The organism is Hyunsoonleella flava (assembly GCF_004310325.1).
Taxonomy (GTDB): domain Bacteria; phylum Bacteroidota; class Bacteroidia; order Flavobacteriales; family Flavobacteriaceae; genus Jejuia; species Jejuia flava.
The window spans coordinates 115344-173014 of record NZ_SIRT01000006.1; the positions used below are offsets into that span (position 1 = coordinate 115344).

Genomic DNA, 57671 nt, shown 5'->3' on the forward strand with positions numbered 1-57671 from the left:
TCTTGCCGAATACGGGATTAGGGTTAATGCAGTATCTCCTGGTACAATTGATACAAAATTCCATGCTCAAATTAAATCTACCAAACCAGAAGTATTTGCTTCATGGAAAAATAATATTCTCCTAGGAAGGTTAGGGCAACCAGAAGAAGTAGCATCTGTTATTTCATTCTTGGTTAGCGATGATGCTGCATTCTTAACTGCCGAAACTATACAAGTTGGTGGCGGACAAGGTTTAGGGATTTAAAATGATGTAATGGTATATTCTTTTTCAAACCATCTTTTGCTGAACAGTTTCTCTTAGATGAAGTTTTAATAGAAAGCTACTTAAACCATATTTTAAGAAATAGCATTGTTGGATTTTAAAAAATTCATCACACTCAATATGGAAACAAAGAAAATTGTAACGTTTGGAGAAGTTATGATGAGGTTATCACCTCCAGGTTATGCCAAGTTTTCTCAGGCGACATCTTTGGATATTGACTATGGTGGAGGTGAAGCAAACGTTGCCATAGCATTGGCTTACATGGGGATGAAGGCGTGCCATGTCACACGGCTGCCAGATAATCTTGTTGGTAAATCAGCAACACAATACTTAAGGCAACATTGGATAGACACGGACCATATATTGTATGGCGATACCAGAATGGGTCTATATTTCTTAGAAAAGGGAGCTGTTCATCGTTCTAGTGAAGTTGTTTACGAAAGAGAAGACTCTGCATTTTCAAAAATAGAACCAGAGATGATTCATTGGGAAGATATTTTGGAGGGTGCAGATTGGTTTCATTGGACGGGAATTACGCCAGCAATTTCTAGAGGTGCCGCTAGGGCCTGTTTAAGGGCTATTCAAGTAGCAAATTTTATGGGAATTATGGTTTCTGGCAATATCCATTCACGAAAAAGTTTATGGAAATACGGTTTGTCAAAACAAGATATAATTCCTGATTTAGTTTCAGGTTCCAACGTAGTAATTGCCAGTACTTATGACATGTATAATATTTTTGGAATTGGAAAACCAGAAGCGGATTTTGAAACAAGTGCAAAAACCCTACAAGAAACATTCCCTTTAATACAAAAAGTTGTGGATAAGGACAGGGAAGTATTAAGTGCTTCTCATAACCGAATTAAGGGAAAAATGTGGAATGGCAGTGAATTGCTTACAACCCCGTTCTATGACGTTACACATGTTATAGATCGTGTAGGTACGGGAGATGCCTACGCAGCAGGATTGATTTATGGGTTGGTTAACCATAAAGAAGATGAAGTAGCATTAAAATTTGGAGCTGCTGCATGTGCATTGAAGCATACAGTTGAAGGGGATGCAAATATGGTCTCCAATCAAGAAGTAACAAGATTAGTAGAAGGTAACGGTTTAGGCGAAATTAAAAGGTAGAGAGCCACTTCAGCTCATGTTATAAAGATTAAATCTAATATGGTTCTACCTTTCTAAACTACTTTTTGAACTATTGTACAACCAACTTTGTACATTTTATCACCTTCATAAAGCTATCTTTAAGCATTAAATGAAATTGACAATTACTTACAAGGATGAAATATATTAGGCGTTATAATATTTTACAGTTTGTTTTAATCTTTTTTTGTAGTTGTTTAGTGGGGTGGTCTCAAGAACTTCCAAACATACTTCAAAGTAAATCAATAAGTGATAACAACTATTTACCAGATTTCAGTTATGCGGGTTATCATAATGGGGAAAAAGAAATCCCAGAATTCATAGGTACTATTATAGATGCATCAAATTATGGAGTGGTAGCTAATGACGGTTTAGATGATACAAAGGCTTTAAAAAAAGCCATTGAAGAATCTAATAATATCAAAGGCAAAGTAACTTTGCAATTGCCAAAAGGCAGATTGATTTTAAGTGATATTTTATATTTACAGCGGAGTAACTTTGTTTTGCGAGGAACTGGAACTGGCGCAGGAGGAACTGAAATATATTGTCCAAGGCCTTTGATGTATGCAAAAGACCCTGAAGTTTTACAGGAATTAAGAGAGTATCTGATAAAATTTGATAAGCGTCAAGTTGAAGAAGAGCATAATATAGACTTACCGTTTTCCCAATATGCATGGTCTGGAGGTTTTATATGGACTAAAGTGCCAAAAGTTAGGGTAAAATCTTATTTGCCAAAATATGAACTACCTTATGATGTTCTCGCCAAAGTGTCTATGGGAAAACGTGGAGCGTTAAATTTTCAAGTTTCTGATGCTAAGAACTTAAAAATTGGAGATATAGTTGAACTACAGCTTTTTAATAAATTAGGAGAGCATGCCGAAATAATTAATGCTCTTTATAAAAAACAAGATGTAAAAGTAGGCTCTCATCATTGGAATTTTCCGGATTTACCATTGGTAAAACAACAGGTTGTTATTACCAATATAATTGGCAATAAGGTATTTATTAATAGTCCATTAACTATTGATGTACTGCCAAGTTATAAAGCGCAATTAGTGGTATGGAAGCATCTTGAGGAAGTAGGTATAGAACATTTAAGAATTTCTTTTCCTAAATCCCCAAGAATTGCACATCATGTGGAGCAAGGTTATAACGGTATTTATTTAACACGTGTTTTTAATAGTTGGGTGAAAAATGTAGTAATCGATAATGCCGATAGTGGAATTTTAAGCGAAGAAATAGCCAATGTGTCTATTGTAGATATCACAACTACAGGAGAGAATATCGCTCATTATACTGTTGCTATGTCTGGCACTTATAACGTATTAGGAGAGGGTATAAAAGTATATAACAAAGCTGTACACCCTTTAAGCTTTAATACGTTATCTACCAAGAGTGTTTATTTGGATTGTGAGGTGTTTGCAGATCCTATTTTGGATCAGCACTCGGGAGCAAATCACCAAAATTTATTTGACAATATTACAGTCCATTTAACACCTCTCCAAGATGGAAGTTATCCACTTTTTGAAGGAGGAGGAGCAGGCTATTGGAAACCTTCTCATGGCGCTTACAGCGTATTTTGGAATATACAGGCTAAACTAATTGAGGGACTTGATTCTAAAGAACCTGTACTTTTAAATGGTATGAAAGATGGCCCTTTTGCTAGAGTGATAGGTGTTAACGGCAATCATAGCTTTAGGGTTGAATATGAACCTATGGCACATATAGAGTTTATAAATACATCTATGGACTACATACCTTCACTCTATGAATATCAGCTGAAAAAAAGGTTAAATAGTAATTGATTTATCAATTTTCTCTTCAATCTTAATTATATTTACGAGATACACAAACAGAATGTATTTAATGTTTAGGCATCTTGTTTTTTTATTGTTTTTTAGCATTTATTCTACGAGTTTTCCCCAAACTTCGCCATCATTTAGTTTTTCACATTTAACCACACTTGATGGGTTATCGCAAAGCACTGTTATAGCAATACATCAAGATAGAATCGGACAAATATGGATTGGTACCCGTGATGGTTTAAATAAATATGATGGTACTAAATTCACTATCTATAGAAATGTAGAAGGTAACCCCAAATCTATAAGTAATAATGATATCCTATCTATCGAAGAAGATAGGGAAGGGTTTTTGTGGATAGGCACATATAATGGGTTAAATAAGTACAACCCAAAAACCGATGAGTTTGAAAGATTATTTCATAATGAAAAAAAAACGTCGTTGGTTGACAATACTATTTGGACGATACGAACACTTTCAACTGGTGAAATTTGGGCTGGTACTTCAGGAGGTCTATCAATTTACAATAACAAAACAAATACATTTACCACCTTCTTAGATACAGCCTCCCGACCTATTGAAAAGCAAGTGATTTCAATTTTAGAAAGTTCAGACGGAAATATATTTGTAGGAACAGGAGCTGGTGTTTACAAAGTTTCTGGCTCTCAGGAATCTAGAAATTTCAAACTTATAGAAGGTACCGAGAAGCTGTATGTCCAAGATTTACAAGAAGATAGCAACGGCGATATTCTAATAGCCACAAGAAGCAAAAGTGTATTGAAATATGATAGGAATCAGCAGACTATAGTGCCGTATTTAAAAGTGGATACAAAAGATTTAAATAGTAATAACGTAAGACAATTGCTTTTTGATGATAAAATGAATCTTTGGGTGGGTACCTATAACGGTTTAAAAATTGTAGATAAAAATATGTCTGTAACAACCATAAAGGCAGATGTTGATAAAACAAACGCATTGAGTAAAAATTCAGTAAAATGTTTATTCAAAGATGGAAAAGGGTCTATTTGGGTTGGAACGTATTATGGAGGGGTTAATATTTGGGATGAAACAAATGTGAATTTTAAAAAGATTACTCAAAATCGAAAAGGTAAGGGATTAAACTATTCCGTAGTAAGTTCAATAGAAAAATTCGAAGATCGTTTCTTTTTCGGCACTGAGGGTGGTGGTGTAAACATATGGGATAAAAACCAGAATACATATCAATATCTCACTAGAAGTAATTCCAAATTATCAGATGATAATATAAAAGCATTGCATGTTGAAGGAGATAAGCTTTGGATTGGAACTTTTAAGAGTGGTTTGAATATCTATAGTCTAAAATTAAAACGATTCATTAATGAATCATTACCATCCACATTAATGCAGCTTACGGAGAATACTGGCGTTTATGCTATTGTAACGGATGTGTCAAGTAATATTTGGATAGGTACTTTTGGTAAGGGTTTGTTTAAATTTAATTTGAAGTCAAAGGACTTTCAGAAATATGCCAATTTAGGAGAAGGTGCTTCATTATCTAGTAATTTAGTCAGAACAATCTGTGCAGATTTGAACAACAATATTTGGGTGGGTACCGAAAAGGGCCTAAATAAAATTGATGATCAAGGGCACATATCTACTTATTTTTATGATAAGAACTTACAATACGGTGACGATATTCCATGTGTTTACGAAGATCGTTCCAAAAACTTATGGGTAGGCACAAAATCTAAAGGGCTCTTTAAATATGATGGTACTGCTTTTAGCCCAATAAGCCTAAGACCGGGAGAAATTAAAATTTCAACCGTACATAGTATCCTCGAAGGAGAAGACAATCATTTATGGATAAGCACTAACCAAGGCTTAATTGAATATGATTATAAACAAAAAACTACGCAAATATATAACCAAACAGATGGGTTGATAACCAATGAATTTAATAATAACTCCAGTTTCAGAACAGATGATTCACAACTTTATTTTGGCGGACCTCTTGGTGTGTCTTATTTCAATCCGAAAACACTAACTAAAAACACATACGCCCCCCAAGTAATATTAACCGATTTTACGGTCAGGGAAAATGATGTAAGCCCTAACAGTTCTGGTACGGTTTTGGAAAATGCAATGCCTTATACAAAATCGGTAAACTTATCTCACAGCCAAGGTAACTTTAGTATTTCATTTTCTATACCAAATTTTATCAACTCGAGTAATAACAAATATAGATATAGACTTAAAGGTTTAGAAAAAGACTGGAATTTAACAACTAGCAATACCGCATCATACACAATTCAAAATCCGGGTAACTATACATTTGAGGTAAAAGGTGCGAACAACGATAATGTATGGAATATCGATACAACTTCGTTGGATATCTACGTTGCGCCAGCACCCTGGAGAACGTGGTGGGCATTTACTTTATATGGTCTATTAATTTTTGGAGCACTTTATTTTCTTTTGAACATTTTAAAATCTCGAACAAAATTAAAAAACGATTTACAATTAGAGCATCTTGAAACCGAAAGAACAAAAGAGATTAATAAAACCAAATTAGACTTTTTCACCAATATTTCACATGAGTTTAGAACACCATTAGCCTTAATTTTAGGACCTCTTAAGCAAATTATAGAAGACTATCAAGGAAGCAGTAAAATGTATAAAAAACTCTTGGTTATAGAAAACAACGCTAGCCATTTATTACAGCTTATTAATAGGTTGATGGATTTTAGAAAATTTGAAAGCCATCTTTACAAATTAGAAGCGGCAGAGGGAAATATCGTCAAGTTTTTAAAGGAAATTTTCTTGTCGTTCACTGAGAATGCAGAAAACGAAGATTATAATTTTGAATTTATATGTGATGAAGAGGAGATTCTGGTGTATTATGACCGGTATAAGTTAGAACGTGTATTTTTTAACTTAATATCAAATGCCTTTAGATATACACCAAGCGGTGGAGATATCACGGTTAGGGTTAAAAAATCTACCGAGAATGTGACCATAAGTGTTGAAGACTCTGGGGTTGGGATAGCAAAAGAATATCAAGACAAAATATTTGAACGCTTTTTTGAGGTCGCAGTAAATAATAAACCAGATAGAGATTATAATAAAGGTACAGGTATAGGTTTGTCCATAGCGAAAAGTATTGTTGAATTGCATAAAGGCAGAATAGTAGTATGTGAAAATGTTAAGAATGGAGGGTCTATATTTTCTGTAATCTTGAGAATAGGTAATGCGCATCTTGAAGCTTCTGAAATTTTGAAGAACTTTAAGTTTAGTGATGATGTTTCACAGTATGTAAATCAAATAAAAGATGTGACGCCAGCAATTCATGATGAGCTTGAATTGACTGCTGATTCCCAGAAATCCACTATTTTATTAGTAGAGGACAATAAACAATTAAGAAAGTTTATTCGAGACTTGTTGATATCAAACTATAATATCATCGAGGCAGAAAACGGAAAAGTAGCCCTAAAGAAGGCCAAGAATAAATTACCAGACTTGATAGTTAGTGATGTTATCATGCCTGAGATGACTGGGACTGAATTGTGTTCTGCGCTAAAAGGCGGGTTAAAAACAAGTCATATTCCTGTGATACTATTAACTTCTAGGTCGTCCTTAATTTATAAGGTAGATGGGTTAGAGCATGGAGCTGACGATTATATTAGCAAACCTTTTGATATAAATGAGTTTAAGCTTAGGATAAAAAACTTACTTAAAGCAAGGGAAACATTACAACAAAAGTTTGCGTCTAATGATAGACTAGAACCAAATGATATTTTGCTGTCTTCCTATGACGAAACACTGTATAAAAAAGCGTTACAGATTGTTAACGAAAATATAGGTAATGAAGATTTTGATATTACTTTTTTCTGTTCAGAATTAGGGGTGAGTAGAACCATGTTATTCACGAAAATAAAGGCATGGTCTAATTTTACACCCAACGAGTTCATTGTACATTTTAGGATGAAACGCGCTGCCCAACTTTTGGAGCAAGGAAAAGTTAATATATCCCAAGTAAGCTATAAGGTTGGGTATAAGGATCCAAAGTATTTTAGTAAATCTTTTCAAAAGAAATTTGGGGAGACACCTTCAAAATATGCTGAAAAATTCTCTGAATAAACAAAAACCCCTGTATTTTAAATATTTAAAAATCAGGTAATTGTATTATTTTACTCCTTCTTTTGTACTTCTACAATATTTTATTTTTCTAATTTTATTATAATGAAAAATGCGAACTTTAAAACTAGATACGTCGAGATTATTCTAATGCTAGTGATAGTCGTATTCAGTTTGGTAATTATTTATTTTACGTGATTAATAACAATACACATTTTTTGAATAAGTAATTTTTAACTTTTTATTATGAAGTTAAAAATATTTGATTATATTTGGTGAACCAAATTGGTTTACCAGTCTGGTTCACCAAAAAATAATATTAACGACATTGAAAATATTAAACTATACGATATCCATTTCCAATTTAATGGATACGCATGGTTTGATAACCATTTAAACTAAGATTAACTTAAAATTAAACTAATGAAGAAAACTAAGCAAGTGAAAAACGCATTTTTGCTGTTATTGAGTTTATGTTTTGTCTTTAGCGCGGCTGCGCAGGAGAAAACGGTACAGGGAACTGTAACATCCCAGTCGGATGGATCAGCATTACCGGGAGTAAATGTGATTGTTAAAGGTACTACAACTGGAACGTCAACTGATTTTGATGGAAATTATACCATTGAGGTTAATGGAGATGTAATTCTGGTTTTTAGCTACGTAGGATATACCACACGTGAAGTTAGAGTTGGTAGTTCTAGTAGATTAGACGTACAACTTGAAGAGGATTTAGCTGCTCTAGATGAAGTAGTAGTTGTAGGTTACGGTTCTCGTAGAAAAAGTGATGTAACCGGAGCTGTATCTTCTGTAAAATCTGAAGAATTAAATGCTTTCCCAGTACTGGATGCAGCACAAGCACTTCAGGGTCGTGCAGCAGGTGTAGTTGTACAATCTAATAACGGTGGCGAACCAGGAGCACCTATTAATATTCAAATTAGGGGTAATACTTCTATTAATGCTAGTAGCTCCCCTCTTATCGTTGTAGACGGTTTTGTAGGAGCTACATTTCCTCAACCAAACGATATTGAATCTATCGAGGTTCTAAAAGATGCATCTGCAACAGCTATTTACGGTTCTCGAGGATCAAATGGGGTTGTATTGGTAACAACTAAAAAAGGTAGAAGTGGTGCATTAACTATTGAACTTAATTCTAATTATTCTGTTCAAAATACGGCTAATGAGTTAGATTTATTGAATGCGGATCAATTTGCGACGTATCAACAAGCAATAAATTCTAGTTACGTTCAAGGGCCGGCTAATACTGATTGGCAAGATTTGTTATACAGAACCGGTAGTACACAAAACCATCAGGCTTCATTTTCTGGAGGAACTGATAAAATCAATTTTTATGCATCTGCCAATTACTTTAAGCAAGATGGTATTCTGATTAATTCTGAATTTGAGCGATTTACTTTTTTATCTAATATAGATGCACAAGTAACCGATAAATTAAAATTGGGTGTAAACGTATTTGGAAGTAGAGGTGCAGAAAATGGTGTTCCTACTCAATCTACAGGTGAAACAGCCAATGGTGGTGGTGATGACGTAGTTAGTGGTGCTTTCAGGTTTGCTCCTGACTTAGGCGTATTGGATGATAATGGTTTAAATACGGTTAACGGCGTTGGTGATGATATCGATAATCCTTTTGCAGTTGCAACTGAAGGTGTAAATGAAACCAAAACGGATGTTTACAGGGCTAACCTATATGCGAATTACGATATTTTAGAAAATTTAGCGTTTAAAACAACATTTGGTTTCAGTACAACTAATGAAACTTTCGGACTTTTCAGACCTTCTACACTTATAACAACTGCTGGTGGAAACGTTGGTGGAAGAGCTATAGTGGAAAACTTTAAAAGAACAAATTTAATTAGTGAGAATTATTTAACCTATACAGCTAATATCGATAAAGGAAAATTAACTGTATTAGCAGGGTATTCTTACCAAAAAAATTCAAGAGAAAACTTTGCGACAGGGGCGCAAGGCTTTACTTCTAATTCGTTTTCTTATTTTAACTTATCAGGAGGTTCGGTACAGTTAATACCAACATCTTCGTTGGTTGAATCTGAAATTCAATCTCAATTCGGTAGAGTAAATTTCGATTATGATGACAAATATTTAGTTACGGCTACCGTAAGACGTGATGGTGCATCAAACTTTGCTGCAAATGAGAAATATGCAATTTTCCCATCTGCGGCTGTAGGTTGGAAAATTTCGAACGAGGATTTTCTGAAAGACCATGATAAAATTTCAAATTTAAAGTTAAGAGCTAGTTACGGTGTAACAGGTAATCAAGCAATTTCTCCATATCAATCTTTGGCACGCTTTAATAATATTTATGCAGTTACAAACGGACAAACCGTTAGTGCAGTAACTCCAGATCAAGCTGCTAATCCAGATTTAAAATGGGAATCATCTTACCAAACAAACATAGGTTTAGACTTAGGCTTATTTAGTAATAAAGTGTCGTTATCTGTAGATTACTATAATATAGATACAAAAGACCTTATTATTAACGACTCTAGCCAACCTGAATATTTTGGATTTTTAACACCTGCTAGTTTGAGAAATGTTGGTGAGGTTAATAATAAAGGTTTCGAAATCAATTTGAATACCAGAAACATTAGTAATGAGAATTTCACATGGACAACAGATTTTAACTGGTCTACCAACAAGAATGAATTAGTTACATTATTAGACGGCGAAGACATATTTCTTGATGCTTCTCCAGGATATTTTAATATAGATCGAACACACGTTTTAAGAGAAGGCGAATCTGTAGGTACATTTTGGGGCTACGAATACCAAGGTGTATACCAAGGCGGTGCTTTACCTGCCGGAACAGCGCTTTTACCAGGAGGTGAAGCGGGTGATCAGTTATTTACAGATGTAGATGGTAGTGGTGATATTTCTCCTGCTGATCAACAAATAATAGGAGATCCAATACCAGATTTCACCTACGGTATTACTAACAATTTCACTTATAAAAACTTTGATTTAAACATCTTTTTTCAAGGTGTAAAAGGTGGTGATATTATGAATCTTACAGCTGTACAGTTGTTTAACGGAGATTCAAATGCAACCACGGATATATTAAATTCTTGGACGCCATCAAATACAGGCTCAAATATTCCTCGAGCAAAACTTAGAGGAAAAGAAATAACGTCTCGTTTTGTAGAGGATGGTAGTTATCTAAGGTTGAAAAATATTGCGCTTGGGTATACATTACCAAGTGATATTACTGAAAAACTGGGAATGCAACGTGTTAGAGTATCAGTGAGTGGACAGAATTTAATTACCATTACTGATTACTCTGGATTAGACCCTGAGGTAAGCTATTTTGGCTCAGGAGGAGGAAACAGTGCAGATAATAATACTACAAATGGTTTTGATTTTGGAAACTACCCAACTTTGAAATCAGTTAATTTTAGTGTAAATTTAAGATTCTAAAAAAAAAATTAATATGAAAACAACGTACAAATTTTTATTCTTATTGATAGGCTTATCAATAGTAGGATGTTCAGATTTAGAAGAAGAGCCAGTAGGTTTATTGGCACCTGAGGGATTTTTTCAATCCCCAAAGGATATTCAAACAGCTGTAAATGGTGTTTACGGACATATGACCCATGAAGACTTCTGGGGAAGAAAAATGTCTTTAACTCTTATGTTGCGCAGTGATATGGTGGACATTGGTGATCCAACTACTTCAACACGAAGAATTGAGCACAATGAGTTTAATGTGCCAACTGATAACGGTATGATCTCTGGATATTGGAACAGGGTGTACCAAATTATTGCTGCTGCAAACCAAGCAATAGCTGGTGCAGAATTGGTGGGAGCTCCAGATGAGCAAAAAAACCCTATTACAGCACAGGCTTATTTTGTTAGGGCGTTTGCTTATTTTCATTTAGTAAGACAGTTTGGTGATATTCCTTATTTAGACGCACCTGTAACTGACGCAGAGGCAGCTGGATCAATTAGTAAGACTTCAGCAGCAGAGGTGTACGCTAATATTATTGCAGATTTAGAATTTGCAAAACAATGGTTGCCAAATACGCAGTCTTCAAGAACTATACCAGCAAAGTCTGCAGCACATTCATATTTGGCTTTAGTGCATTTAACCTTGGGAGATTATCAGAATGCTTATAATGAAGCAAAAGGGGTTATAGATAACGAAGGTGTTTATGATTTAGATTTAGAGGCAGATTATCAAGACTTATTTGATGCAACCAAAATTGATGCATCAAAAGAGCCAATATTTGCGTTGGATTTTAATGGATTTAGAGATGGTGATGCTGGTCAAGATTATCAGGCAGCTTTAACAGGTATCAGAAGCGACGAGCAATATGGTATTGGTGGTGGCTGGTCTGTTGCTGTGCCTTCTTTAGCGGTTTATAATTCATGGAACGATCAAGATTATAGAAAGGCAGTAAGTTTTGATGCTACTGGTGTTTTTAATGGTAATGTTGAACCGTTCACGAATTTTAGAGATTTTAATAGTAGAGCAGTAAATCGCCCACATATCGCGAAATATACGCGTGCAACAGGTGTAACGGCAAATAATAATGGTAGAGCTTCTCAACACAATCATTCCATGATGCGATATGCAGAGGTGTTATTGATTGCTGCTGAAGCTTTAAATGAGGTGTCTCCGGGTTCTTCTGAAGCGGAGGGTTATGTAAATAGAGTAAGAGCTAGAGCGAGAAATGGAGGAAGTTTTCCTGCCGATGTTTCTGGATTATCTCAAGATGATTTTAGAACTTTAGTTTTAGAAGATCGTAAATGGGAACTTGCTTTTGAATTCAAAAGATGGTATGATATAGCAAGAAGAAGACTGGGATCCGAAGTATTTAGCGCTTCTGGATTGGAAGGTGAAAAGCCAAATTTTGATCCGAATCAAGATTACTTATTTCCGTTACCAGCAGATGAGTTAGCCAGAAATTCTAACTTATTACCTCAGAATCCTGGTTACTAAAAAGGACTTTAGTTTAATGTTTAGAGTTAGTTTATTATTTCTTATCCTTGGGTTTACATGTTTATCATGTAAGTCCGAGGATAAAAATAATGTAGGTACTACAGAGGAAAATATTGATGCTTTATTACAGGCGAGATACACTAAACTTCTAAATTATGATGTAGATTCTACAGCGTTTCCAAGGAGTTATTCACCAGAAAAAAAACAGATTAAACAAGTACCTTCTAAAGATTGGACTAGTGGTTTTTTTGCTGGTAATCTGTGGCAAATCTACAAGCTAACAGGTGATAGCCGTTTTAAACAAAGAGCAAAACAGTGGACTGCCTTTTTAGAAAAGGAAAAGTTTAATGGACGAACCCATGATATGGGGTTTAAGGTGTTTTGTAGTTTTGGCAATGGTTTATCTGTAGAAGACAACCAGAATTTCAAAGATGTTATTGTTAAAAGTGCTAAAACCCTTAGTACACGATTTAATGAAAATATAGGAAGTATACGTTCTTGGGACTTTGGTAAAGATAGATGGCAGTTTCCGGTTATCATTGATAATATGATGAATTTAGAGTTGCTTTTTGAAGCAACAAAAATTTCTGGGGATAGTTCATTTCATAAAATTGCAGTAAAACATGCTAATACCACTTTAAAAAATCATTTCAGACCAGATGGCAGTACTTGGCATGTTTTGGATTATGATACAATCTCGGGTCAGGTTAGAGGTCGCGTGACACATCAGGGTATAAATGATGATTCGTCTTGGGCTAGAGGACAAGGTTGGGCCATAAACGGTTATACCATGGCATACCGTTATACAAAAGACAAAAAGTATTTAGATCGTGCAACGGCAACCGCAGATTATTTTATACACCATAAAAATTTACCTGAAGATGGAATTCCGTACTGGGATTTTAGTCATCCAGATATTCCAAATGTTTCAAGAGATGTTTCAGCTGGAGCTATTGTAGCCTCAGGTTTAGTGGAACTTTACAAGTACACAAAAAACGATACCTATTTAAATTACAGCAAAAAAGTAGTAAACAGCTTAAAAACGGAACATTATATTTTACCGAAAGATTTGGAGGTGCCTTTTATATTGGACCATAGTTTTGGGGATTGGTCCAAACGTCATGAAATGGACGAACCAATTGTTTACGGAGATTACTATTTTTTACAAACCTTATTGCGCCTTAAGGAAATAGATTAAATTCAGGATAGAGCAGCAGCGCATTCATCCTTACCTTGCATAAATTTGTATTTTGCAGCATGCTGTTTTAAATCAATTATCCTGATATATGTGATGCATAGCTATACTAGTATTATCAAATAAACCCGACTTAATGAAATTTGAAACTCCTGTTACTAAATTAGTTCTGTTTTTCATTTGTATTATCATGTTTTCATGTAATTCAAATACAGAAACAGATTTTGAAAGAACACAAAAAAACATTAACGAGAATTGGTTGTACCTTGAGAATAGTGCGACTTCTTTAAATGATGCATTATCCCAAAGTAATTGGGAGCAGATTAATTTACCGCACAGTTGGAATGCATTGGATGCCACAGATATTACACCAGGCTACAGAAGAAGCGCAAGCTGGTATAAGAAAGATTTAACCATTGACGCTACAGCTAAAAACAAGAAATATGTATTGTATTTTGAAGGTGTAAATATTGAAAGCGAAGTTTATGTTAATGGAAAAAAACTTGGCGGTCATACAGGAGGATATATAGGTTTTAGGGTAGATATTACAGATGCTGTTTCTGATGGAGAGAATGAAATTTTGGTTCGCGTAGATAACAGCTACAATCCAGAGGTTATCCCTTCTCAAAAAAGCGACTTTTTTATTTTTGGAGGTATTACAAGAGACGTTTGGTTAGAAACTTTGCCAAAGCAGCATGTATCGCATGTAAAGATTACTACACCGCAAGTATCTAAAAATAATGCCGAATTACAGGCTGAAGTGATTATTAGTGGTATAGAAGAAGCTTCTGAATTAAAAATTAAAGCTTCACTTTTAAATCCTAAAGGAGAAATAGTAAGGACTTCAAGTTTTGATATAAGAAACGAAATCGCAAATGTTACATTCAAAGATATTAACAAGCCAGAACTCTGGCATACATCTGCACCAAACTTATATACCCTCAATATTGAGTTAGTTGATGGGGATATCGTCAAAGATAAATTATCTGAAAAAGTAGGTTTTAGATGGTTCGAGTTTAAAGACCATGGTGCATTTTATTTAAATGGTGAACGTCTTTTGCTTAGGGGAACGCACAGACATGAAGAGCATGCCCGAGTAGGGGCGGCAATGTCCAATGAGCAACATAGAGCTGATATGGAGCTGATAAAGGATATGGGTGCTAATTTTGTTCGTTTGGCACATTACCCTCAAGATCCGGAAGTTTACAAGGCTTGCGATGAGTTGGGGCTGTTGGTATGGGACGAATTACCATGGTGTCGTGGAGGATTAGGTAATGCAATCTGGAAAGAAAACACGAAAACTATGTTAAAAGAAATCATCAACCAAAACTTTAATCACCCAAGTATCATTTTATGGTCATTGGGTAATGAAATCTATTGGTTGCCAGATTTTGAAAATGGGGACGACAGAGAGAAAATAAACGAGTTTTTAAAAGAATTAAACGATTATGCGCATGAACTTGACCCTTCAAGGAAGACAGCAATAAGAAAATATTATGAAGGTGCAGATATTGTTGATGTATTTTCGCCATCAATATGGTCTGGCTGGTATTCTGGGAGTTATAAAAGCTACCAAAAGGCTATAGATCAATACAAAGCAGAATATCCGCATTTTTTACATGCCGAATACGGTGGATCAAGCCATGTAGGACGACATACAGAAAACCCGATCACTGGTGAGGGTAAAATTCAGTCAGATGGATGGGAAGAAGCCATTGTACAAACCGATGTGGCAAATATTGCCCAAATAGGAGATTGGAGTGAAAATTATATTGTGGACTTATTTGATTGGCATTTACGTATTTCAGAAAACGATTCAACCTTTGTTGGAAATGTGCAATGGGCATTTAAAGACTTTGGCACGCCATTACGTCCAGAAAATGCTATTCCTTACATGAATCAAAAAGGGCTGGTAGATAGAACGGGAAAACCAAAAGATGCGTTTTATGTGTTTAAGAGTTATTGGAGCGATGAACCATTCACATATATAGAATCGCATACGTGGACAGAGCGCCAAGGGCCAAAAGGAAAACCAAGAGATATAAGTGTGTATAGTAACTGCCCCGAAGTAGAACTTATTTTAAACGGAAAAAGTTTAGGAGCAAAAAAGCGAAACACAAGAGATTTTCCTGCTGCTGGTTTAAATTGGACTGTTAGTTTTAAAGAAGGCGAAAATATTTTAACCTCTGTTGGTAGCACTGAAGATGGTAAAAAAGTGAAAGATGAGTTAAAAATCAATTACAGGTTTACCAAAAACGGTAAAGCTAGAAGCTTAAAACTAGAACATAAAAAGCTAGACAATGGCAATTATTTAATTACCGCTAAAGCAATAGATAATAAGGGCTTGCGATGTTTGGATTATGAAGAGCGCGTATATTTTCAATGCTTAAATGGGGGAGAGGCCATAATTAGTCAAGGTACCCCAACAGGGAGTGAAGTTATAGAGATGGCAAATGGAAAAGCATCAATTGAGGTCAAGCGGTTTTCAGAAGATGAATTGCTACAGGTGATGGTGCTCAATCAAAGCTTTAAAGGTACTTATCTAAATATTGATTAATTCTTCAGTATTTAAAAATTCGAAAAACACAAGCGTTTTACATTTGGCAACTTTCGCTACGAATACTTTATAGAGCACAGCCATATCGTAGCGGACAGTACAGGATAGTTTCTTTAAGCAATTTTACTTAATTTAATTTTTGGAGGGAAACTGAGCTTTTGGAATTTCTTAATAGGTATTTAGTTTTCCTCTTTATCTTTATTAATTGCTTAATCTGCATTAAGGTTTTTTTGTATTTATGTTAAACGCTACGATAAATTTGAAGAATATAGACGAAAACGATGTTCCAAAATACAAAAGAGTATTTAATGCATTTAAGGAATCTATAGAATCCAATGCTTTTAAATCAGGTGATAGCATTCCTTCAATAAATGAGTTTAGCAGAAATTATAAGCTGTCCAGAGATACCGTTTTTAAAGCATACACCCTTTTAAAACAAGAAGGATTCATTAAATCTACTCCTCACAAAGGCTATTATATTGCAGACAATAAAATTAAAGTCCTTTTACTCATCAGTACCTTTAAGGCTTATAAAGAAGTTTTGTACCATTCCTTTATGCAAAATTTACCAAAAAACGTGATTGTTGATTTGCAATTCCACCATTTCAATGTAAAAAGCTTTAAGTCAATGCTTAATACGGAGAGTGGCGAATACTATAAGTATATTATAATGGGTTTTGATCATCCTAAGGTCAAGAAGGCCATTTCAAAAATTAATAATGACAAGCTTCTATTAATTGATTGGGATTTGGGTACAAAAAAGACGAAAAATTATCTTTTGCAAGACTTTGGGAGAGGATTCTATAATTGCTTAGAAGAGGCTTCGCATTTATTTAAAAAATACAAAGGGATTCATTTTGTTTACCCTGAATACACCTTTCATCCTTGGGAAAGTGTAAAATATTTTAAAAAGTTTTGCGAGAAGAATAGTTTTGAGTTTAAGGTATTAAAAAACTCCAAAGAGTTTAAGGTTGAAAAAAATATAGCATATATTACTGTTAATGACAGAACGCTTTATGAATTGCTCGATCAATGTATTGCCAACAATTTTGAGTTGGGTAAAGATGTAGGCTTGCTATCCTACAATGAAACACCAATAAAAAGATTTACTTTTAAGGGAATTTCTGTAGTTTCAGTTGACTTTAAGGAGTTTGGAGCAATAGCTGCGGAATTTGTATCCAAAGACACTGCCGTTCGAAAGTTTTTAGAGACCAAACTTATTTTGAGAGACTCTTTGTAAAAGTGTGAAAATAAAACTTAACCACACTGTTTTCTTGCTAACAAAAAAAAGTGTTTATCGTTTTCAATATTTAATTTGAAAGCTCAAATAACTTATGGTGCACCAACCTTAGGTGAAATTATTTTAGAAGGATATAACCAGCAAGCACCAATAGAATTAAGAAGACATGCAAAAGATAAAAGATAATAACTAAATTGCATTAACAAAGTTTCAATGGAATTTATCTAACAATATCCTAAATATGAAAAGCAAGTACTTTATTCTCCTTTTCTTAATGTTGCTAGTTTCATGCTCCAACTCGCCCAAAACTCATTTTGATATAGTTGAAACCCTAGTAAAAGATAAAGTGCTAAATGATGCTGAGAAATTCTTGGATTTAGAGCCCATTACAGTCACAGCGCATACATCAAAGCGAAGCGCTGGCACCAAGCATGATTTTTATTCTGAAGGTGATTATTGGTGGCCAAACCCAGAAGACCCTAATGGACCTTATATACGTAAAGATGGATTGTCAAATCCAGATAATTTTGTAGCTCATAGGCGCTCCATGATTCGGTTAAGTCAAATATCTGGAGCTTTGGCATCTGCATACCTTATTACAAAAGATGATGTTTATCTACAAAATCTGATGCCACATCTAAAGGCTTGGTTTGTTGATGACGGCACCAAAATGAATCCACATTTACTTTACGCGCAAGCTATTAAAGGCAGAGTTACTGGAAGGGGTATTGGCATTATTGATACCATTCACTTAATAGAGGTGTCATTGGCGGTGGAAGTTATTGAAGACTCCTATATATATAATAAGGAAGATATAATTGCCATTAAGGATTGGTTTTCTAAATACCTAAATTGGCTTACTACACATGAATATGGTATTAAGGAACGTGATAATGGAAACAATCATAGCACCTGTTGGGCGATGCAAGTTGCTGCGTTTGCACGTTTAGTTGGAAATAAGGAGCAAATGTTATTTTGTAAGAATCTATTCAAAAAAACACTTCTACCAGAGCAAATGGCGAAGGATGGTAGTTTCCCAAAAGAATTGGCTAGAACTAAGCCATACGGGTATTCCATTTTTAATCTAGACGCCATGACTGGATTAGCTCAACTCCTAACCTCAAAAGAAGAGAATATTTTTAAATATGTAACTAAAGATGGTAAAAGCTTGAAACTTGGTATGCAGTTTTTATATCCTTATTTAAACGATAAAAATACTTGGCCTTTTAAAAAAGACGTAATGCACTGGGACGAATGGCCTACAAAACAACCGTCACTCCTTTTTGCAGGGTTGCAGTTTCAACAAAATAATTATATAGAAACATGGGCAGTTCTCCCCCAGATACCTAATAATCCTGAAATCGTAAGAAATATGCCAATTAGGTATCCGTTACTATGGGTTAAAGAATAAATTATAGAAGTGTATTCTAATTCCTGTTTTTTTATTAAAAAAAAGAGCAATACAGTATAGTGCAGGATAGTTAAATTGCTATTATGTTGTAAAATTGTTAACATATATTTAAGACAAATGTTTTTGGCAGATAATTAAATATATGACCGGCTAAATAAAAACAATTTTTATGTTAAAACTTAAACTCAAAATGAAACAAAAATTTAGAAGACAATTTCCTGTCTTTGGGTTTGTGCTAATGCTTATCATGGTCTTTTCCAGTTTTACAAGTATTAGTGTTCAAGCTCAAGAAAGGATTTCGGGAACAGTCTCTGGGCCTGATGGATTTCCTATACCAGGGGTGAATGTTCTGCAGAAAGGGACTACCAATGGTGCAGTTACTGATTTTGATGGGAACTACAGTATTACTTTACGTGAAGGAGGTAAAATATTGGTTTTCTCTTATATTGGCTATAAAACAAAGGAAGTAAGTGTTGCAGGTCAAACTTCGGTTAATGTAGCATTAGAAGAAGATGTTGAAGGATTGGACGAAGTAGTCGTTATTGGTTATGGTGTTCAGAAAAAAGAGAGTGTTGTAGGTGCTATTACCCAGGTAAAGGGTGAGGATCTTCAAGAACTAACTATGGGTATCACTAATGTTGAGGAAGCGCTGCAAGGAAATCTACCTGGTGTTACCACAATACAAGGTAGTGGTGTTCCTGGACGTAACGATGTACAGATTTTTATTCGTGGTCAGGCTACTTGGAATGGTTCTGGGCAACCTTTAATACTTGTAGACGGTGCGCCTCGTGATATTGATAATATTGATTTCAATGATATTGAAAAAATTTCTGTGCTTAAGGATGCTTCTGCTACGGCGGTTTTTGGTGTACAGGGTGCAAATGGAGTTGTATTAATTACCACAAAAAGAGGTCAAAAAGGAAAAGCACAATTATCATTACAAGCTAACACAACAGTTAAGGTTGTCTCTAAGTTACCGGAAAAGCTAGATGCTTACAGTGCTATATTAGAAGCAAATTCGTCTGTATTAAGAGAACTTGCTCAGGATGAAGCATCTTGGGGTTTCTATCGGCCATTAGCTATAGCGGAAAGGTTTCGTAATCCAGCAAACGAGCAGGAAAGCTTTATTTATCCTAATGTAGATTGGAGAGAAACACTTTTAAAAGATTTTGCGCAAGATTATCGTGTAAATTTATCAGTTCGTGGAGGGGGTGATAACGCAAAGTATTTTGCAAGTTTAGCATACCAAAAAACATCTGATATTTTTGACGGTAAGAGTTTCGACAATGGTAAAGGCTATGAAAGTGAATTTAGTTATGATAGGTTTAACTTTCGTAGTAATATAGATTTTAATATTACAAAAAGCACTGAGCTTTCTGTAAATCTTGGAGGTTTTTACGGTATACAGCAAACCCCAGGTAATTTAAATTTGGTTACAAATGCTATTTATGAGCTGGCACCGAACGCTTACATACCTGTTTTCCCAGATGGGTTTTATGGTAGGGATAATAATGATGTATTTGCTAATACAAATCCTATTGTTACTTTAACAAATACGGGATACAGTACTACGAATACGTTTCAAATAAATACCGATTTTATCTTAAAACAAAACTTGGATTTTATTACTGATGGTCTAAGAGTTCAGGGACGTCTTTCTTTAGATAATAGATCACAAAGTAGACAACAATTACAAGATCCAGGTGCTGACGGTCAGGAAAATGTAAGATACCGAATATATAATGAATTTTTTGAAGAGCGAATTGAGTCTCCAGATGGCGTAAATGATTTTGATTTTGTACCATTTCCATGGACACTTGGGGCTGCTAATATTCAGGATGGTACAATACGCCGTAACTTCTTATATGACTTCTCCGTTAACTATAGTAAAACGTTCGCAGATAAGCATACGGTTACAGGACTGGCATTGGTAAGACGCCAAGAGCGAGGTACCGGTAATGGGTTTTTAACCTATCGAGAAGATTGGGTAGGAAGGGTAACTTATGACTATGATAAGAGGTATTTCTTAGACATTAGTGGTGCTTACAACGGATCGGAAAAATATGGTCCAGGATTCCGTTTTGATCTTTTTCCTGCTATGGCGGCAGGTTGGACGGTGTCCAACGAGGCATTTATGAGCGACATTGATTGGGTGAATTTACTCAAAATTAGAGGGTCTTATGGAGAAATTGGTGATGACCAAGGTGGCAGAAGGTTCGAATATCAAGCCACTTGGAATATTGGTGGAGGTGCATTTATAAATCCAAACGCCTCTAATCAACGTGCACCATATGTGTTTTATAGTGAGGCTAATGTAGGTAACCCCAACCTACAATGGGAAACTGCAATAAAGTATAATATAGGTGCAGAGATTGGATTGTTTAAAAATTCAATAACCGCTGAGGTTGATTTCTTTGGAGAAGATCGTAGTAATATACTGATTCCAAGTACTCAAAGAGCGGTACCAGAATGGTTTGGTGCAAGTCCTCCAGCATTTAATAGAGGTCAAGTGGAAGTACGAGGATACGAAATTGTACTAGGAGCTAATCATACTTTCGGAAACGGAATAAACATTTTTGGTAATTTTAACTTTACACAGGCGAAAGATGTGGTGATTGATAGAGAAGATCCAGAGTTACGTCCGTTTTACCAAAAAGCAGCTGGTTATACAATTGGCCAACCAAGATCTGCTATTCCTGGTGGGATTCTAGGTAGTTTAGATGATTTGTATAGTTCTACGCCAAGAGTTAATGGGCAAGGTAACATTAGAACTGGATACTATAATTTGGTTGATTATGATGGTGACGGTGTATACAATGGCGCTTTTGATAATGTACCTTTTGGTTTTCCTGTGCGTCCACAACGAAACTGGGCTGCTACAATTGGAGCTAAATATAAAGGCTTAAGGTTATCTGTACAGTTCTATGGTACACAAAACACAAATAGAAATTATACCAGTAGAACATTTAGTAACCAAACGGATACATTTTTTGCACACGAATTAGGGTATTGGACTAAAGATAACCCAACTGGTACTCGAACCCAGCCTACTTTTAATTTTAATCAAGGAGCTAGTGATCCAAGACGTAGCTTTTGGGATGGTTCTTTAACCAGATTAAGGGCAATAGCTTTGAACTATAGTATACCGAAGAAAACCTGCGAAAAACTAGGCGTTAAAGCAATTAGTGTTTTTGCTAATGGTAATAACCTATTCTTATGGACAGATTTACCAGATGATAGGGAATTTAACAGTAGTCAAACTGCTGACTCAAGTTTTAGAGGAGATTACCCTACTATGGCAAGATTTAACTTCGGTTTAAATTTAGATTTTTAAAAAGAATTATTATGAAAAATTTTAAAATAAAAATAGTTTTAGTACTAGGGCTACTGTTTATGTTTGCCTGCGAAGATTATCTGGACATAGCTCCAGAAGCTGAAATTGATGTAACAGATGTATTTGAAACCTTTGAGACTTCACAAGGTTTCATTGAAGAGGCGTATAATTTAGTGGTTGACTATGGAACAAATGGTTGGTCCTTTCAAGATTACATACTGGGAGATGATGGTTATAATACACAAAGTTTTAAGTACAGTAATATTTTAGATAGAGGAGAACTAAATAGGTGGACTACTGGTAACTTATATTATTTAGCCAAGAGAAATAGATTTCAAACCGGTTCAAATAATGGTACTATTGGAAGCACCAATGAAGAGCAAGGTAGAGGTAGGCCAAAAGTATGGACTGCTAGTATGCTGGGTATTCGTAAGGCCAATGTAGTACTAGCCAACGAGGATTTGATGGTGGGTTTAACCCAAGCAGAAAAAAATGTAATTCTTGGTCAAGCCTATTTTTTCAGAGCTTTCTTTCATAATGAGATTATGAAATTTTGGGGACGTTTTCCACATATTCAAGAAGTATTTACAGGAGCGATAGATATACCCCGTCCAGAAACTTACAAAGAGGTGGCTTTATCTATTAATGAAGATTACAAAAAAGCCATTGAATTATTGCCAGTAAATTGGGATAATGAGCCTTACGGCGCCAGAACCCGTGGCGATAATGCAGGTAGACTAACAAAAGGTGCTGCTTATGCTTTCCAAGGCAAAAATTTACTTTTTGCAGCAAGTCCGTTAATGTTTTTTAATAATCAGCCTGGGATTAACACGTATACATATGATACGGAACTAGCAGCTATGGCAGCTGATGCTTTTGCAGAGGTGCTTAAGCTAGAACAAGCTGGTGAATATCATTTGGCAGAAAACATGGAAGATTACAAAAAAGTACTATGGGAAACGCCAAGAAATACATGGCCAGGGCTTGTGCCAGAAGCTAAAGAGTTAATATTTGCTGGTTCTGCGGGATCACATGTTGGGTCTACTCTTAGTTTTATGGCTACAGGTATGCCAAGACCAATTGCGTCCACTGGGACACAATGTACTAGTGCGACACATAATTATATACATAATAATTTTGGAATGGCTAATGGATTGTCTATTGAGGATGATTTAAGTGGAGCATATGGCACACCAACATACAATCCCCTTAGACCATTTGACAATCGTGACCCTCGTTTTTATGCATGGGTTTTTGCAGATCGAGACACACTTGGTACAAGAGCAGGAATACCATCAGTAAATAGAACTATGAAGTTATATTCAGTTGATGAAAATGGAAATAGTGGAGCGCATAGAGACAGAAATAATTATTCATGGACAGGCTACATGTTCAAGAAGTTCTATCCAGAGATTGATGGTCAGTACCACTCCCAAAGAGGAAATAATATTATTAGAAACTTTACAGGAATCCGCATGCATATGAGGTTAACGGATGTGTATTTAATGTATGCCGAAGCGCTCCATGTGGCTAGAGGTGCAACTACAGCACCTGGTTCTTTTTCAATGACTGCGGAACAGGCCATTAACAAATTAAGAGCTAGAGCTGGAATTGCTAATGTAAATCCTGCTATCGTTGCAGACAACAATAAATTCTTAGATGAAATAAGACGTGAAAGAGCCGTAGAGTTATCTTGGGAAGGACACAGATGGGTGGATATACGCCGCTGGGGTGTAGCGCATGAGGATAAATACAGGATTAAGACAAAATTTAATTTTGACAAAGATTGGACCTTCTTTGAAGAAGCTGTAATCGTGGATAGAGTTTGTGAGTATCCTAAGCATTATTGGATGCCTTTTGAAGCAAATCAAACACAGTTTTACGAAGGCTTTCCACAAAATCCAGGTTGGTAGAACCTGAATAAAGTTGTTTTAACTAATACTAAATACTAAAGAAAAAAAAATGAAGATAAATAAATTATATAGGTTGTATGCCCTTGTGTGCTTCACCATATTCTGCTTTTGTGGTACGGTGACAGCTCAGTCAACAGGTACAGAGGTGTCAGCTACCGTGGTTGATGAGCAAGGGAACCCTTTAAGCGGGGTCAACATTTACGGTCCTGGAGGTTCTCGGGCATCTACCAACGACAATGGTCTATTTAACATTATGCTACCCAATGATGAAGCGGTAGTTATTGAGAAAAAGGGTTATGAGTCGCAATTTATTAGCTTGTCTACTGTTACCGGTAATATAACGCTCGTAAAGTCAGATTTCCTAGCCTCAGAAGACGACGAAATAAAGATGGGTGTCTCAACTAGGGATAGACGTGATATAGTAGGTTCTGTATCGTCCATAAATACCAAAGATCGTTTAGTCTATGATAACACTCAGTTTGTAAGGGATTATATTTCAGGGTTAACTGTGGGTGTAAGAGGTTCCTCTAATATTAGGGGTATAGGAAACGCATTGTTTGTGATTGATGGTGTTTTTGGTCGTGATCCTAATGTGTTAAACATGGAAGAGGTAGAACAAATCACGGTTCTTAAAGATGCAAATGCGGTTGCCCTATATGGTAGTCAAGGACAAAATGGTGTAATCATTATTAATACAAAACGTGGTAGTGTAAATAAAAGAGAGGTAAATGTGAATGTGCGTTCTGGGATCCGTACACCTATTGCTTTACCTAATTACCTAAGTGCTGCTGCTTTCATGCAGCTTCGAAATGAAGCTTTCGCAAACGATGGCTTAGATCCAAGTGTTGTAGGTTTTCCTCAAGAACAGATTCAAAATACAAGAAGCGGTTTAAATCCTATCGAATTTCCAGATGTTGATTTGTATGAATTTGTGCAACCGTTTATTAATACCACTAATGTTATTTCAGAATTCTCTGGAGGTAACGATAAATCTCAGTATTATGTTAATGTAGGTTGGTTATATAATGAAAACTGGGTTAATATCAACGAAGATATAAATGCCGGATCAAATCGCTTTAATGTTAGAGGTAATATAGATTTTAGAGTTAATGATTGGATTACCAGTAGTATTGATGGTGTTGCAATTATAAGTACTTCAAAAAGTTCTAGAGCGAACCTTCTAAATGCTGCTACTACATTCATACCATTTGATTATGCACCGTTAATTCCAATAAATAGTATTGATGCAACTAATAATCCAGAGCTTCAAACCTTATTGGTAGGGGCCAACACTTTTGATGGTAATTTATTAGGTTCTGCACAACAAATTGGAGTGGATGCACCAGTGGCACTAGCCATTGCTGGTGGTTATCAAGATAGAAGGTTTCGTGTCACTCAATTTAATAACTCAATAAATTTTGACCTCTCTGGTATTACGGAAGGCTTATCAGCAAAGACCTATTTAAGTTTCGACTTCTTTGATACCTTTACAACATCTATACGTAATCAGTATAGAACCTATGGAGTTACAGACTGGGTACAAAATGATGGAGTAGATCCTTTACGAGATTTCGGTGAAGACAGAAGGGATCTTTCAGAAAACGTTGCATCGAATGGATTTGTATCTAGAGTGGGTATGTACGCATTATTAAATTATGAAAAAACCTTTGCCAGTAATCATTCCTTGAATACAACGTTTTTGGGATATTATAACTCAGAGAAGAGAGACGGTGTCCTTCAAACAGATAGAGATTCTCATTTGGGTCTTCAAATGACCTATGACTTCAAGAAAAAACTCTTTGTTGATTTTTCTGGAGCTTACGCGCATTCCTTGAAGTTACCAGAGGGTAATAGAGGTGGTTTTTCACCAACAGTTGGAATAGGTTATATTTTAAGCGAAGAGCCGTTTTTAAAAGATAGTGATTTTGTAAATTATCTAAAAGTAAGGGCTTCTGGAGGAATCATAAGTTCTGATAGAGGTATTGATGGATATTATTTATATGATGAAAACTATTCTGATGGTGCAAGCTTTGGTTGGGCAGATGGACTATTCTCAAATAATAGACAAAATATTTCGCAAGGTGCAAATCCTGATATGGGATTTGAAGAGCGTATAGATTTAAACATAGGTTTTGAGAGTTATTTAATGAATTCACTGTGGCTAGAAGCTAATTATTTTAGAACCGAATTGGATAAACAATTAGGATTTTTAGCAGATCAGTATCCTTCATATTATAATACGTTTAGACCGTTAAATAATTTCAATGCCAATTTATACACTGGTTTCGAATTAGGTCTTAATTTCAATAAAACCTTCAATGATCTTTCAGTTGGTATTGGAGCAAACGTTTTATACAGTCAAACGGAAGCTTCAAAAAGATCTGAAACTAACGAGTTTGAATATCAGAACAGACAAGGGCTGGAGTTATCATCAATTTTCGGATTTGAAGACTTAGGGTTCTATTCAGAATCTGATTTTACTGCAGATACAGATGGAAATCTTGTTTTAAACAGTAATCTACCCGTACCAAACTTTGGCGCGGTGCAACCTGGAGATATTAGATATGCCGATCAGAATGGCGATAATGTTATAGATCAAGATGATCAAGTAGCGCTAGGCCAAAGTGCTAGTCCTTGGACTTATGGTGTTAATCTTAACTTAAAGTACAAAAGATGGAATTTATTTATATTAGGTACTGGACAAACAGGTGCTCTTGGTAATAAGCTAAGTGGTAATTTTAATAATTATTATGCTCCAAATGGAAATGATAAATATTCTGAGGTGGTATTAGGACGTTGGACACCACAAACAGCGAATACAGCAACGTTTCCAAGATTAACATCTGGGGATAATCAAAATAACTTTAGAACATCATCATTTTGGTTATACGATACTAGCTTTTTCAGAATTAATCGTGCTCAGGTAACCTATGAGTTCGCTGATACATTATGTGATAAGATAGGTGTGGAAGATTTTAGTTTAAACTTCCAAGGAACCAACCTTTTAGAGGTAGCCGAAAATCGAGATATTCGTCAGCTTAATATTGGCGGTAACCCACAAGCTAGAACATATACTCTAGGTATAAGAATGTCATTTTAATAAAGTAAAAAATTAGATATATAAAATGAAAAATTTAATAAAATATATTGTAGTTATGTCGGTCTTTACAGGCATAATTAGCTGTGATACTATCTTAGAGCCTATTGATGAGAATAGATTGGACTTTGAGTTTATTAGTACTGATCCTGCATCTGCTGAAGGCATATTATTAAATGGCTATTCACGCTTGGTAAATCAGTTCTCATTTAATGAAGCTGCTACAGATGACGCCGTAAATAACCAGTTAGATAATAATTTTAAGCGTATGGCACTGGGAGAGCTAAATGCACAGTTTAACCCAGCTTCGCGATGGAATAATTACGAGAGTGTATTATGGGTAAACAAATTTTTGGAAGTTATTGAAGCTGGTGAGATTAAATGGTCTCAAGATGAAGAAATAAACGAAATGTTCTATTTGCGTATGGAAGGAGAGGCTCTAGCATTAAGAGGGTTACACCATTATTATGCGCTGCAAGCTCATGCGGGTATTGGTACATCTGGAGAACTTTTAGGAGTACCGTATATAACTGAGTTTATAGAGGCTGACGGTAATTTTAATAGACCTCGTTTATCTTTCGAGGCTACCGTACAAGCTATCATGGCTGATTTTGATGCTGCACTTACACTATTGCCAACAGATTATGGATTAAGTGAAGGAGATGTAGACCCATGGTATGCAGGTTTTGATTATAATAAATACGAAGTAGTTAATGGTTCTCCATATAACTTAAGAATTTCTGGTAGAATAGTAAGAGCGTTGAAAGCGCGTTTAGCACTTTTAGCAGCTAGCCCATCATTCTTAAACGATCAAGGGTATTACGATATGGCTGCGACGGATGCAAGTGAATTGTTAAATGATATAGGAGGTGTCTCAGGTTTGCCATCTAACGGTGTTGATTATTTTACAACTTATGGTACAAATACCACTGATGAAATGATTTGGAGAGGTAACATACCTAATGGTACAAGCTCAGGTATTGAAAGACGTATGTTTCCACCATCTGTAAACGGAAATGGAGAAATAAATCCTACACAAAATTTTGTAGATGCATTTCCTATGCAAAGCGGTTTTCCAGCAACACAAGCTAATGGTTATGACCCACAAAACCCATATGCAAATAGAGATCCTAGATTAGATAAATTTGTTGTGCTTAATGGTACCTCTTTTGGAGGTGGAACTATCAATACTGGTGTTGGTGGTGGAATAGATAGATTAGATTCTATTCCGGAATTTTCTACCAAAACGGGCTATTATCTTAAAAAAACATTACATCCAGATGTGAGATTAAATGATGACGGCTCTTCAGTTGGTCAAAGAACCTACAATGTATATTTTAGATATACTGAATTGTTTTTAATCTTTGCTGAAGCTGCCAACGAAATTGGTGGACCAGACCAGCAAATAAATGGCATATCACCTAGAGATGTCATTGCTGCTATACGTCAGAGAGCAGGAATTGATCAACCTGACAGCTATCTGGCATCCATTACAACTAGAGATGCAATGCGAGAGCTTATTAGAAATGAACGACGTATTGAGCTTAGTTTTGAAGGACACAGATTTTGGGATATGAGACGATGGGGACTACCTTTAAACGAAGCAGCTCAGGGCTATTTCTTTAATGGATCTAACTATATTAGCATACCATCTGTTGAGATAAGAAATTATCCTTCATTTGCTACATATATGCCGATTCCTAATAACGAAACCTTAAGGTTTCCGGAACTGGAACAAAACGCCGGATGGTAAAAGCATAATTTTAAAAGAATTAAAAAATATTTAACATGAAAATAAAATTAGTTGTAGTTTTCGCAGTGCTTTTAAGCATTATGGCTTGTGAAAATCAAGATAATATAGTTGAGGACTTTGGGTCAACCTCGGTATTCTTTCCTTATCAAAGGCCTGCTAGGACTTTGGTCTTAGGTGAGTACGACTTAGGTTTTAACGATAATGACAACAATGGTCGATTTGAAATAGGCGTTGTGATGTCAGGAGTTTTTGAAAACCAAATAGATAGAAGAGTACACTTTGAATTAGCACCAGACTTAATTAATGCAACAGCTCTCGGGGTAGATTCTGTAAATGTAAAAGTACTACCTTCCTCTTATTATACAATAGAACAACAAAGCCCAGTAACAATTCCAGCAGGTTCTATAAATGGTCGTATACCAATCCAATTGGAAGATGCATTTTTTAATGATACACTTTCTTTTGCTCCTGAAAATGAGACACATTATGTGATTCCTTTAAGAATAACAGATTATGAGGAGTTAGATTCCTTATTAACAGGTGTACCTATTGTAGATAACCCAGTTAAAATATTAGACGATAATTGGAATCCAGCTCCTAAAGATTACACATTATTTGGTATTAAGTTTATGAATCAATATCAAGGGGTCTATTTACGTCGCGGTGCGGATAAGATTGTAGGAACCTCAGAAAAAGTTACTATTGCAACAGGTGCAACAGAAACAAGTAATATTGATACGACTACTGTTTACAGAGCAGAATTTGTAGAACAAGATGAAGTTGTTCCTGTGTTTACGTCTGGAAGGAATAGCGCTACAGTAAAAAATCGTGTTAGAAGGGGGCTTATTCCAAGTGATGATAATGTCACTTTAAATTTGGCAATTGATTCTAATGGTAGTATTACGGTAACAAATGTTGAAGGAGATAAATTTACCGTAACAGGAACAGGAAGCTGGGTAGTAGACGGAGATGAATGGGGTGGAGAAAAACGTAATGTTATTTATTTAGAGTATCAGTATAGTGATGTTCAAGTTGTACAGGAAGTTCGTTTTGGTTCGGTAATCTCTGAAACTACAGTTGATTTAATGCACACCGTTAATGATACATTAGTAATTAGAAACAGAGATGTGAGATTCGAACAGTTTGATATAGAACTGACAGTCAACCCATAAAATATTATTTGCTAAGAATAAATTAAGCATTAATTAAAAGAAAAAGCAGGAATGGTTGTTCCTGCTTTTTTTATGCCAAAAAGTTGTTAGAATTAGAATAGAGAGAGTCAAAACTACTTTATAGATGATGTATGCGCTAAATCATACTCACAGTTGGGAGTTATTTAACTGCTTTTTTAATTTCAAAATAGCTCCTTTATCCATACCGCAATTAATGAGCCTTATTCTCGAACTTTTACTATTGGATGGATTTTTAGATGCAGGATTAATCAATGTAAAAGAATAACTTTTATTAAACATAATTTCAGGATAGAACAGGATAGATAAAGTTTTTCAATTTTATACTTTTAGTCAAAAGTTAGTTTGATATTATAAAATAAGTTTATTAAGTGTTTGAGTTAGTCAATGCTTTCCATCATATATTTTAGTTTTGTTATGATGGAAAGCTTTTTTAATTTTAGTAAAAAATCATACCATGAAATTCTTGTATTCAAATGTATTATTGTTGGTTTCATTAGTTCTTATTACCATTACACAGTCGTGTAACAAAAAAGGTGACGTTGCGCCTTGGGTAGATTTAATTCCAAATCAAGGGCTAGAAGGCTGGAATATTAAAGGAGGTAATGCAACCTACGAAAATTTAGATGGCGTTATCATAGGTACAACAAAGCTTGATACACCGAATACATTTTTAACTACTGATTCCATTTATGGCGATTTCATTTTTGAAATTGATTTTAAAGTGGATTCTACAATGAATTCGGGCATTCAGATACGCAGTAATAGTTTGCCATACTATAGAGATGGTATGGTTCATGGCTATCAAGTAGAGATCGATCCATCCAAACGTGCATGGAGCGGAGGGATTTATGATGAAAAAAGACGCAAATGGTTGAATCCACTTAAAGATAATCCTGAAGCGCAAAAGGCTTTTAAACAGAATGAATGGAATCATTACAGGGTTGAAGCCATAGCAGATACCATTAAAACTTGGATAAATGGTGTACCAGCCTCCTATTTAGTTGATGATAAAACAGCAACAGGATTTATTGGTTTGCAAGTACATTCTATTGGTAATAGAAAAGAGAAATTGGGTAAGACGGTGATGTGGAAAAATGCCAAAATTTTAACTGAAAATTTAGAACAGTACACCACTAAATCTCCATTAGAGCCAATAATTACAAAAAACCAACTTACATTCAACGAGAAAAGATCGGGTTGGAAAATGCTGTGGGATGGTGAGACAACAAAAGGTTGGCGAGGAGCAAGACTGGATCAATTTCCCGAGACTGGTTGGGTAATTGAAAACGGTGAGCTCATTGTTTTGGCATCCGGTGGTGGAGAATCTGAAGCTGGTGGAGATATCGTAACAACACAGGACTATAGTAATTTTGAGCTTCAAGTAGATTTTAAACTCACACCGGGAGCAAACAGTGGTATAAAATATTATGTAGATACTGAAATTAATAAAGGTCCAGGTTCTTCAATTGGACTAGAATATCAAATTTTGGATGATGATCTTCACGCTGATGCTAAGTTGGGGTCGCATGAGGGTAGCAGAACGGTCTGTTCACTTTATGATTTAATAAAAGCAGACCCTCAAAAACCGGTCAATCCAATAGGAGAGTGGAATACAGCTTATATAAAGTCTGTGAACAATCATGTAGAGCATTGGATAAACGATGTTAAGGTTTTGGAGTATGAACGTGGTAGCGATGCATTTTTAAAATTAGTTTCAGAAAGTAAATATGCCAAATGGCCAAATTTTGGATTGTTGGAAAAAGGGCAAATTCTACTGCAGGACCATGGTGATAGAGTAGCATTCAGAAACATAAAAATTAAAGTTCATAAGCCTAAAAAGAATAGTAATGGAAAATAAGAGAAGAAATTTCATAAAAAAAACTGCTTTAGCAGGTGTTGGTGTTAGTTTAGCTGGGGGTGTAAACGCTATGACAGCAAAAAGCTATTCAAATATTATTGGTGCAAACGACCGAATTAATGTAGCAATACAAGGGCTCGGGAGGAGATATGGGGCATTTATTCCTGCAATAGCTTCAAAAGACAATAATGTCAGATTGAAATATTTGTGTGATGTTCTTCCTAGCCAGATGAGTAAGGCAGTAACTAAGGTTGGAGAAAAAATTGATTATAAGATTGCATTAGAAGCTGATATTAGAAAAATACTAGACGATAAAGATATCGATGCTATTTTTATGGCAACACCAGATCATTGGCATACTCCCGGTGCTATAATGGCGATGAAAGCAGGTAAGCATGTTTATTTAGAAAAACCATGTAGTCATAATCCACGTGAAAATGAATTGGTTGTTGAGGCACAAAAGAAGTTCAACAAAGTTGTGCAAATGGGCAATCAACAACGATCCTCTCCCCAGAGTATTGAAATAATTAACGAAATTCATAATGGTATTATTGGTGAGGCATATAAAGCCATTGCTTTTTATACGAACAGAAGAGGGAAAGTGCCACACCCTGTTAAATCTGCTCCTCCAGAAGGTTTAGATTGGGAGTTGTTTCAAGGGCCTGCACCACGAAAAGATTATATGCATGATACTTGGAATTACAACTGGCATTGGTATGGATGGGACTACGGTACTGCCGAAATGGGTAATAATGCAACTCATGAACTAGATATTGCACGTTGGGCATTGGACGTGAAATACCCTGAATATGTTGACGTCATTGCCGGAAAACATCAGTTTGTAGATGATGGATGGGAAATGTATGATACCATGGGAGCCACGTATAAATTTGGCGGTAATAAAACAATTCAATGGGATGGCAGTAGTAGAAACGGTTACTCTAAGTATGGTAGAGGTAGGGGAACTCTAATTTATGGATCAAAAGGCTCTGTAATGGTAGATAGAGGAGGTTACGAGTTGTATGACCTTAAGGGTAAACTTATCAAAGAAAATAAATCCGGCGGTAAAGAAGGAGGAGTTGCACTGGGCGGTGGCGGAAATTTATCAACACGACACGCCGTTAATTTTTTCAATACTATAAGAGGTAAAGAAGAGCTTACCTCGCCTATTGACGTAGGAGCCATGTCTCAAATGTTAACACATTATGCAAATATCTCTTACAGAATAAATAAAGGTTTTGATGTAGATGAGCATTCTGGAAGGATATTTGATAGAGAGGCTATGAAACTCTGGTCCAGAACTTATGAACCAGGTTGGGAACCTAAATTATAACAATTGAAACGACGATCTTTTATAACAAAAACTGGGCTGGCAACTATAGGTGTTGCCAGTGCAAGTTATCAGTATGCCAATCCACTATCTATTTTAGGGGCCAATAGTACCATTAATATTGGTATTATCGGTGCAGGAGATAGAGGCGGAGGTCTTGGTTCTATAGCTAAAAGTATCGAAGGCATAAAAGTTATTGGTTTATGTGATATTTTGCCTTTCAGATTAGAAAAAGGGTTAGCTAAGGTGGATTCCAATTCAAAAGGATATGCTGATTATCGCAAACTTTTGGATAATAAAGATATTGATGCCGTAATAGTAGCAACCCCCTTCAATTTACATTCAAAAATTGCAATTGATGCGCTAGATGCAGGTAAACATGTGTATTGCGAAAAAACAATGGCAAAAGGATATGACGGTATTAGGGCTTTGGTGAAAAAAACAGAAAACTCAAATCACATTTTTCAAACTGGACATCAATACCATAGTTCAAGGTTATATACACATGTAGTAGATTTAATTAAGAATGGAAAGGTTGGCAAAATTACAGCCTTTGAATGTCAATGGAATAGGCATGGTAATTGGAGGCGCCCTGTTCCCGATCCTAAATTTGAAAAAGCTATCAACTGGCGGATGTATCGAGAATTTTCTGGTGGGCTGCTTGCAGAATTATGTTCACATCAAATTGATTTCGCTAATTGGGTGTTGGAGGAAACACCAGAGAAAGTAACAGGTTTTGGAGGTGTTAATTACTGGAAAGATGGAAGGGAAACCTACGACAACATCCACTTGATTTATAGTTATGCAAGTGGTGTAAAGGCATCATTTTCCTGTTTGACTAGCAACGCCAAAGACGGCTATCAAATAAAGGTAATAGGAGATAAGGGTACTATTATAATTGATACAAAGCATGCATGGTTTTACCCTGAAGGCAAGAAAAAAAACAGAGTAATTAAGGACGTAGATGGCGTTAGTGGAGCAACGGCAATGTGGGATGCTGAAAAAGGTATGCGCATTAATGTTGAACACTTAGATCCAAGCAAGCAAGCATTGTTAGATTTTAAAACTGCAATTCTGGATAATACAAACCCAGTATCAAATGTAATTACAGGAGCTAAAGCATCTATATGTGTTCAAATGGGATTAGATGCTATGTACAATAATAAAATTGTAGGGTGGAATAATACAATATTAGGTTAAGAATAATGCCTAACATCAGATTAGTTTTTCTATTTTTTATCCTTTGCACTTTGTCTATACAAGGTCAAATCGAACTGCCTGCATTCTTTGGAGATTATATGGTGTTACAACAAAATGAAGAGGTTTCAATTTGGGGTAAAGACATTCCGGGTACCACGATAGAAATACGTTCAAGTTGGGGAACTACCGCAAAAACTACAACAAATTCAAAAGGGTTTTGGTCAACAACCATTAAAACGGCAAAGGCATCTTTTCAACCTCAAAGTTTATCTATTACAGGAAGTAATACCAAAGAACTCAATGATATACTTTTAGGAGAAGTTTGGTTCTGTTCAGGGCAATCTAATATGGAAATGCCATTAAAAGGACTTAGAAAATCAAAGGTTTTAAACGCCAGTAACTATCTTGAAATAGCGAATAACAAAAATATCCGATTGTTTAACAATGCAAGAACAGCAAGTGTTTCTCCAAGTTTTGATGTCAATGGAAAATGGCAAGAATCAAATAAGGAATCAGCTTTTTCCTTTAGCGCGATTGGCTACATTTTTGGCACAAAGCTCTATCAAAACCTAAATGTACCTATCGGTATTATCGAATCTTCTTGGGGCGGTACGAGAATTGAAAGTTGGATTCCTAAAGAAAAGTTGCTGAAATATAAAAACATCAAGTTTTTTGACAATTTGCCTAAAGAACAAAACAAACAGAAAAAGCCTTCATTTTTATATAATGCTATGGTTTATCCATTTCAAAATTTTAACATAAAGGGAGTGTTGTGGTATCAGGGCGAGTCCAATAGAAGTGAGCCTGAACCCTATTATAACTATATGAACGATTTAATCACGTCATGGCGAAGTCAGTGGAAAAATAAAAATCTTCCGTTTTATTTTGTGCAAATTGCACCATACGATTATACAAAACATAGAACATCTCCAGGCATAAAGGCAAATATGATTAGGGAAGCCCAATTGAAAATAGCTCAGGACATTAAAAACGCTGAAATAGTGGTAACTACCGATGCAGGAGATTGTGAAGATATTCACCCTTCTAAAAAAGAAATAATAGCAAAGCGCTTAAGCAATATAGCGCTCTCGGAGCAATATGGTTTTAAAGACATCATTTACAGAAGCCCTGAGTTCAAAAATATTTCAATTGCAAATGATCAAGTCACTTTGAAATTTAAATTTCATAAAAATGATTTTTTCATTCAAAATAATAATATATCAGGATTTGCTATAGTATCTTCAGATAGGGTGTTCTATCCAGCAGAAGCGCGATTAAGTAAGGACAAAAAAAGTATTATACTTTATAGTGATAACGTTAAAAAACCTGTTGCCGTAAGATATGGTTTTGAGGACTGTTTTGAAAATACACTTAATACAAACTCTGGTTTGCCAATTTCTGTTTTTAGAACAGATAATTGGTAAGTTTTAGAATTGGTTCATTAAATGGTAGTTTATGATTGCTTTAAGAAGAGCAAATATTTTTTTTGTATTAATCTGTGCGATGTCAATATTGACATGCAAAAATTCAAAATCCAATCCTAATAAAAACGTTTTAAGTAGTTCTTCTAATACCCTGAAAATCGTAAAATTTGGTAATCCAATAGTGAAAGATGTTGGAATGGCAGATCCTCATATTCGCATTTTTAACGGAAAACCAATGCACTTAAAGATTTTACCGTAAATTTTTCAAGTTTAAAGACAAGATAGATATATGTCTCGTTCTTAAACCTTAAGATGCGGGATTAATAGTTTTAGATTGGTTAAGTTTTATGTAAAAAAATGCTTGTTTCATTTCAGGACAGAGCAGGATACAATTTGAACTATTAAATTTTACTTTTAACCTCTATGGGGTTGCTGCTAATATCCCCTTAATTAATTCTATAAAATCGAAGACTAAAATGCTTAAAAACAGTTTTTTACTAATCTTATTATCAGGCTTGTACAGTTTAAATGTTATTCATGCTCAACAAAAAGATAATTCAGAAAAGCCAAACATTATTTTTATTTTAACAGATGATCAACGCTTTGATGCCATTGGTTATGCAGGTAACGAGTTTGTTGAAACTCCAACAATGGATAATTTAGCACAATCGGGGACCTATTTCCACACGGCTATTGTTACTACGCCAATTTGTGCTGCCAGTAGAGCAAGTCTTTTTACTGGGTTACATGAAAGAGCGCACAACTTTAACTTTCAAACAGGGAATGTACGTGAAGAATATATGGCGAATTCATATCCAACATTGCTTAAAAATAACGGGTATTATACTGGTTTTTTTGGTAAATATGGTGTGCGTTATAATGATTTAGATAAACAATTTGATGAATATGAATCTTATGATAGAAATAACCGTTTTAAAGACAGAAGAGGTTATTATTATAAAACTATAGACAATGATACTGTACATTTAACACGATATACAGGGCAAAAAGCATTAGATTTTATTGATAAGAATGCATCTAATGAAAAGCCATTTTGTTTGTCATTAAGTTTTAGTGCGCCACATGCACACGACGGTGCTCCAAAACAATACTTCTGGCAAGCTGGAATGGATGAAATGCTAGAGGATACTACAATACCAGAACCAGAATTGGGTGATGATAAATACTTTTTAGCGCAACCAAAAATTGTAAGAGACGGGTTTAATAGATTACGTTGGACATGGCGTTATGATACCCCAGAGAAATATCAACATAGCTTAAAAGGGTATTACAGAATGATTTCTGGTGTGGATTTAGAGATCAAGAAAATTCGTGAAAAGCTAGCACAAAAAGGACTAGATAAAAATACTGTTATCATTTTAATGGGAGATAATGGTTATTTCTTAGGTGAACGTCAATTCGCAGGTAAATGGTTGATGTATGAAAATTCTATTCGTGTACCACTTATAGTTTTTGATCCTCGTGTTAATAAGCATCAGGATGTGAAAGATATGGTGCTTAATATTGATGTACCACAAACCATTGCTGATATTGCAGGAGTTGAAGCTCCGGAAACATGGCAAGGAAAAAGTTTATTACCAATAGTAAAACAAGAAACAAATACTATTGCTAGAGATACTATCTTAATTGAGCATATCTGGGATTTTGAAAATATTCCACCAAGTGAAGGTGTTCGTACCGATGAATGGAAATATTTTAGATACGTTAATGATCAATCTATTGAGGAACTTTATAACCTAAAGAAAGATCCAAAAGAAGTTAAAAACTTAATTGGTAAGAAAAAATACAAAGCTGTTGCTGATAAATTAAGAGCTAAGCTTGATGAACTCATTAAGAAAAATAGTAACGAATTTAGAGCTGCACCAACAGATTTAACGGTAGAATTAATTAGAGAACCTTCTTCGGATGTCGAAATATTTGACTTAAAACCAGAATTTGGTTGGACAGTGCCATTAGGTTCTAAATTTCAAGGCGCATACCAAATTTTAGTAGCATCAAATAAAACCGATATCGATCAAAATAATGGTGATGTTTGGGATAGTGGTCGAGTGGCTTCAACAAAATCAACAGATGTTGAGTATGCAGGTAATCCTTTAGAAATAGGGAAAACCTACTATTGGAAAGTTAGAATTTGGGAGCAGGAAAATAGATTGGTAGATTATTCTGAAGTTCAAAAATTTACAACAGGAAAACCAGATAATTATATTATTTCAACAGAAAATAAATACCTTATAGATAAAGTAAATCCTGTGCGATTTGAAAATAGAGGCGATTTTTACTTTATAGATTTTGGTAAAGCTGCTTTTGCAACCATCGATTTTAATTATGAAGCTAAAGCACCACATACTTTAACGGTTAGAATCGGCGAAATGCTAGATGATAAGGGGAATGTAAACAGAACACCTCCAGCAAAAAGTAACATTCGCTATCAAGAAATTAATGTTGATGTAAAACCTGGAAAAACAAAATACCAAATAGAAATTAACCCTGTTCCAGACAAGCGTATGAAAGGCCCAAGTAAGGCTATTCCTTTACAAGAAGGGTGGCCTGTTTTACAGCCGTTTAGATATGCAGAAGTTGAAGGAGCGCAAACAGCTTTAAAAGCTGAAGATTTCGAACAATTACGATACACAAGCTATTGGGATGATAATGCAAGTAGTTTTACAAGTAATGATGATATTTTAAACCAGGTTTGGGATTTCTGTAAATACTCTATTAAAGCCACTACTTTTGCTGGCCTTTATGTAGATGGTGATAGAGAACGTATTCCTTATGAAGCCGATGCTTACCTAAATCAGTTAAGCCATTACACTACTGATAGAGAGTATGCTATAGCAAGACGTACTATAGAGTATTTCATGAAGAATCCAACATGGCCAACAGAATGGCAACAACATGTAGCACTATTAATTTATGCTGATTATATGTACACCGGAAACACGGAACTTATAGAACGTTATTACGAGCCATTAAAACATAAAACGCTTTATGAACTTTCTAATGAAGATGGGTTGATAACATCTACGAAAGTTACCGAAGAGTTTATGTATAAGCTCGGATTTGAAAAAGGCTATAAAAAGCCATTGACTGATATTGTAGATTGGCCTTCAAAGAATTTTGCAGGAAGCAAAACAAAAGGAGAACGAGATGGTTTTGTATTTAAACCTTACAGTACAGTTATTAATGCGTTCTTTTATGAGAATATGAAAATCATGGCTGAGTTTGCTACCTTATTAGGAAAAACACAAGAAGCTTTAGATTTTGAATATAGAGCAGCAAAAGCTAAAAAAGCAGTTAACGAACAAATGTTCGACAAAGAACGTGGGGTTTATGTAGATGGCATTGGTACAGATCACGCATCTTTACACGCAAATATGATGCCTTTAGCATTCGGATTAGTGCCAGAAGAACATTTTAGTTCTGTTGTAGATTATGTGAAATCTAGAGGAATGGCTTGTAGTGTTTATGGTGCACAATTTTTAATGGATGGTTTATATAATGCTGGTGAGGAAGATTACGCTTTAGAGTTATTAGCCAGTAAAGCTAAAAGAAGTTGGTACAATATGATCCGTATTGGCTCAACAATTAGTTTAGAAGCCTGGGATTATGAATATAAAGTAAACCTAGATTGGAACCATGCATGGGGTGCAGCACCAGCTAATGTAATACCAAGAGGGCTATGGGGAATTAAACCTAAAACTCCTGGGTTTGGCATTGTTACTATTAAACCACAAATGAGTAAACTAAAACATAGTGAAATTACTGTGCCAACCGTAAGAGGACAAATTAAAGCAAAATACACCTATAATGGTGCTAGACTACAGACATATGATATTGAAATCCCAGGAAATATGGTTGCAGAGTTCTCCTTGAATGGACTGGATGGAAAAGACTTAATACATAATGGGGCTAAAGTACCCTCGGCGTTTGAGTCTATAAGATTAGCCCCTGGTAAACATGTTATTCAGCTAAAAATAAATTCTTTTTAGAAAATAAAACGTATGAAAATGTTTTAAAGCCAGTAATAGTCTATTTTACTGGCTTTTTTGTAATTTATGCATAAGAGCAAGGACGCATCTATAATTAAAAAACAGAAAAATGAAAAAGTACTACTTAGGGTTATGTTTGTTATTAGTGTTTTGTTCTTTAGTTGAAGCTCAAAAGGAACTACTTGCTACTTTAGATAGCTCAACTAGAGTATCTGGTAATGGTGAAGGCGGACTGTTTTTTGCAGGAACAAAAGATGTAAATTATAGATTTTCGCGAAGAATAACGCCACATGGCGATTGTGTAGATGTTGTTAATGGTTATGCCTTTGTTACTTGGTACAAAGGAGGAATGGATGCACGAAATTTAATGTTGTCAAGAAAGAATTTGAATGTACCAAATTCCAATTGGGTTACTATTGAATTTCCGCACCAACATGTAGGACAAGGCGGTGAACTTCTAAATGGTACAGGTATACGTGGCGATTCTCATAATACTGCAGCCATAGGTGTAAGCACTATAGATAATACCATTCATATTTTATATGATATGCATGCCTATAGGTCATCTTCGTTGCCCAATCATTTCTTTAATTATTCGGTATCCATTGCAAACAAAGCTTTTGTGCCTGATAATGAATTTACCCTTGATGTTTTTAACTCTAAGCGAAATTATTTGAAATCCGGAGAGGACTATGAACGCATGACTTATCCCATGATTCATAGAGCTGATGATGGAAGTTTAATTGCTAGATATAGACAAGGCGGCTCTGGTAATGGCGATATACTTTTAGCACATTATGATGGTAGTGTTTGGAGTGATAATTGGTTGTTTCATGAAGGTACGCTTGCGTTACCTAATAGAAACAATATGTATGGAGGTGAGCGCTTTTTAAACGGTAAGTTTTATTCTGGTTTTTCCATACGGTACTCTACTAATAATAATACGGATACAAGTAACGGCTACATGCTAAATAGTGGGCTATATTATGCCCATACTAACGACATTCCAAAAGATGCATCTACACCATGGTTTGATGTTAATGATGCTTCTATTTCATTACCAATTAGAAATAATATCAACCCAAACCAAGATCCAGTTCAGATAGCACAACCAGGTGATGATTATGGGACAGCTTCATTGCCTCGATCGTCTTCAGATCCAGCGTGGACCGTTACTGCAAATGGTGCGATTCATTTTGTGCAACGTGTTGATAATAGAAATGTGCACTATTATAAGTTGGCTACTGATACTAATTTTTCTAGCAATGTAGGTGGGCTTATCCCAAATCCACAAGTTCGTGGGGAAGTTTATAGCTATAAAAATCATGTATTTATGGTAGAGCTTATAGCAGGAAAAGTCAATATAAAAACAACCTTAGAAGGTGCAAGTGATTGGGAAATAGTTTACACTGGAACAGAGTCTATAAATTTCGCTCATTTTGATGCTTTAGTTACTGGTAATAAACTATATGTTTATCTCATGGAAGATACAGGGAACAATACACCAGGAGTTGGAGATAAGCGCCCATTGTATTTTCAGGAATTTATATTATCTGAAACCAATGCCCCAGTTTTAATAGCGTTAGAAGCAGAAGATTATACAACAGCTAGTACTGACATAAATATAGGGTCGAGTACTTCGGCATCAGGAGGGGAATATATAGACTCCTTTGCTTCAAATCAGTTTATAGAACATAAATTTCAAGTTACTACTGCTGGTACTTATGATTTTATTCTTTTTGCCGCAAATAGAAATAGAGATGATTCCATCATGGATATTGAAATAAACGGAACTTTATATGACGATGTTTTAATTACAAGGACCTTCGATTGGAATGTGTATTTAGAGACTAAAATCCCAGATATTACCTTAAATCAAGGCGAAAATACAGTAAGACTTACGCAACGAAGATCATTATCAAGCGAACCTGATAAAATTGAATTTCAGCTTCAATCGTCTTTAAGCACCATGGATTTAACAAATCAAGAGGTATTAGTATACCCTAACCCTAGTGGAGGTGTTTTTAATATTCAATCTAATGTTCAAAACCTTGAATATACTTTAGTTAATATACAAGGACAAATTTTAGATAAAGGCAAAGTTGTACAAAACCAAGTTGATTTTTCAAAGTTTAGTCAAGGTGTGTACTTTCTACAATTAACAAACCAAAATAATACCTTAGTAAAGCGTATTGTAATAAAATAACCAATGCATAAATTCGTATACCTCATTTTTTTGTTGTGTTTTGTGTTAAATGCATGCAAAAAATACGAAGACATAAGAATAGAAGGCGAATTAAAAAAATGGCACAGAATTGTAATAAATTTTGAAGGGCCAAAAACAAGTGAATTGGATGAAGATAATCCATTTCTAAATTACCGTCTAGATGTAGCCTTTAAAAATGGAGATAAAACTTATGAAATCCCTGGGTTTTACGCTGCCGATGGTAATTCTGCTGAAACAAGTAGTAGTTCTGGAAATATTTGGCAAGTTCGTTTTACACCTGATGCTATTGGAGAATGGACGTATTCAGCTTCATTTAAAAAGGGCGATAATATTGCGGTTGCAGACAATATGAAAAATGCCTCAAGTGCAGGTTTTATGGATGGTCAAAAAGGAAGCTTTATAATTACTGATTCTGATAAGACAGGAATTGATAACAGAGCAAAGGGAAAACTACAGTATGTAGGAGAATCATATTTGAAATTTGCTGAAACCCAAGACTATTTTATAAAACTAGGAGTTGATGCGCCTGAAAATTTATTAGCATATACAGATTTTGATGTGTCAACAAACGCACTAGGGTTTCAAAAAGCATGGGAGCCCCACGCAAAAGATTTTGATGAAACCGCAACACCATATTTATGGCAAGACACTAAAGGGAAAAACCTTTTAGGTGCTATTAATTATTTGGCTAGTGAAGGAATAAATGTGTTTTCATTTTTAACCTTTAATGTTGATGGCGATGACAGGAATATATTTCCTCATTTACTAAAAGTACCTATTGAAGGGTATGAAGCTTATGCTAGTGTAAAGAAAAATAAAGAAGCTTGGGAAACCATGTTTCATAAAACAAGATTCGATATCTCAAAACTAGACCAATGGGAACGAATTTTTGAATATGCCGAAACAAAAGGTATGTTTCTTCATTTCAAAACCCACGAAACGGAAACCGATCATTTAATGGATAAAGGTGTTTTTGGAATAGAGAGTAAATTGTACTACAGAGAATTAATTGCAAGATTTGGTCATCACTTATCTATGAATTGGAATTTAGGAGAAGAAAACAACCAACCCATAGAAGAGGTTAAAAAAGTAGCAGATTATGTGTCTAAATTAGATGCATATTATAGTCACTTAGTAATACATACATTTCCAAATAAAGACGATAGGTATGCTGAATTAATAGGTGACCAATCTCCACTAACAGGTGCATCTTTACAATTAAGTCATCCAGAATTTATTGATGTTCATCCAAGAGTTTTAAAATGGCGAGAAAAATCCAACGCCACAGGAAAAAAGTGGGCTTTAGCCGTTGATGAACCTGGTAAAGCCAATATTGCTCTATTACCAGATGATGAAGATCCAGAACATAATTATGCTAGAGGTAGAGCCATGTGGGGTACACTTATGGCTGGTGGATTTGGTGTAGAATGGTATTTTGGTTATGCCAGTCCAAATTCAGATTTAACCTGTCAAGATTTTAGAAGCCGTGATTTATTTTGGGATCAAAATAGGTATGCACTACACTTTTTTAACAAGTATATTCCCTTTTGGGAAATGGAACCTCGTGATGATTTAATTTCTTCTGAAGATATAGCGTATTGTTTTGCAAAAGAAGGGGAGATTTATGCTATTTATGCTGAAGCAAATTCAGGTAAAATTAAGTTGAACTTAGAAGATGTAAATCAGACGTTTAAAGTAAAATGGTACGACCCTCGAAACGGCGGAAACTTACAAGAGGGTTCAGTAACCTCTGTGAAATCGTCAGGCATTGTAGAATTAGGTACTCCTCCTTCTGAAATGGATAAGGATTGGGTTATTCTCGTTTCTCTAAAATAAAAAAACCCCATACTTTATTGTCGTAGGGGGTTTTTAAAACTAAACTAACTAATTAAAAGACTATAAATTTCTTCACTAGAGTATTATTTTCTTTGTTACTAATACGAGCAAAAAACACACCTTTGTTCAAAGTTTCGAGTTTCATAGTCGTACGATTACCGTTAGATTCTTTTGAGATAATGGCGCGTCCTGAAAGATCAAACACAGAAATACTCAGTTTGCCTAGGTCTGCATTTTTGGAATTTATTACTAATCCTCGATCTTTATCATAGTAAACAGATAATGCATCTGATAAAAACGAATTATTAGTGCTTAAAGTTCCTAAAGCAACAATTTCAAATTCTTGGTTTGCGTTGCCAGAATCTGTTGGAAATGTATTTATTTTAGAGCCTGAATTTCCTCCGTCAATATCAAACGCTTTAATAGGCACATTTGTTGAACCAAAGTTACAATCACTATCAAAAGCAATTTGAAACACAAAGGAGTTGGCATTTGTACCTGCTATAACTTTGAATAATGTGTAAGGACTAGAGTTGTCAAATCCTACTTGCACATCTCCAAAATCTCCGCACCATCCATCTTTTACTCCTAGGATAGAACTATCACCAACATTTGAAATTTTATAGATATCCCCTCCTTGATGTGAAAAAGACCATTCTTGGTCACTATTACTAGCATCATAAACTTGCATACGTGCCCTTCCTATAATTACGTTTTGAGGGTTTCCAGGATCTCCCTCAGCCACCCTATTTACACTTATAACCTCGGAAAGTGTCGGGTTGAAAATATTGTAGGTACCATCTGCAATAATTTGAGCGTTAACGCTTGTGTTACCAATAAATAAGACTAAAAGCAATAAAACTTTAAAGTAATTTTTTTTCATAATTTTTGAATTTTAAAGATTAATATATTATCGATTGCATGGCATGAGCAGGTATATTTATCGATACTTCATTAGCATCAACAATAAGTTTATAGAGAATGGGGTTGTCAGTTCTATTCATAACTACAGTAATAATTTCACCACTCTCATTAATAAACGACGTGCTTTCTAGGGTGGTTCTGCTTGTTGTTGTACTTACTCTTCTAGCGTTAGGTTTTATAAATTTTGAAAAGTGACCAATGTAGTAGTATGATGGTGTATAAATTAATTCATTAGTTCTGGTATCGGCATGAATAGGAGCAAAGCATAAATTTTGAACATGGTTTGGACCTCCAGTTTCATCTAAAAGAATATTCCAATCGGTCCACCCCACGGTTCCGCTATTAAAATCATTAATCATAGAGTTACCATAACGCTCTGCGTTTGACCATCTGAAATAATGTGCTTCACTAAACTTTTCTTGGCACCCTTCTGTAAATAACAAGTTTTTGGTGGGAAAAGATGCTTTAATATTTTTTAAATTATCATATTTAGGGTCGCCACCAGTCCAGGTTTCATACCAGTGAAATCCAATACCCCAGGCATATTTTGCAGCTTCTGGGTCTTCAAAAATAGTATTAGCTCTATGTGATATTAAATCTCTATTATGATCCCAAACCACAATATTTTTATCTGCAAAACCTGCTTTTTCAAATGTTGGTCCTAAATTGTTTTTTAGAAAATCGCGTTCTTCTTCAGCAGAATAAATACAAGATTCCCAGCGTTGTTTTGCCATAGGTTCGTTTTGTATGGTAACGCCCCAAACAGGAATTCCCTCAGCTTCGTAAGCTTCAATAAACTTTACAAAATAATCTGCCCAAGTTTGGTAATATTCGGGTAAAAGTTTACCACCTTGTAACATGTTTTTATTGGTTTTCATAAATGCGGGAGGGCTCCATGGGCTGGCGTAAAACACTAAATCGTCTTTAATTAAGTTTGTGGCCTTTTTTATCATAGGAATTCTAAACTTTTTATCTTCTTCAATGGAGAACGTTGTAAGACTAGTGTCTCCTTCTTCGATATAAGTATGACTTTTAGAGCTAAAATCACAGCTATGGATACTGGTTCTTATAATGTTATAATCAATACCATCTTCACTATAATAGGCGTTTAATAATTCTTCTTGTTTATCTTCGCTTAACTTTGCAAAAACTTCGGCCGAGGCATCTGTTATAGCACCACCAATACCCAAGAATTTTTGGAATGTTTTTCTAGGATTAACAAAAACCGCAATCTCAGTCTCTAAAGGTTGTGTAGCCGCTTTGAAATTCTCTTTGTTTGTTAGAGAAATTTTTAAATCTGTACCTTCAGCTGTTGTATAAACCTTAAGTGATTTTCCGATATAGTTTATGACTTTAGTTGTTTGTTTTGAATCATCTGCAGCCAAATCTGAGGATGCTTTTTTACAAGAAAAAACTAGTACTACAGTAAATAGTGTTATAAATATGTTCTTAAAATTCATAATGTTCTAATGGTTTCACCAAACAAATGTGCCAATCGCACCTGCCTCAAGTGCTGTTGAAATTGGTTTATCAGATACTTTAATGTTAAAGTCTTTTCTAGTGCCTGTATTATTTAAAACGATTACAACAATGTTTCCATCAGGTGTTTTATATGCTACATTTGGCAGTTCTGAAGATGTGTTTGATTCTATCCGAACAGAACCAGGTCTTACATATTTTGCGACATGAGCAATAATGTAGTATGCTACATTTCTAGTAACGTCATTCCCCTGAATAGTTAATGCACCAAGACATTCTGTACAGCCACCATCGGTATGTGGGTCTTGGTTTGCATCGGCGGCTAAATTCCATTCTAAAATAGTTTTAGACCAATTTCTAGGTGCTCCTACTAGTAGTTCTCTAGCATGCCATTTTAAAGCATCAGAAAAGGCTTCATTTGCACTAACCCATTGTTCAGAGAAATAAATATTCTTGTCAGGGTGTGCATTATGTACTAAACTTAAATTATCAATTCTTCCTGCATACAAATGAAACGCAGAACCATCAATAAACGGATTTGCCTGCGCATCGTTCAATACGCTAATTGGGAAATCTGTTCTGTCTGGATTATGGCCGTAAGCAATAATCTTGGTACTTAAACCAGCAGTTTGAAATGCAGGCCCTAAATGGTTTTTTATAAAATCAGCTTGTGCGGAAGCTTCCATTACCATACTAGGATTGTTGGTAGCATTTAAAGGCTCGTTTTGCGGTATAATGGCACTTATGGTAATGCCTTCTGAAGCCATTGCCTCAATGTATTTTATAAAATATGTGGCATAAGCTTCGTAATATTCAGTTCTTAAACTTCCACCAACAGTACTTTGGTTGGTTTTCATCCAAGTAGGTGCAGACCAAGGTGATGCTGCAATTTTGATGTTAGGATTTATGGCTAAAATCTCTTTTAGAACAGGGATTAAGTTTTCTTTGTCTTTGTTGATTGAGAAGTTAGACATATCAACATCGGTTTCCCCAGAGGATAAATCGTTGTATGAAAAAGGCGCAACGTCCAAATCTGAAGCACCAATACTTACTCTTAAATAGCTTACGCCAATATTGTTTTCATCCCATTTAAAAAGTTCATTTAGTAATGTGCTTCTACTTGATGCAGACATATTATTGATATGTAAAGCGCTTCCTCCTGTAAGCGAATATCCAAAACCATCCATTTCTTGGTAGGTTGTGCCGTCTGAAACATTTATTGAAAAATTAGTATTATCGTTAAATGCTGAAATGCCATTTTCTTGTTTTAAGAATAGTGCGGATTCATCTGCTCTGGTTAGATAAAAATCAACATCGACTGTTTCCGACATTGGTGGCGCAATGGTATTTAAACTATCATCAATATTCTGACAACTTTGACAACTAAAGAGTGCGGAAACTAATAGGGTAAGTGCAAAACTCTTATACATTATTTTTATATTTTTAATTTTCATAATTTTTTAAAGCAACTGTTTGTGGTGGTTTTGGGTTTATTGTTGAATAAATTCATAAGTTCCAGATGAAAAATCTGGAGTGATTTCAATATTAACCTGATAATTACCATCAGTTGGAATGTTTCTAATGTTAGAGCCACCTCCGTTTGTAATATTTCCAGATAATTCTGTAGGGGATTCTGAACCAAAATCATTATCCCAAGGGGAGATAAATTTCATATCAAAATTACCACTTAAGCCAACTGTAGTTGTGAATTTATAAGGGTGTGAGTAGGTCATTAAAAACTCATTTCTTTCTTCCCATTTTTGATTAATTTCATCCCAATGAAATAAGAAAATATTATAGTAATTCCACTGCAATTTTGCATTTGCAAAATCAATTGCAAATTTGTAGGCTTGATCTCTTTCAACGTTAATAACATCGCTGCCAGCTAATAAATTAGGACTTTCACTAACATTAATACCATCGGGTTCTGTTGTTGCGCCTATGTTTTCAGAAGTGGTAAAACTATCTCCAGAACCATCAACAGCTGTATTAAGTGTTATTTGGTCACCAGCTTGTAAGGCAATGTAGGTACTGCTTCTAAAAATGTCTCCATCTTTAGTGAGTTCACCAACAAGTGTATTGTTGATAAATAGATAGAGTGTATTTGGTGTTGCAATTGGTTCTGCGGCATTAGGGTCATCTTCAATAGTGTAATTATATGCGTTTGCAGATAAATCTAAGGTTACTAATTTTGTTCCTAATTGTTCTGAAGGAATATCTTCAAAATTTACGCCTTGTGCTCCAGCATCCGACTCCATTATAAGGTTGTTGGCAGTACCAACGATTCGTTTTAGTAAATAGCCCCAATAGTCGCCATCATTTACATCTGCTCTAAAAAGAAAGCCTCCTGTGCTAACAAGTTGTATGGATGCTTGCCACACGCCACCACCAATATATTGTAGCGGTTCATCGCTTCCCCAGCCACCAATAATGGGGCTACCCTTCATATTCCATCGTTCAATTTTGAGTAGGGTGTATGTGTTGCTATCTAAATCAATTCTTATTCTGTATTGTCCATCTTCAGTTACGGATATTGGATCACCAGATTTAACTATTTGTCCATCTGCTGAACCACCATAAATTAAAGCTGGTAAGGATTGCTCACTGTAAAACTGAAACGTACCACCGGCTGTTAAACTGGTATAAACTTCATGTATGTTTGATGGGTTACCTTCAGAGTCATTCAAGCGTCTTAAAAGAATTGCTTCAGATAAATTATTTTCATTTTCAGTAGCCGTTCCTGATAGAAATAATCGGTTTGGAATGAGTTCATTTTCAAAACGTTTAATAGTAATATTGTTTGAATCTTGAGATGTTTTATTGATACTATTTGCAATTACTGCCCATGTTAATTCTACATCGTTGTTTGCAGGATAACCAGCAAATGATAAAGCCTCGTCTATAGCTTGGTAAGAAATAGAAGTAGATAGGGCTTTTCCGCTATTTGAAGGAGTTAACTCCAAGATAGGTGTGTCGAAATTGTTAGAACCCAAGGTGTCTACTACTACTTTATAGGTTACTATAAAATCGGCAGAAGATGTTGCTGCTTCCCAACTAAATGTAATAATATCACTTGGTGTAGTCTCATCTAATATTACTAAATCGTCACTTGGTAGTGTAATGGATGGATTGGTTAATTCCCATTGTCCTTCAGGTTGTAAATTGTCTTCGGTTACGCATGCTACTGTTGCTATACTAGCAAAAAGCAAAAACAAAAGATTTTTAAATAACGTTTTCATAATCAATTTTTTTATTAAGGCTGTAAAGCTGGATTTCTATCTAATTCTTGCTGCGGAATTGGTAGGAATATTTTATCTGCTGTCATGTTATAATTAACAGGTGTATTTGTTCTTAAATCAATTTCAACAAGGTTATTCATGGTAGAAACTATTTCACCAAAGCGCACTAAATCATCCCACCGTTGTGCTTCTTGAAATAATTCCAAACGGCGTTCTTTTAGAATGATTTGTTTCAGAACTGCTTTTGAGCTTTTTTGGTCATCTGTTAAGTCTGGTAGTTCAGCTCTATTTCTTATTCTATTAACTTCGGTTACTGCTTCTTCTAGTTGATTGAGTTCATTTAGAGCTTCAGCTTTAAGTAGTACAATATCACCGTATCGTATTAAATACGTGTTATCTGCACTTGCAAAACCACTCGCATTTTTCCATTTGTAACTAAAAGGTATGGTGCTTCCGGCAGAATTACCCCAATATTCGTCTACCCATTGAACTGACTCAAATAAAATTGAGGCATTTTTTCTAACTATATCTCCAGCATCATCAAAAGCTTTAATTAAGTCTTGAGACGGCGTTACAAATTTTCTCCAAGTATCTCCAGATATTGATGGAGGTAGTAAAAGTTGAGGTCCAAAGTTTCCTTCAACACCTCCCAAATATTGTACTTCGATTATAGACTCGGCATTATTAGGATTGTTCCCATCAAAGAGTTGGCTATATGCTATTAATCGGTAATTGGCATCGCTATTTTCTACTTCTATAATATGGTCAAGTACAGCCTGATAATCTGGTGATGGCTGTTGTGCATAAGCCTTGGCTGCCAATGCATGTGCAGCACCTGAAGTAGCTCTAGCTTTATTTGTACTAGCATCATTTCCATAAGTGTCTGGTAAAAGTGTTGCAGCCAATTCTAAATCACTAGTAATTTGAGCATAAATATCTGCTACTGGAGATTTAGGAATGTTTACACTTTCAGGCGTGGTAGATTTAATTGTACTTGTAATTAAAGGAACGTCTCCCCATAATTTGGCTAAAGAGAAATAATGATAAGACCTTAAAAAATAAGCTTCACCCTTAATTTGATTTCTTCTTTCTTCCGTTAAGGTTGGATCTGAAACATCATCCACACGTTCCAATACAACATTAGCTTTTGATATGGCATTGTATAAGTTAGACCAATGTGTAAAAAGTCTAGAATGCGTTGGTGTAATGTTTAAAAAGTCTATAGCAAAAATTTCAGGGTTATCACCACCAGCGTAATTATTATCAGCACGCATGTCGCTAAATAATATATTATCCCAAACATAGTATTCTGAAGATTGAAACGATTCATAAGCTCCTACTAGAGCAGCTTCGATTTGGGTAGTTGTATCGTAAGCATTTGCGCTAGTTTCCTCGGAAATTGGTGTTAAATCTAAAAAGCTTTCGCAGTTTGTAAATAGAACAAGGCTTAAAATTAATAATGTAGATTTTAATATTTTCATTGTTATATTTTTTTACTTAAAATGTTACGCTTAAACCAAAAATGGTTGTTCTCGCTTGTGGATATGTACCAAAATCGATACCTCTTACTGTGTTACTGCCACCAAAGGCATTTACTTCAGGGTCAAAGCCTGAATAATTTGTAAATGTTAATAGGTTTTCGCCAGTAACATATAATCGCAATGCACTTATATTTATTTTTTCTAAAGCGCTTTTAGAGAATGAATAGCCAAGTGTAACAGCTTTAACTCTTAAATAAGATGCGTCTTCTATAAATCTAGTAGATACTCTAGAGTTATCAGAATTACCAAATACAGCTCTAGGTATGGTGGTAATGTCCCCTGGTTGTCTCCATCTATTAAGTACAGAAGTAGATTGATTTTTTGGATCAATAAGACCTTCCGTTTCTATTCGCGTTGCATTCAACATATCGTTGCCATAAGACCCTTGTAAGTATATCATCAGATTGAAGTTTTTATACCTAAAGTTATTAGTAGCAGAGTAGGTGAAATCTGGATTGGCATCGCCAATTATTACTCTGTCATCAGCAGTTGGAGAAAATGTAGAAACGCCATTTTTATCAATATAAAATGCACTACCCGTTTCTGGATCTACACCACCGTAAATGTATCCAAATAGTATACCTAAAGGTTCCCCTTCTCGTATTAATGCAGCTTCTCCACGGCCGCCAGCAATACCACCCTCAAAAACATCAGAATCTACAAGGCTTGTTATTTCGTTTCTATTGAATGAAATATTGAAGTTAGAATTCCAATTAAAGTTTTCGTTATTAATATTTTCACTATTAATTGCGAATTCAATTCCCTTATTTTCTAATTCACCAATGTTTTGAATAGCACTTGTAAAACCTGTTGCGTTTGGAAGTGGTGCGTTATATAACAAATCTTTTGTTCTTTTGATGTAAGCATCTGCGGTTAGGTTGATTTTACTATTGAATAGAGAAACATCAATACCAATATTAGTTTGGTTAGATTCCTCCCATTTTAATTCTAAATTCTCAATGGAGGATGGAAATGTTCCTGGTTGAATTGTGCCGCCAATTGGATAATTTGCACCAGAACCTACACGACCAAAAAAGGCATAGTTTTGAATTTGGTCATTACCAACAATACCCCAGCCAGCACGAAGCTTCATGTCGCTTAATACTTCTGAATTTTTTAGAAAAGATTCTTTTGAAACTCTCCAACCAAGAGAAAATGACGGGAAGTATCCCCAACGTTTATCAGGGCCAAAAACACTAGAGCCATCTGCTCTAAAGTTTGCAGTAACTAAGTATTTATCATCATAGCTGTAGTTTAAACGCCCTAAAAATGATGAGTTAGCCTTTTCAGCTTTATCTGCCGTTGCATTAAATATTTCTGAGCCACCGTTTGGAGTAGTCACTGTAGCACTTGCAAAATTCCGTGTTTCAATAGCACTATTCTCAAACTTATTTTTTTGGTTAACAGAACCAATTAAGGCTTCAATTTTATGTTTTTTTATCTCGTTGTTATACGATAAGGTGTTCTCAAAAATATAATACGAACTTTTGTTGGTGGTATTTATAGCTCGACCACCCAAAGCAGAACCAAATCCTGTTCTAAATGGATCTAGGAATGAATCAAACACGCCATTGCTATTATCAACACCAAAGTTTGTTTTGAATTTAAAGTTTTTTAATAGTTTTACTTCAAAGTATATATTTCCCAGAAATCTTTGACTATTAAACTCCCTGTCTAAACCATCAGTTGAGGCTAATGGATTTTCCCAGTTTTGAAATGGATTACTTGTAAATGAACCATCTTCATTAAAAATTCCAATAACCGATGGTGTGGTAAGTGCACCAAGTAAAACACCTCCTTGGTTAACAGCGTTGTTATCGTTAACATCTACATCACGATATTGCGTGTAAGCAATTCTTGTACCTACTTTCAGCCATTCATTAACTTCTTGGTCAAAATTTATCTTAAAATTATAGCGCTCAAGCTCTGAACTTTTTACAATACCTTCTTGATTTATGTAGCCTGCAGATACGTAATAATTGCTGCTATTGTTTCTCCCAGACATCGCAAGTTGGTAGTTGTGAGATAGTCCATTCTGAAAAATTTCTTGTTGCCAATCTGTATTATTATTAAACCGTTCCCAGTCTGTCGTTTGCCCAAGCTCTGTCATTAAATCTCTATACTGCTCGCCATTTAAAACAGGTAAAGTATTCCATGCTTGCGATATGCCTAGATATGTATCAAATGTAAATTTAGCTTTTTCGGTAGTACCACGTTTTGTGGTAATTAAAACTACACCATTAGCTCCTTGAGCTCCGTATATAGCTGCTGAAGACGCATCCTTTAGTACAGAAATAGCATCTATATCTGCAGGGTTTATAGAACGTGTATCTGTTGTAGGAACACCGTCAACAACATATAAAGGTTCGCTACCAGAAGTTATTGAGTTTGTACCTCGAATTCTTATATTGAGTCCAGCTGATGGTTTACCAGAATTAGCTAAAACTTCTACCCCAGTGGCCTGTCCTTGCAGAAGTGAGCCAATTTGAGCATTTGATCGCTGTTCCAGTACTTCAGATTTTATTTGTGCAACCGAACCAGTGATATCACGCTTTTGTTGGGCGCCATAACCAACAACTACAATCTCTTCTAAAGCTTCTGCGCTTTCCTCTAAAATAACATTAATAGTTGTTCTGCTATTTATGTTTTCTTCAATAGTTGTCATTCCTACATAACTGAAGACTAAAGTTGACTTCGAATTTATTTCTGTTGTTAATTGGTAAAAGCCATCAAAATCAGTAGAAGTTCCGTAGGTAGTGTTTTTCACCAAAACAGTAACACCTGGAATGGGTTGACCATTTGTATCAGTAACTTGCCCCTTAATTGTTTTTTCTTGTGACAAGCAAATTAATGGTACAAGAAAAATGAGAAAAATTATTTTCTTAGCTGTAATCATTATTTATTTAGTTTGTGGTTTAAACGAATTACTACTTGGGTATAGCAATAATTCATCGTGGAACAAAATTACAGTGTCAGAGTTGTTAAAAATGGATTAGGTATTAAAAAAGTGGATTTTTTAAGTTGTTTAATTGTTTTAATGTATTGAAAATAAAATACTTAAATTTTATTTGCAACTTTTAAAAAGTAGCTGTTTTGTGAGTCTTAAGAGTGTAAAACTAAGTTTAAAGAGGCTGAATTCTTATTTTTTGTGCGCAATTTATATGTTTAGTTATGATATTTTCTTCACATCATCCTCAAAAGTATCTCTGTATTTTGCGCTATTTTTAACTTTTACCCTATAATTATAAATAGTGTTAACTGAATAGCGTAGAATTTTTGAAATCTTCGTGCTATTTGTTATTCCCAATCTGATTAAAGCAAATATTCTTAGTTCTGTATTTAGGCTTTGTTCTTCTTTTAATATTATTTGCTCATCATCTTTAAGAAGGTTATTAACTTCATTAACAAAGTTAGGGTATATGTGTAAGAAAGATTTATCGAAATTTTCGTAGAATAGATTAAGTTCGTTGTCAATAAGTTGTTTTGATTTGGTGAGTTCTAATAATGCTTTTGTTTTATTTGAAACAATATACTTTCTCACCATTTTTCTGTAGGTGTCAAGTTTATTGATGTAATCTGAATAAAGGTTTAAAAAGGTGCCAATATATTGTTCCTTTATTCTATCGGTATCAGATAGTTCGTTGTAAAGTCTGTTTAAATCAGAATTAGTTAAACTTAACTGTTCATTTAAGTTGTGTAGTTGTGCATTTGCATCTTTGAGTTGCTTTCTAGCAGCAGACAATTTTTTTATCTGTCTGTATATATATATTATGGTTAACAATAGAAATAATACCAGTATGCTGATGAATATTAAAAGCTTTTTTAGTTCTTTTTGTTGCTCTAAATTTCTTTCTTCATAAGCCTTCGATATTACAGATAGTTTATTGGATATATTTACAAAGCGTAATCTAGAGTTATATAATTCTGCATCTTCTACAGAGAAGACTATATAGTTATGAGCTCTTTCAATATCTCCTTCCTTAAAAAAAATCATTGCTAACTCTGTAAGCGAAGCATTATCTTTGATTGATAGTTTTATGTCTGATATAGCAGAACGAATTAAAAATTCTTTTTGTTTTGGAATGTTGTTGTCAAGTTCAAAAAGTAATGCTCTTTCAAAAGCTACTAAGGAGTATAACGGCGACTCTGGTTCCAAATAATTTAAGCGTTTATTATTAATTTCAAGAGCTTTTTTTATTTCGCGCTTGTCTCTAAGTTTCTTTTCTTTAAGTGCTAGTGATTCATCCGAATTTTTCTTTAATTGTTGAAGTAAAGTGTCTTGATAGACATTGTATAACCTAGAATACTCCTCTTTGTTGCTCCTAACAGACGCATAAAAATTCAAGCCAGAATAAACTTCTTTAAGGCAATAAAAGTATAAGCTATGCAGGATTTCTGGAAGGTTTTGTCTTTCAATTTCATTTAAAACATCTATGGCTTCTTTATATCTACCAGATGATACAAGTAATTTGGCTAATTTAAGTTGAACTTTGTTTTTTAAAACAGAGTCATTTAGTTTATTTGCAATCTCAATATTTTTTTCGATTGATGTAAGTGCTTTGTCAAAACTATATTTTTCATATTCAACTATAATTTCGTTGTATATAAAATACTTGTTTTCATCTGTGGCTTTATCATTATTAAGTAGTTTTTGTAAGTTTTTAATTCTTATTTCTTTTGCTGCGTCGTAAACACTTCTTTGTTCCATATTATGCTCAAGGGCAATTAATAAAGAATCAAGTTGTGTTTGAGTAAAGCTTTTTGTAAAACAAAGCATACTTAGAAAAAAGAATAGATGAGGTTTCAAAAGCATTTTTTTAGTAAAAACAAATTTAAATATTTTCAGTAATTCATATACATATGTTTAAATTAGTTGGATTTCTTTTATTAACCATATATATGTCAATTTACAAATAATAATATATTTAAATAAGAATTAAATTTTGACATTTTAATACTATAAATTTAAAACTAAATCCAGTATAGTACAGGATAGGTCTCATGCTTATATGTTTTAAGTTTAGCCACTATACATTTATCATATTATATTAAGGTTAGAATGATATATTTAATGAATTTGAAACCGATACATCTTGCTTATCTATTTCTTCTAAGTTTTAATTTCTTTTCAGCCCAAAACCCTATTGTGCCTAACCAAGGCTTAAACGATCCACACATTCATATTTTTAATGATACGGCATACGTTTACGCATCACACGATAAATCTAAAGAAAACAAAAAGTTTATCATGGAAGATTGGTGGGTTTGGTCATCACCAGATTTAGTCAATTGGAAAAAACGTAGCGTATTAAATCCAAAAGATACATATATTGGAAAAGACTTTACAAGATGTTGGGCAACAGATGCCGCTTATAAAAACGGGAAATATTATTGGTATTTTTCTGAAGGTAACGAGCAAACCGGCGTTGTAGTAGGCGATACTCCAGTTGGTCCTTGGAAAGACGTTTTAGGAAAACCACTTTTAAATTCAGATTTAACACCAACTCACGAATATGATATGGCCGTTTTTGAAGATAACGGAGAACATTATATCATCTTTGGTGTTTGGGACTATTACATAGCTAAACTAAATGATGATATGATAAGTTTAGCCGAAACTCCTAAAAAAATTGAGATTACAGGTGTAAGAGGTCCTTACAATACCGATGGAAGTAACAAGGAAATGCCATCGGATGATAAACCATTTCTTCATAAATACAATGGCAAATACTATTTGTCTTGGGGCTGTTTTTATGCCATGTCTGATAATTTGTATGGCCCTTATGATTATAAAGATTCTGTAATAAAAGAAGAAAGTTTTGCTGAGGGTTACAATGCGCCCACATGGCCAAATGGGTTTTTACAAGGGCGCCATGGTAGTTTTTTTGAATGGCATAACCAATGGTATTATGTATATTGTGATATCAGTCAAACAGGAAATCGCTATTTTAGAGACAGTTTTATAAGTTATGTGCATTACAAAGCAAATGGAGAAATGGCAACTATAAGAGTTGATGGAGTAGGTGTTGGAAATTATAATGCTAACAATACTATTGAAGCCGAAGATTATTTTAAATCTGAGGGGACTGTTAAAATAGAAAATACCATAGGCGGTTTTTCAATACAACCACAACATGATGGTAGTTATACCGTATACCCGAATGTAAAAGGGTTGAATGATAAAAATAGTATAGAGCTACAAGTGATAGCTCGTGAAGCTGCACAAATAGAAGTTAGAGCCGATAGCCCTAATGGTAAATTATTATTTACTTGTAATGTGCCTAAAAATGATATTTATACGCTTCAAAAGAGAGCATTCGATATTGAAAATATAGAAAACATACAATCCATTTGTTTTGTGTATAAAGGAATAAAAGATAAATCGTTCACACTAAATAGATTTCAATTTAAAAATTAAACAACTACTAAAAACTCTAAAATGAAGAAATTATTTTCGTTATGCTTATTAATCAGTATTGCTGTTACGTCTTGTGGGGAGACTGTTTCAAAAGATTATAAAGACGCCTCTTTATCCATTGATGAGCGCGTAGAAGCATTATTACCAAAATTATCCCTTGAAGAAAAAGTGGCTCAAATGCGAATTTTTCATG

Annotated in this window: 32 protein-coding genes (2 of these 32 cut by a window edge); 25 read left to right on the top strand and 7 right to left on the bottom strand. The window is 34.8% G+C overall.

From position 1 onward, the window contains the following. From EYD45_RS09110 to EYD45_RS09220, 23 genes are all read left to right on the top strand, one after another. Window positions 1-244, top strand: the final stretch of a protein-coding gene (locus EYD45_RS09110; protein ID WP_130964232.1) for an SDR family NAD(P)-dependent oxidoreductase. 521 nt of this gene lie to the left of the window's left edge; 244 of the gene's 765 nt are visible here — the last part of the coding sequence; its start codon lies beyond the left edge, outside the window; its stop codon occupies window positions 242-244. A gap of 138 nt (window positions 245-382) precedes the next feature. Continuing rightward, entirely contained in the window at window positions 383-1390 is a 1008-nt protein-coding gene (locus tag EYD45_RS09115) for a sugar kinase (RefSeq protein ID WP_130964233.1), read from the top strand. Between the two features lie 155 nt (window positions 1391-1545). Beyond that, window positions 1546-3213 carry a hypothetical protein gene (locus EYD45_RS09120; protein WP_130964234.1) on the top strand — a complete coding sequence of 556 codons (1668 nt, stop codon included), beginning with the start codon at window positions 1546-1548 and terminating at the stop codon, window positions 3211-3213. A 61-nt stretch (window positions 3214-3274) separates the two neighbouring features. Further along, window positions 3275-7327 carry a hybrid sensor histidine kinase/response regulator transcription factor gene (locus tag EYD45_RS09125; RefSeq protein ID WP_130964235.1) on the top strand — a complete coding sequence of 1351 codons (4053 nt, stop codon included), beginning with the start codon at window positions 3275-3277 and terminating at the stop codon, window positions 7325-7327. A 420-nt stretch (window positions 7328-7747) separates the two neighbouring features. Next, window positions 7748-10774 (top strand): SusC/RagA family TonB-linked outer membrane protein, encoded by a 3027-nt coding sequence (locus EYD45_RS09130; RefSeq protein ID WP_130964236.1) that lies wholly within the window; start codon window positions 7748-7750, stop codon window positions 10772-10774. A gap of 13 nt (window positions 10775-10787) precedes the next feature. Beyond that, window positions 10788-12299 (top strand): RagB/SusD family nutrient uptake outer membrane protein, encoded by a 1512-nt coding sequence (locus EYD45_RS09135; RefSeq protein ID WP_130964237.1) that lies wholly within the window; start codon window positions 10788-10790, stop codon window positions 12297-12299. 16 nt (window positions 12300-12315) lie between these two features. Continuing rightward, a complete protein-coding gene (locus EYD45_RS09140; RefSeq protein ID WP_130964238.1) occupies window positions 12316-13497 on the top strand; it encodes a glycoside hydrolase family 88 protein in 1182 nt (393 codons plus the stop codon). A 133-nt stretch (window positions 13498-13630) separates the two neighbouring features. Continuing rightward, complete coding sequence (locus tag EYD45_RS09145; protein WP_130964239.1) at window positions 13631-16051, top strand: glycoside hydrolase family 2 protein; 2421 nt, start codon at window positions 13631-13633, stop codon at window positions 16049-16051. Window positions 16052-16310: 259 nt separating this feature from the next. Continuing rightward, complete coding sequence (locus EYD45_RS09150) at window positions 16311-17291, top strand: GntR family transcriptional regulator (protein ID WP_233702599.1); 981 nt, start codon at window positions 16311-16313, stop codon at window positions 17289-17291. Between the two features lie 241 nt (window positions 17292-17532). After that, window positions 17533-18702 (top strand): alginate lyase family protein, encoded by a 1170-nt coding sequence (locus tag EYD45_RS09155; protein WP_130964241.1) that lies wholly within the window; start codon window positions 17533-17535, stop codon window positions 18700-18702. Between the two features lie 190 nt (window positions 18703-18892). Further along, window positions 18893-22036, top strand: coding sequence for a SusC/RagA family TonB-linked outer membrane protein (locus tag EYD45_RS09160; RefSeq protein ID WP_165453915.1), 3144 nt, complete (start codon window positions 18893-18895; stop codon window positions 22034-22036). Window positions 22037-22047: 11 nt separating this feature from the next. After that, window positions 22048-23949 (top strand): RagB/SusD family nutrient uptake outer membrane protein, encoded by a 1902-nt coding sequence (locus EYD45_RS09165; RefSeq protein ID WP_130964243.1) that lies wholly within the window; start codon window positions 22048-22050, stop codon window positions 23947-23949. Window positions 23950-23998: 49 nt separating this feature from the next. Further along, complete coding sequence (locus EYD45_RS09170) at window positions 23999-27049, top strand: SusC/RagA family TonB-linked outer membrane protein (RefSeq protein WP_130964244.1); 3051 nt, start codon at window positions 23999-24001, stop codon at window positions 27047-27049. A 25-nt stretch (window positions 27050-27074) separates the two neighbouring features. Further along, window positions 27075-28799, top strand: coding sequence for a RagB/SusD family nutrient uptake outer membrane protein (locus EYD45_RS09175; protein WP_130964245.1), 1725 nt, complete (start codon window positions 27075-27077; stop codon window positions 28797-28799). A gap of 35 nt (window positions 28800-28834) precedes the next feature. Next, a complete protein-coding gene (locus EYD45_RS09180) occupies window positions 28835-29971 on the top strand; it encodes a DUF5627 domain-containing protein (protein ID WP_130964246.1) in 1137 nt (378 codons plus the stop codon). Between the two features lie 475 nt (window positions 29972-30446). Further along, window positions 30447-31850 carry a 3-keto-disaccharide hydrolase gene (locus EYD45_RS09185; RefSeq protein WP_130964247.1) on the top strand — a complete coding sequence of 468 codons (1404 nt, stop codon included), beginning with the start codon at window positions 30447-30449 and terminating at the stop codon, window positions 31848-31850. Next, entirely contained in the window at window positions 31840-33183 is a 1344-nt protein-coding gene (locus tag EYD45_RS09190; RefSeq protein ID WP_130964248.1) for a Gfo/Idh/MocA family protein, read from the top strand. The genes EYD45_RS09185 and EYD45_RS09190 overlap by 11 nt, the downstream gene beginning before the upstream one ends. Window positions 33184-33186: 3 nt before the next feature. Further along, window positions 33187-34380, top strand: a complete 1194-nt coding sequence (locus EYD45_RS09195) for a Gfo/Idh/MocA family protein (protein ID WP_130964249.1) — start codon at window positions 33187-33189, stop codon at window positions 34378-34380. Window positions 34381-34430: 50 nt separating this feature from the next. Beyond that, complete coding sequence (locus EYD45_RS09200) at window positions 34431-35804, top strand: sialate O-acetylesterase (RefSeq protein WP_165453916.1); 1374 nt, start codon at window positions 34431-34433, stop codon at window positions 35802-35804. A 31-nt stretch (window positions 35805-35835) separates the two neighbouring features. Beyond that, window positions 35836-36063, top strand: a complete 228-nt coding sequence (locus EYD45_RS09205; RefSeq protein ID WP_130964251.1) for a hypothetical protein — start codon at window positions 35836-35838, stop codon at window positions 36061-36063. Between the two features lie 217 nt (window positions 36064-36280). Next, the gene (locus tag EYD45_RS09210; RefSeq protein ID WP_130964252.1) at window positions 36281-39814 is read left to right on the top strand and encodes an alpha-L-rhamnosidase-related protein; all 3534 of its coding nucleotides are present in this window, start codon (window positions 36281-36283) and stop codon (window positions 39812-39814) included. 109 nt (window positions 39815-39923) lie between these two features. Then, on the top strand, window positions 39924-42020 hold the full coding sequence (locus EYD45_RS09215; RefSeq protein ID WP_130964253.1) for a BNR-4 repeat-containing protein: 2097 nt from the start codon (window positions 39924-39926) through the stop codon (window positions 42018-42020). Between the two features lie 3 nt (window positions 42021-42023). Then, complete coding sequence (locus tag EYD45_RS09220) at window positions 42024-43877, top strand: DUF5060 domain-containing protein (protein ID WP_130964254.1); 1854 nt, start codon at window positions 42024-42026, stop codon at window positions 43875-43877. Window positions 43878-43929: 52 nt separating this feature from the next. Here the strand turns inward: EYD45_RS09220 and EYD45_RS09225 are convergent, their stop codons facing one another. The 7 genes from EYD45_RS09225 to EYD45_RS09255 all read right to left on the bottom strand — a co-directional run bounded on the left by EYD45_RS09225 (window position 43930) and on the right by EYD45_RS09255 (window position 55768). Beyond that, window positions 43930-44760 (bottom strand): T9SS type A sorting domain-containing protein, encoded by an 831-nt coding sequence (locus tag EYD45_RS09225; RefSeq protein ID WP_130964255.1) that lies wholly within the window; start codon window positions 44758-44760, stop codon window positions 43930-43932. Window positions 44761-44779: 19 nt separating this feature from the next. After that, the gene (locus EYD45_RS09230; protein WP_130964256.1) at window positions 44780-46261 is read right to left on the bottom strand and encodes a glycoside hydrolase family 30 protein; all 1482 of its coding nucleotides are present in this window, start codon (window positions 46259-46261) and stop codon (window positions 44780-44782) included. Between the two features lie 15 nt (window positions 46262-46276). Continuing rightward, a complete protein-coding gene (locus EYD45_RS09235; protein WP_233702601.1) occupies window positions 46277-47710 on the bottom strand; it encodes a glycoside hydrolase family 30 protein in 1434 nt (477 codons plus the stop codon). A gap of 60 nt (window positions 47711-47770) precedes the next feature. Next, entirely contained in the window at window positions 47771-49519 is a 1749-nt protein-coding gene (locus EYD45_RS09240; RefSeq protein WP_130964258.1) for a SusE domain-containing protein, read from the bottom strand. Window positions 49520-49533: 14 nt separating this feature from the next. Then, window positions 49534-51000 (bottom strand): RagB/SusD family nutrient uptake outer membrane protein, encoded by a 1467-nt coding sequence (locus EYD45_RS09245; protein WP_130964259.1) that lies wholly within the window; start codon window positions 50998-51000, stop codon window positions 49534-49536. A gap of 16 nt (window positions 51001-51016) precedes the next feature. Beyond that, window positions 51017-53956: a SusC/RagA family TonB-linked outer membrane protein gene (locus tag EYD45_RS09250; RefSeq protein ID WP_130964260.1), complete on the bottom strand. Its 2940-nt coding sequence runs from the start codon at window positions 53954-53956 to the stop codon at window positions 51017-51019. Between the two features lie 273 nt (window positions 53957-54229). Beyond that, window positions 54230-55768, bottom strand: a complete 1539-nt coding sequence (locus EYD45_RS09255) for a DUF6377 domain-containing protein (protein ID WP_130964261.1) — start codon at window positions 55766-55768, stop codon at window positions 54230-54232. Window positions 55769-56131: 363 nt separating this feature from the next. On the opposite strand from EYD45_RS09255, the gene EYD45_RS09260 reads away from it, so the two are divergent. Together EYD45_RS09260 and EYD45_RS09265 are read left to right on the top strand one after the other, a co-directional pair. Next, on the top strand, window positions 56132-57478 hold the full coding sequence (locus EYD45_RS09260) for a family 43 glycosylhydrolase (RefSeq protein ID WP_130964262.1): 1347 nt from the start codon (window positions 56132-56134) through the stop codon (window positions 57476-57478). A gap of 21 nt (window positions 57479-57499) precedes the next feature. Further along, a protein-coding gene (locus EYD45_RS09265; protein ID WP_130964263.1) for a glycoside hydrolase family 3 N-terminal domain-containing protein crosses the window boundary here: on the top strand, window positions 57500-57671 show its beginning. The gene runs 2093 nt beyond the window's last position; only the first 172 of its 2265 coding nucleotides appear in the window; its start codon is at window positions 57500-57502; its stop codon lies off the right edge, out of view.

Excerpts from the sequence above, each read along its gene's own strand:
- EYD45_RS09165 (WP_130964243.1), top strand. The coding sequence starts at position 22,048 with ATGAAAAATTTTAAAATAAAAATAGTTTTAGTACTAGGGCTACTGTTT.
- EYD45_RS09225 (WP_130964255.1), bottom strand. The coding sequence starts at position 44,760 with ATGAAAAAAAATTACTTTAAAGTTTTATTGCTTTTAGTCTTATTTATT.
- EYD45_RS09205 (WP_130964251.1), top strand. The coding sequence starts at position 35,836 with ATGATTGCTTTAAGAAGAGCAAATATTTTTTTTGTATTAATCTGTGCG.
- EYD45_RS09130 (WP_130964236.1), top strand. The coding sequence starts at position 7,748 with ATGAAGAAAACTAAGCAAGTGAAAAACGCATTTTTGCTGTTATTGAGT.
- EYD45_RS09220 (WP_130964254.1), top strand. The coding sequence starts at position 42,024 with ATGCATAAATTCGTATACCTCATTTTTTTGTTGTGTTTTGTGTTAAAT.
- EYD45_RS09215 (WP_130964253.1), top strand. The coding sequence starts at position 39,924 with ATGAAAAAGTACTACTTAGGGTTATGTTTGTTATTAGTGTTTTGTTCT.
- EYD45_RS09180 (WP_130964246.1), top strand. The coding sequence starts at position 28,835 with ATGAAAATAAAATTAGTTGTAGTTTTCGCAGTGCTTTTAAGCATTATG.
- EYD45_RS09235 (WP_233702601.1), bottom strand. The coding sequence starts at position 47,710 with ATGTATAAGAGTTTTGCACTTACCCTATTAGTTTCCGCACTCTTTAGT.
- EYD45_RS09120 (WP_130964234.1), top strand. The coding sequence starts at position 1,546 with ATGAAATATATTAGGCGTTATAATATTTTACAGTTTGTTTTAATCTTT.
- EYD45_RS09170 (WP_130964244.1), top strand. The coding sequence starts at position 23,999 with ATGAAGATAAATAAATTATATAGGTTGTATGCCCTTGTGTGCTTCACC.
- EYD45_RS09135 (WP_130964237.1), top strand. The coding sequence starts at position 10,788 with ATGAAAACAACGTACAAATTTTTATTCTTATTGATAGGCTTATCAATA.
- EYD45_RS09155 (WP_130964241.1), top strand. The coding sequence starts at position 17,533 with ATGAAAAGCAAGTACTTTATTCTCCTTTTCTTAATGTTGCTAGTTTCA.
- EYD45_RS09125 (WP_130964235.1), top strand. The coding sequence starts at position 3,275 with ATGTTTAGGCATCTTGTTTTTTTATTGTTTTTTAGCATTTATTCTACG.
- EYD45_RS09240 (WP_130964258.1), bottom strand. The coding sequence starts at position 49,519 with ATGAAAACGTTATTTAAAAATCTTTTGTTTTTGCTTTTTGCTAGTATA.
- EYD45_RS09250 (WP_130964260.1), bottom strand. The coding sequence starts at position 53,956 with ATGATTACAGCTAAGAAAATAATTTTTCTCATTTTTCTTGTACCATTA.
- EYD45_RS09115 (WP_130964233.1), top strand. The coding sequence starts at position 383 with ATGGAAACAAAGAAAATTGTAACGTTTGGAGAAGTTATGATGAGGTTA.
- EYD45_RS09140 (WP_130964238.1), top strand. The coding sequence starts at position 12,316 with ATGTTTAGAGTTAGTTTATTATTTCTTATCCTTGGGTTTACATGTTTA.
- EYD45_RS09175 (WP_130964245.1), top strand. The coding sequence starts at position 27,075 with ATGAAAAATTTAATAAAATATATTGTAGTTATGTCGGTCTTTACAGGC.
- EYD45_RS09255 (WP_130964261.1), bottom strand. The coding sequence starts at position 55,768 with ATGGAACAAAGAAGTGTTTACGACGCAGCAAAAGAAATAAGAATTAAA.
- EYD45_RS09160 (WP_165453915.1), top strand. The coding sequence starts at position 18,893 with ATGAAACAAAAATTTAGAAGACAATTTCCTGTCTTTGGGTTTGTGCTA.
- EYD45_RS09260 (WP_130964262.1), top strand. The coding sequence starts at position 56,132 with ATGAATTTGAAACCGATACATCTTGCTTATCTATTTCTTCTAAGTTTT.
- EYD45_RS09185 (WP_130964247.1), top strand. The coding sequence starts at position 30,447 with ATGAAATTCTTGTATTCAAATGTATTATTGTTGGTTTCATTAGTTCTT.
- EYD45_RS09230 (WP_130964256.1), bottom strand. The coding sequence starts at position 46,261 with ATGAATTTTAAGAACATATTTATAACACTATTTACTGTAGTACTAGTT.
- EYD45_RS09190 (WP_130964248.1), top strand. The coding sequence starts at position 31,840 with ATGGAAAATAAGAGAAGAAATTTCATAAAAAAAACTGCTTTAGCAGGT.
- EYD45_RS09210 (WP_130964252.1), top strand. The coding sequence starts at position 36,281 with ATGCTTAAAAACAGTTTTTTACTAATCTTATTATCAGGCTTGTACAGT.
- EYD45_RS09245 (WP_130964259.1), bottom strand. The coding sequence starts at position 51,000 with ATGAAAATATTAAAATCTACATTATTAATTTTAAGCCTTGTTCTATTT.
- EYD45_RS09145 (WP_130964239.1), top strand. The coding sequence starts at position 13,631 with ATGAAATTTGAAACTCCTGTTACTAAATTAGTTCTGTTTTTCATTTGT.